The sequence below is a fragment of the Sphingobacterium suaedae genome (genome assembly GCF_042684625.1).
Lineage (GTDB): Bacteria > Bacteroidota > Bacteroidia > Sphingobacteriales > Sphingobacteriaceae > Sphingobacterium > Sphingobacterium suaedae.
This window is the reverse complement of record NZ_JBHULR010000015.1, coordinates 362,033-419,703: the sequence shown is the minus strand read 5'-3', so window position 1 is coordinate 419,703 and position 57,671 is coordinate 362,033. Positions and strand designations below refer to the sequence as shown.

At 42.0% G+C, this 57,671-nt stretch carries 44 protein-coding genes (2 of these 44 running past the window's edge); 6 read left to right on the top strand and 38 right to left on the bottom strand.

From position 1 onward, the window contains the following. The 5 genes from ACFSR5_RS17460 to ACFSR5_RS17440 form a co-directional block, all read right to left on the bottom strand. On the bottom strand, positions 1–2,807 hold the 5' portion of the coding sequence (locus ACFSR5_RS17460) for a two-component regulator propeller domain-containing protein (protein WP_380905755.1). 1,213 nt of this gene lie to the left of the window's left edge; only the first 2,807 of its 4,020 coding nucleotides appear in the window; its start codon is at positions 2,805–2,807; its stop codon lies off the left edge, out of view. Positions 2,808–2,840: 33 nt separating this feature from the next. Beyond that, the gene (locus ACFSR5_RS17455) at positions 2,841–4,784 is read right to left on the bottom strand and encodes a glycoside hydrolase family 97 protein (protein ID WP_380905754.1); all 1,944 of its coding nucleotides are present in this window, start codon (positions 4,782–4,784) and stop codon (positions 2,841–2,843) included. Between the two features lie 542 nt (positions 4,785–5,326). Continuing rightward, entirely contained in the window at positions 5,327–6,613 is a 1,287-nt protein-coding gene (locus ACFSR5_RS17450) for a glycoside hydrolase family 28 protein (RefSeq protein WP_380905753.1), read from the bottom strand. An 819-nt stretch (positions 6,614–7,432) separates the two neighbouring features. After that, entirely contained in the window at positions 7,433–9,112 is a 1,680-nt protein-coding gene (locus tag ACFSR5_RS17445; RefSeq protein ID WP_380905752.1) for a RagB/SusD family nutrient uptake outer membrane protein, read from the bottom strand. Positions 9,113–9,130: 18 nt separating this feature from the next. Then, positions 9,131–12,214 (bottom strand): SusC/RagA family TonB-linked outer membrane protein, encoded by a 3,084-nt coding sequence (locus ACFSR5_RS17440; protein WP_380905751.1) that lies wholly within the window; start codon positions 12,212–12,214, stop codon positions 9,131–9,133. An 896-nt stretch (positions 12,215–13,110) separates the two neighbouring features. On the opposite strand from ACFSR5_RS17440, the gene ACFSR5_RS17435 reads away from it, so the two are divergent. From ACFSR5_RS17435 to ACFSR5_RS17425, 3 genes are all read left to right on the top strand, one after another. Then, positions 13,111–13,680, top strand: coding sequence for a Crp/Fnr family transcriptional regulator (locus ACFSR5_RS17435; RefSeq protein ID WP_380905750.1), 570 nt, complete (start codon positions 13,111–13,113; stop codon positions 13,678–13,680). A 91-nt stretch (positions 13,681–13,771) separates the two neighbouring features. Then, a complete protein-coding gene (locus tag ACFSR5_RS17430) occupies positions 13,772–14,293 on the top strand; it encodes a YceI family protein (protein WP_380905749.1) in 522 nt (173 codons plus the stop codon). 6 nt (positions 14,294–14,299) lie between these two features. Further along, positions 14,300–15,376 (top strand): NAD(P)H-dependent flavin oxidoreductase, encoded by a 1,077-nt coding sequence (locus ACFSR5_RS17425; RefSeq protein ID WP_380905748.1) that lies wholly within the window; start codon positions 14,300–14,302, stop codon positions 15,374–15,376. A 162-nt stretch (positions 15,377–15,538) separates the two neighbouring features. On the opposite strand, the gene ACFSR5_RS17420 is transcribed toward ACFSR5_RS17425, so the two are convergent. From ACFSR5_RS17420 to ACFSR5_RS17260, 33 genes are all read right to left on the bottom strand, one after another. Continuing rightward, entirely contained in the window at positions 15,539–16,486 is a 948-nt protein-coding gene (locus ACFSR5_RS17420; RefSeq protein WP_380905747.1) for a nucleotidyltransferase family protein, read from the bottom strand. A gap of 21 nt (positions 16,487–16,507) precedes the next feature. Continuing rightward, positions 16,508–18,349, bottom strand: coding sequence for a glutamine--fructose-6-phosphate transaminase (isomerizing) (gene glmS, locus ACFSR5_RS17415; protein ID WP_380905746.1), 1,842 nt, complete (start codon positions 18,347–18,349; stop codon positions 16,508–16,510). A 219-nt stretch (positions 18,350–18,568) separates the two neighbouring features. Continuing rightward, a complete protein-coding gene (locus tag ACFSR5_RS17410; protein WP_380905745.1) occupies positions 18,569–20,965 on the bottom strand; it encodes a GumC family protein in 2,397 nt (798 codons plus the stop codon). A gap of 8 nt (positions 20,966–20,973) precedes the next feature. Next, the gene (locus ACFSR5_RS17405; protein ID WP_380905744.1) at positions 20,974–21,807 is read right to left on the bottom strand and encodes a polysaccharide biosynthesis/export family protein; all 834 of its coding nucleotides are present in this window, start codon (positions 21,805–21,807) and stop codon (positions 20,974–20,976) included. A 60-nt stretch (positions 21,808–21,867) separates the two neighbouring features. Then, positions 21,868–22,293, bottom strand: a complete 426-nt coding sequence (locus ACFSR5_RS17400; protein ID WP_380905743.1) for a WxcM-like domain-containing protein — start codon at positions 22,291–22,293, stop codon at positions 21,868–21,870. A gap of 20 nt (positions 22,294–22,313) precedes the next feature. Beyond that, positions 22,314–23,285: an MraY family glycosyltransferase gene (locus tag ACFSR5_RS17395; protein ID WP_380905742.1), complete on the bottom strand. Its 972-nt coding sequence runs from the start codon at positions 23,283–23,285 to the stop codon at positions 22,314–22,316. Further along, positions 23,286–24,215: an NAD-dependent epimerase/dehydratase family protein gene (locus ACFSR5_RS17390; RefSeq protein WP_380905741.1), complete on the bottom strand. Its 930-nt coding sequence runs from the start codon at positions 24,213–24,215 to the stop codon at positions 23,286–23,288. After that, a complete protein-coding gene (locus ACFSR5_RS17385) occupies positions 24,212–25,333 on the bottom strand; it encodes a glycosyltransferase family 4 protein (protein ID WP_380905740.1) in 1,122 nt (373 codons plus the stop codon). Before ACFSR5_RS17385 ends, ACFSR5_RS17390 begins: the two co-directional genes overlap by 4 nt. Beyond that, complete coding sequence (locus ACFSR5_RS17380) at positions 25,330–26,697, bottom strand: phenylacetate--CoA ligase family protein (protein ID WP_380905739.1); 1,368 nt, start codon at positions 26,695–26,697, stop codon at positions 25,330–25,332. The genes ACFSR5_RS17385 and ACFSR5_RS17380 overlap by 4 nt, the downstream gene beginning before the upstream one ends. Next, positions 26,694–27,818 carry a glycosyltransferase gene (locus tag ACFSR5_RS17375; RefSeq protein ID WP_380905738.1) on the bottom strand — a complete coding sequence of 375 codons (1,125 nt, stop codon included), beginning with the start codon at positions 27,816–27,818 and terminating at the stop codon, positions 26,694–26,696. Before ACFSR5_RS17375 ends, ACFSR5_RS17380 begins: the two co-directional genes overlap by 4 nt. A 7-nt stretch (positions 27,819–27,825) precedes the next feature. Beyond that, positions 27,826–28,899, bottom strand: coding sequence for a hypothetical protein (locus ACFSR5_RS17370; RefSeq protein WP_380905737.1), 1,074 nt, complete (start codon positions 28,897–28,899; stop codon positions 27,826–27,828). Next, on the bottom strand, positions 28,892–29,962 hold the full coding sequence (locus ACFSR5_RS17365; RefSeq protein ID WP_380905736.1) for a glycosyltransferase: 1,071 nt from the start codon (positions 29,960–29,962) through the stop codon (positions 28,892–28,894). The genes ACFSR5_RS17370 and ACFSR5_RS17365 overlap by 8 nt, the downstream gene beginning before the upstream one ends. Next, positions 29,952–30,959 (bottom strand): EpsG family protein, encoded by a 1,008-nt coding sequence (locus ACFSR5_RS17360; RefSeq protein ID WP_380905735.1) that lies wholly within the window; start codon positions 30,957–30,959, stop codon positions 29,952–29,954. The genes ACFSR5_RS17365 and ACFSR5_RS17360 overlap by 11 nt, the downstream gene beginning before the upstream one ends. Positions 30,960–31,030: 71 nt before the next feature. After that, positions 31,031–32,347 (bottom strand): phenylacetate--CoA ligase family protein, encoded by a 1,317-nt coding sequence (locus ACFSR5_RS17355; protein WP_380905734.1) that lies wholly within the window; start codon positions 32,345–32,347, stop codon positions 31,031–31,033. Positions 32,348–32,433: 86 nt separating this feature from the next. Further along, on the bottom strand, positions 32,434–33,498 hold the full coding sequence (locus ACFSR5_RS17350; RefSeq protein ID WP_380905733.1) for a sugar-transfer associated ATP-grasp domain-containing protein: 1,065 nt from the start codon (positions 33,496–33,498) through the stop codon (positions 32,434–32,436). Then, complete coding sequence (locus ACFSR5_RS17345) at positions 33,491–34,312, bottom strand: glycosyltransferase family 2 protein (RefSeq protein WP_380905732.1); 822 nt, start codon at positions 34,310–34,312, stop codon at positions 33,491–33,493. The genes ACFSR5_RS17350 and ACFSR5_RS17345 overlap by 8 nt, the downstream gene beginning before the upstream one ends. A 1-nt stretch (position 34,313) precedes the next feature. Beyond that, positions 34,314–35,429 (bottom strand): polysaccharide pyruvyl transferase family protein, encoded by a 1,116-nt coding sequence (locus tag ACFSR5_RS17340; RefSeq protein WP_380905731.1) that lies wholly within the window; start codon positions 35,427–35,429, stop codon positions 34,314–34,316. Between the two features lie 4 nt (positions 35,430–35,433). After that, on the bottom strand, positions 35,434–36,873 hold the full coding sequence (locus tag ACFSR5_RS17335; protein WP_380905730.1) for a lipopolysaccharide biosynthesis protein: 1,440 nt from the start codon (positions 36,871–36,873) through the stop codon (positions 35,434–35,436). A 52-nt stretch (positions 36,874–36,925) separates the two neighbouring features. Next, positions 36,926–38,212, bottom strand: coding sequence for a nucleotide sugar dehydrogenase (locus ACFSR5_RS17330; RefSeq protein WP_380905729.1), 1,287 nt, complete (start codon positions 38,210–38,212; stop codon positions 36,926–36,928). A 77-nt stretch (positions 38,213–38,289) separates the two neighbouring features. Next, positions 38,290–39,258 carry an SDR family oxidoreductase gene (locus tag ACFSR5_RS17325; RefSeq protein WP_380905728.1) on the bottom strand — a complete coding sequence of 323 codons (969 nt, stop codon included), beginning with the start codon at positions 39,256–39,258 and terminating at the stop codon, positions 38,290–38,292. Between the two features lie 34 nt (positions 39,259–39,292). Then, entirely contained in the window at positions 39,293–39,769 is a 477-nt protein-coding gene (locus tag ACFSR5_RS17320) for an adenylyltransferase/cytidyltransferase family protein (protein WP_380905727.1), read from the bottom strand. Between the two features lie 205 nt (positions 39,770–39,974). Then, positions 39,975–40,487, bottom strand: a complete 513-nt coding sequence (locus tag ACFSR5_RS17315; protein ID WP_380905726.1) for a winged helix-turn-helix domain-containing protein — start codon at positions 40,485–40,487, stop codon at positions 39,975–39,977. A gap of 472 nt (positions 40,488–40,959) precedes the next feature. Then, the gene (locus tag ACFSR5_RS17310; protein ID WP_380905725.1) at positions 40,960–42,810 is read right to left on the bottom strand and encodes an acyltransferase family protein; all 1,851 of its coding nucleotides are present in this window, start codon (positions 42,808–42,810) and stop codon (positions 40,960–40,962) included. 492 nt (positions 42,811–43,302) lie between these two features. Then, positions 43,303–43,791, bottom strand: coding sequence for a hypothetical protein (locus ACFSR5_RS17305; protein ID WP_380905724.1), 489 nt, complete (start codon positions 43,789–43,791; stop codon positions 43,303–43,305). Positions 43,792–43,947: 156 nt separating this feature from the next. After that, on the bottom strand, positions 43,948–44,445 hold the full coding sequence (locus ACFSR5_RS17300) for a hypothetical protein (RefSeq protein ID WP_380905723.1): 498 nt from the start codon (positions 44,443–44,445) through the stop codon (positions 43,948–43,950). A 232-nt stretch (positions 44,446–44,677) separates the two neighbouring features. After that, the gene (locus tag ACFSR5_RS17295; RefSeq protein ID WP_380905722.1) at positions 44,678–45,463 is read right to left on the bottom strand and encodes a tyrosine-protein phosphatase; all 786 of its coding nucleotides are present in this window, start codon (positions 45,461–45,463) and stop codon (positions 44,678–44,680) included. Positions 45,464–46,402: 939 nt separating this feature from the next. Next, on the bottom strand, positions 46,403–47,269 hold the full coding sequence (rfbA, locus tag ACFSR5_RS17290; RefSeq protein ID WP_380905721.1) for a glucose-1-phosphate thymidylyltransferase RfbA: 867 nt from the start codon (positions 47,267–47,269) through the stop codon (positions 46,403–46,405). Positions 47,270–47,391: 122 nt separating this feature from the next. Further along, positions 47,392–48,264 (bottom strand): dTDP-4-dehydrorhamnose reductase, encoded by an 873-nt coding sequence (gene rfbD / locus ACFSR5_RS17285; RefSeq protein ID WP_380905720.1) that lies wholly within the window; start codon positions 48,262–48,264, stop codon positions 47,392–47,394. A gap of 73 nt (positions 48,265–48,337) precedes the next feature. Continuing rightward, positions 48,338–48,886 (bottom strand): dTDP-4-dehydrorhamnose 3,5-epimerase, encoded by a 549-nt coding sequence (gene rfbC, locus ACFSR5_RS17280; protein WP_380905719.1) that lies wholly within the window; start codon positions 48,884–48,886, stop codon positions 48,338–48,340. A gap of 161 nt (positions 48,887–49,047) precedes the next feature. Further along, the gene (gene rfbB / locus ACFSR5_RS17275) at positions 49,048–50,094 is read right to left on the bottom strand and encodes a dTDP-glucose 4,6-dehydratase (protein WP_380905718.1); all 1,047 of its coding nucleotides are present in this window, start codon (positions 50,092–50,094) and stop codon (positions 49,048–49,050) included. Positions 50,095–50,189: 95 nt separating this feature from the next. After that, positions 50,190–51,566 carry a nucleotide sugar dehydrogenase gene (locus ACFSR5_RS17270; RefSeq protein ID WP_380905717.1) on the bottom strand — a complete coding sequence of 459 codons (1,377 nt, stop codon included), beginning with the start codon at positions 51,564–51,566 and terminating at the stop codon, positions 50,190–50,192. An 89-nt stretch (positions 51,567–51,655) separates the two neighbouring features. Continuing rightward, positions 51,656–52,645, bottom strand: coding sequence for a mannose-1-phosphate guanylyltransferase (locus tag ACFSR5_RS17265; RefSeq protein ID WP_380905716.1), 990 nt, complete (start codon positions 52,643–52,645; stop codon positions 51,656–51,658). 6 nt (positions 52,646–52,651) lie between these two features. After that, positions 52,652–53,200 carry a 3'-5' exonuclease gene (locus ACFSR5_RS17260; RefSeq protein WP_380905715.1) on the bottom strand — a complete coding sequence of 183 codons (549 nt, stop codon included), beginning with the start codon at positions 53,198–53,200 and terminating at the stop codon, positions 52,652–52,654. Between the two features lie 649 nt (positions 53,201–53,849). On the opposite strand from ACFSR5_RS17260, the gene ACFSR5_RS17255 reads away from it, so the two are divergent. From ACFSR5_RS17255 to ACFSR5_RS17245, 3 genes are all read left to right on the top strand, one after another. Next, the gene (locus ACFSR5_RS17255; protein ID WP_380905714.1) at positions 53,850–54,449 is read left to right on the top strand and encodes an RNA polymerase sigma factor; all 600 of its coding nucleotides are present in this window, start codon (positions 53,850–53,852) and stop codon (positions 54,447–54,449) included. Between the two features lie 79 nt (positions 54,450–54,528). Beyond that, entirely contained in the window at positions 54,529–55,620 is a 1,092-nt protein-coding gene (locus ACFSR5_RS17250; RefSeq protein ID WP_380905713.1) for a FecR family protein, read from the top strand. A gap of 16 nt (positions 55,621–55,636) precedes the next feature. Then, positions 55,637–57,671, top strand: partial view of a SusC/RagA family TonB-linked outer membrane protein gene (locus tag ACFSR5_RS17245; protein WP_380905712.1) — the 5' portion only. 1,067 nt of this gene lie beyond the right edge of the window; 2,035 of the gene's 3,102 nt are visible here — the first part of the coding sequence; the start codon lies at positions 55,637–55,639; its stop codon lies beyond the right edge, outside the window.

The window sequence follows — 57,671 nt, the reverse complement described above, 5'->3', positions numbered from 1 at the left end:
GGAATGACAGTTAAGAACTGTAATTGCTTTTTTGTATTTAGGGTTTGATATCTATGTAAGATGTCCGTCAACATCTCACCTAGACTACCTGCGTCCAATACAAGCGGCTTATATTGCGATTCGACTTTACGAAATTCCAACAGCTGATTCACCAGGGAAAAAAGCCTATTGGCACTTCTTTGCACCGTCTGCACGAGACCGCGGTGTTCTGCAGACAGCTTTTCCTCCTGCGCCAAATCGTCTAGCGGACCAAGAATCAAAGTCAAAGGTGTGCGCAGCTCATGCGTCATATCGGTGTAGAAGTTCATCCGCTCGGCGTGTAGCTGCTCGTCCTGCGCAAGTTGCCGTTCTTTGAGTTGTAATTCAGCCTCGGCTTTCAATCTCTTGTTATAAAAATAAATCAACACAAACAAGATACATCCAACAATCACCGTATATATTATCTTTGCTGGTACGCTCCAGTAAAACGGAGGCGCGATATTAATCAGCAAACGTTCATGTGCTGAGGACCAAGCCCCGTTTTTCATGCGTGTGCGGATGAGCAGTTTATGTTTACCATATGGAATATTGCGAAAGTCAAGATTCGTCTCACTTCCCAAAAAGATCCAATCGTCGGTTAACCCCTGCAACATATAGCTAAATTCGACAAGCCCTTCCAATGCGAAGTCCATAACGGCCAATTCTACACGAAAGCTATTTTCTTCGGGGTCTAGGGCAATTACGTTTTCAGACGACGGATATTTATCCACCGGCGTATTGGATTCGCCCGAGCGAAATACCGTAAATCGGCTGATGCGTATAGGTGATACAGGTAATTTCAAGGGTATCTCACGCGGATCGAAGTAGCAAACGCCCTCCTGCATCCCAAAGAATAAACGTCCCCGACTATCTTGTCCTACACTCCCATTAATAAAGCCGCCCAGAGGCATGCCGAATGATTGATCGTATTGAAGAAACCGTTTTTCTGTGGGCACATACCGCAGTAGCCCCGACTTTGTAGACGACCAAATGTGTCCTAGCTTATCTTCTGTCAATGCATTGACAAACAACCAAGCATCTTCGCCCGATGGCATCAATATTTCCAAGTTTCCTATAGCCATTTGTGCGTCCTGCCGTGCAATCCCTTCATTAGTCGCCACCCAAATATGACCATTTCGGTCTTTCAGTAAGTGATTGATTGTATTGCTGCGTAGACCGCTGCTCACATCCATTTTTCGTAGCAATCTGCGATCTGGTCCATATACATACAATCCTTGTCCATAGGTCCCTACCCACATACGATGAGCGTTATCTTCGACAAGGGCACGCGGGGCATAGTCCCCCAACATTGGATTATTAATTGCCAACTTTTCGGTCCGGCGGTTCGCCTGATTAAAAATAAATAATCCTTGTTGGGCCGCTATCCAGATCAAACCGTTGTGATCTTCGGTAATCGCGCGTACCTCTGTCACATTCTCGCCCAAGTCTATCTCCCGAGGTTCCGTTTCCTCGGGACGTTTCACCGCTATCCCGCCTTTCCTTAGACCATACCAATATTGACCTCGGCTGTCCTTAAACGCGGACAGTATATAATCATCTAGCCCCCCTTTAGCTCGGGATAGTTGTTGCCTTAAACGGCCTTCTTTATCCATTAAGATTAACCCCGAACCTTCTGTTGCCAACCACATCGAGTAGTCCGAATCTGGAACAATAGCACTTACCGTAGCTATCTGATACGACGCTTCTCCAGGTTCCTTTGCGGATGGGAATACATTGAAAAAAGGTTTCAGATGACTGACAAAGCCGACACCTCCGCCGTATAGAGCGAGCCAGACATTTCCAAAGCGATCGGACGCAATATGCTGTACTGACGCATTGTTTCCTCGGCGGAGATCCATTACGACTGATTGAGTAACGCCATCCACCCACGTATCTGGGCCATAAATGGGCTGCAAAATAAAGACTTGTGAAGACTCGCTCCCGACCCATAACGCGCCATTTATCTCTTTAATGGTATAGACGAACGGTTCATTTTGGTGTTTAGAAAATTCGCGCAAAGGAATACGTCGTATCTTCCCCCGGGCGTGGTTATAAACTGCCAGCCCTCTACGCGTCCCGATCCAGATATTATTGTGCCGATCGCAGAACAATGCTTTCACTTCGTTATCTGGAAGCTCTCCGTTGGTCGTCTCCGTTGTTAGACGCCTTACTTGTTGGAAGTCCGGATCGATTATCGAAAGGCCCTGGTTGACATGCCCTACGTAGAGCATCCGGTTTTCATCTTCCGCGAGCGCCCAGATGCTGTTTTCGGGAAGCGCTGGAAAATTCCGACGGTTCCAGTGTTTAAATTGTTTTTTTGTGGAGTCAAACCGCTGTATACCCTGATGGTATGTTGCCAAGTAGAGACTACCGTCTCTTCTTTTGATCATATCCGTGATATCGTTCGTTGCTATCGATGTGGAGTCAGACGGATCATGCAAAAAATAAGAAAAACGATTAGTGCGGCGATCGAGTATATTTAATCCGTTAGATCGCGTCCCTATGTACAACTTGTTATCATCATACAATAAGGTGTTGATCTCGTTGCTATTGACCGAACTACCATCCTGCTTTTCCGACTTATAGTATGATTTAAAAACGCTTCCAGAAAACCGATTCAGCCCCAGCTCAGTTGCCATCCAAACAAAACCATCGTCATCTTGAACGATATCCAAAACCTGTTGATTGGAAAGCCCCTCTTGCACAGAAAAAAAATGCACGGCCCCCGGTTGTGCCCACAAGAGGCTCAACGACCATCCGAGTAATATGCTCACCAAAATTCCCCGCATCACCATTCCATAAATCAAAAGAAATTATCTCCTCTAATGCCCGACCAATAATACGCCTCCACCCGCCTGCAAAGTCAATTTTACTATTTTCGATTTTGTTAGCTTCACGCTCCGTTGTTTCGGTTCCCGCGCTTGGTTATCCTCAAGCAGTTGTAAGGTTTGTCCGGAAAGCATGGGTAAATATACAGAAATAGTCTTTTCCTTTTCTTCGGCATTGACGCCTGCGATATACCACGTATCATTTTTCCTACGCGCCAGCACCACAAACCTGCCGGGATATCCATCGATAAATATAGTTTCGTCCCAGGTCGTTGGCACCTGTTTCATAAAGTCTATGACATGCTCAGGCATCTCCTCAAGGTTATTGGGCGTTATCCCAAAATTTTGCACAGGGGTTTGAAACAAGACCGACGTTGCCAACTGGAACGTTTCGGTTGTTTTCCGCGTAGTTCCACCACTATTCTCCCGGTTATGGCGTTTGTTCAACAATACCGGACCAAAGTCCATCGAGGCCACCGCGTTACGTATAAAAGGGTGCAACGTGGCATTGAATGCTTCGGTATCGTTCGCGTGTTGGGTAAAGATTAAATTTTCCGACGCAAGTACGGCCTCGCTCCCAACGAAATTTGGGTACATACGTTCCCACCCACGGGGCAAGGTACATCCGTGGAAGATCACGGTAAGGCCAAAGTCGTTCGCATCCGAGAGGATGTCTTCATACAACTGAAGCGTTTCTTGTTTGTCGCCACCGAAGAAATCGACCTTAATTCCTTTTATCCCTATACGCTGCATCCAGGCCATCTCCTGTTTACGAGCTACAGCTGTATTCATTTTATTTTTAGGTGTTTGCGGAGCATCATTCCAGAAGCCATTCGAATTATACCAGAGGCATATCCCAACACCCTTTCCCTTTCCATAAGCCACCAGCTCCTCGATTTTATCCCGACCGATACGTGCGTCCCACCAGTTGTCCACCAGCACGAATTCATATCCCAAAGAAGCGGATAAATCCACGAATTTCTTTTGATCCTCAAACTTAATACTGCCGTCCTGCCATTCCAGCCAACTCCAGGTCGCCCGCCCGAAGCTGTATTCTTTGGACGCTTTATACTGTGGTTCGACTACGTCAAAAGGAATCGTTGTCTCTACGATCGGCTTGAGGTTGCTACCGACCGTTAGCGTTCGCCAAGGCGTATATCCCGGCAATGGGATTGTCGGATTCGCAGAGGCGATACCGTTATTTTCCCCTGGTTCCGGAAAAGCAATGGAAAAAAGCCCATCCTCACTACCCTCGCTTAGCTTCGATGCACAGTATGCACCGTTCACTCCCGTCTCGGACACCAATACCCATCCCTTGTCGCCTACACGAAAGAGCGCAGGGAACGTATAACCTACACCATATTTTGACGGTATACCTAAAGGTTGATCCACCTGATACTCTTCTTCGTAACTTGGCTTAGTTTTCATCCAACCGATCATGGGCGATGCCTGCGGCGTTAAGAATGTCTTCGTAACAGGCGGAAATTTAAAGCCGCTATGTTCTCTTTCAATGGAAAAGTTCGCCGGCTCACCCACTTGCGGTACATGGTAGCGAAAGGCGATATTGTTGTTGCTAACGCGAAAGATAACCTCGAGATGTTGCTTAGCATCGTTCTCTAATCGTCCGCGCCACTCGTTCGCCTTATAGTGCACTTGTCTTTGCTTGATTTTCGGTTCTTGGTAACGGGTTTCTATCGATGTCGTTTTTTGCTCTATTAAACGCAAGCGCTCTGCCAAGTTGAGGCTCTTCCCTTGCAACCCAAGTGGAGACTTTTCCAACATCTCATTGCCGTTAAGTTCAACAGCATAGAACAGACGACCTTCTGTTAGTGTCAGCTTCACGTGGAGTTTGCCGTCAGGACTAGTAACTGAATACTCTTGGGCAAAGGCAGCTGGTAAAACAGCTAATAGAAAACAGGTAAAAAATAATTGTCTCATGATACTAGGTCTCAATTCATTAAAACATAAGAACATACGCGCGCGTGCCGATTTGTTCAAATATTGGTCGCTTATAAGAGTAAAGATAGCGATTTTGCTAAATAAATGTAAGAAAAACATTTATTCAATAGCTAATTTTTCCTCCGTTCACCGCTTAAATAGTTAGAAATAACACTTAACCCAGTGTATATAGATGCTACTTTCTTTATTGTTCGTCATGAAACTTTACAGATTTAATCGATGTAAAGATGATAGCTAATCGAAGTCAAATAAACAACAATAATTATATTATAATGTGTTTTTTACGACTAAATTAAACGAAAACAATATTTTCACCCAAAAATCATACTATAATGTGATTAATTGATATTTACCTAATAAGACCTGTTTACAATCCTATTCTGTTTCGTCTTTAAAACAGTCTTTAAATATGTTTACCGAGCTTTCCTTTGATTATGGTTATCGGAATTAACGTAAACCAAAACCACTAAAATTTCCAAAAAAATTACAGAACAGCACAGCCTTCATAAATTCAATAACGTTTATTTAACTGCGGAGGGAATCTTTACTTCCTCACCGATCACAACATCATTAAGTACTATGTTCTCGGTGTGTCGGAAACTGACTGCAGTCTTGCAGGAATCAATCTGAACATGCTCGAAGTGTACGTTTCTTACTTTTTTTGTGGGATATCCTTGAATGACCAACCCGGCGTTGCTCGCGAATCGGCAGGTCAATCCGTCCACATAAATATCGTAAATATCGGTCTCAAAACCCTTTCCCTCCCCATGATAGTACGACGTAATAAACAAGGCATCTTCGACATCCTGAAAAGCGACCTTGTTTACATAAACATCACGTATAAATCCACCGCGGTCAGGGTTTGACTTGAGATAAATCCCGCGCTTACAGAATCCCGAAGCTGTACAGTTCTCTACAAACACATTTTGAACGCCTGCCGACATCTCACTGCCAATCACCACGCCATGCAATCCTTTAAACCGACAATTACGAATCACAATATTTTCGGACGACATTGCTGTCTGCCGTCCTTCGTGGTCACGCCCTGCTTTTATTGCCACATTGTCGTCCGCATTATTGAACTCAATATCTTCAATCAACACATTTTTGCAATACTCTGGATCAAATCCATCGTTATTCTTGTTGAAGGCGTTAAATTTCACCTTACGTGCGGTGATATTCTCGGATTTTAAGAAATGTACGCACCAAAATGGGGAATTAGTAATAGTCACCTGCTCGATCAAAATATTCTCACATTCGAAAAACTGAATGAGCTGTGGACGCAGATAATGCCCTTTACCAAATAGTCGCTTTTTGACGGGCACATCGGTATGGTTCATTTGCCGACTCAACTGTTGACTCGGTTTTTGTCGATCATACCATCTACTAAAGCCTTCTTTCCCGTTGCCGTCTATCGTCCCTTCACCCGTGATGACCACATTTTTTACTTGATAAGCATAAATCAACGGGCTGTAGTTGTACAAGAGCGTACCTTCCCAACTTGTCGGTACCACTGGAAGATAATCGGCTGCATCTGTACCAAAAACGAGCTTAGCTCCCTTTTGTATGTCTAACGTCGTATTATCAACCAAATGAATCGGTCCATTTATCAGATAGACTCCTGGAGGGACAACAATTCGTCCTCCATTTTGCGTTTTACAAGCACTTAGTATTTTGTCGAAGATGGGCTTATTATCATACAAGGAGTCGCCCTTACCACCAAAATCTGTCAAAAGAAGTTTATTCGTGGACAACGACGGAGGTTGTATCTGGAGCAAAATTTGGCCGATCCTTTCGTTTTGTGTCATATTCTTTGTCGATCTACAGCTACTAAATAGAAATGCAATCAGAATAAAGATGCCTAAGTGGATAGCTTTCCTATCAATTATTAAATTCATAAACTTTAAAAAGTTTTTAGGTACATTTTTTTCTAAATTCTCCTTGTTTAAGGCCCCCACGACCCTAGGACATACTCCATTCTGTTCATATATTTTCCCTTTGGTTTCAGCTAGCCAATTTTTTATCTCTCGATATGGTGGCTGTTGCGCTCCTCGAAATCAATCAGATTAGCATAGTCACTTTTTCCAATGATTCGGAACCTTTGGATTGCTGAAATATAGCAAATTGGTCGAATCTTTTAAATGTTCATCCTTGCTAGATATTAATGAAGTATTTATCCGCAATTTGCAAATTTGTTCATCTAAACACGAATACTTCACCTCGATCTTTTTTCCTCCTTGAAAAACTCAGATGGAATACTTGTCTTTATCCTTTTTCAGCAGGTCTTTTACAAAAGCTGGCCCACTCTATCAACTATAGAAGAATGCCCACCGGCATCTTACCGCCGCCCTTCATGGGCATTCCCACCGATTTAACAACTCAAGACAATATTAGACTTTGGTTCTGATATCTCTAAGGTTCTCAAAACCACATATCGATCAGTTCACTTTCTTTCCATCTTATTAGCACTTGCCTAAACCGCTAACATGCCCTCCCCTTCGATACTCGACACTGGAGCGCTTAATCCAAGCTCCTTAGAGGGGTCGGCTTTAGTACTTATAGCCGAACCCCCTTGAGTATATTCCTTTATACAGCGTTTTTTGTTCCTGAACGACCATTCGTGCCACTCAATATCCATCATTTTGCTCAATATTCGCTTCGTTAATGTCGATGGCCGTCTGTGGAATCGGACGGTAAATTTTATCCGAGCCATCGAGTCCGCGAAATGCATTATCTACACCTACTTGTTTGATGTCGTAGTTGTACCGACCGCAAAATTCCTTTAGTTTTCCGGTTCTACGCAGCTCCGGCCAACGTAAGTACTCCCCGATGAATTCTTTAGCACTTTCAATCAGATAAGCATCCAACGCCGCACTTTGGTTTGCTGCCGTGGCGATTCCTTGCAAGGGTTTGAGCGCACCGTTATCTTTCGCATTACCTGGTCTGGCGAGTACTTTATCTACATAGTTCGCTGCTGATCCAAAATCGTTCAATCCGATACAGGCTTCTGCGTACAGGAAGTAACTTTCTGCTTTGCGTGCCAACACGATATCCCGGACACTGGCCTGGGTGTCAAAAACTTCGCGAGTACTTGGACTGTCGAACTTTTTAATCACCGGAGTGCTCATGTCGATCTGATACGCTTTCCGGTATGCTTCTTCGTCCAAGCGGAATGGGTAATATCTGAAATTGCTGGCTATCTGATGTTCTTTTCCCGCGACCCAAGCCAACGAATCTGCTTTGGTATACTCACGCCCCCACACCCGTGGGTAGTATGCGCGAATCGGAATCTGCGTCTTATCTTTGGTATTATCGTAATAATCAAAATATTGATCATAAATGGTCAACATAAAGGTGGCTTCGTACCGAGCGTCATTTTCGGTGTAGTAGTTATGAAAGCTCCATGAAGGAATAAAAGCCGAGGTCATATATTTATGATTGAGTTCTGCTCCCCCTAGATAAGGGCCAAACAGCGATTGTTGATTGTTCCCCCCTCCAGTACTTGGGATAGACTCGACATCGTATTGAACTGCGAACAACACCTCATCATTCATTTCATTTGTTGGCGACCATAGCTCTTCGTATGGAATGCTAATCGTATATCCATTAATCGCGGCCGTAGCATATGTTTTTGCTTTCTCGAAATCCGCATTATTTTTCAGGTCCCATGCACGCGTCAAATATACTTTGGCCAGATAATGATTAGCCGCTTCCTTATTTACCCGAGACTTATCTTCACCTAAATCCGGAAGCGCTGTTTCCATTTCTTTAATGACAAAATCATATGATTCCGCCAACGTGGCGCGCGGCAGATTCAACCGGTTCCCCTCTAAGGTCGGCTCGTTATTAATCACAATGCCTCCAAATTGTTCGATCAGTAGGAAATGGTAGAATGCGCGCAAGAACCTTAATTCAGCGAGCCAGGTTTTCTTTTTTTCCTCCGTCGTTTCAACCAAATCGTTATAGTAGATACCGATGTTGGTAGTTTGCGTGGCATTGTAGCAATTCGTGTAAAATGTCTGCACATCGGCATTATCCGCATACAACTGTGTATATTCCATCAAAGCTCGGTTGTCGAATCCGCGGTTCATCTGGTAGGTATCCGTTCCCGCCAGTAATAGCCAAGGTGTACCTCTGAATGTGGTGCGCAACGAGCTGTAGGCCGCCGCGATGATGGTATTATATCCTGCTTCAGTACGGTAAAATTCCTCGTTTGTTGTTCCTCCGCGGTTGTCTTCGTCCAAAAACTTGGAACAGCTCGACAAGCTTAGCGTTGCCAGGAGTAAAAAATATGATAGAATTCTCATAATCAAAATAATAAAATATTAAAACCTTATGTTTACGCCCAATTGATAGGTGATGTTGCTTGGTCCGTTACCTTCCGCTAGCGCCGTTGTCGCATATTCCGGATCCCAGCCTTCATACTTGGTGAAAACTAGTGGATTGATCACGTTTGCATATATTCGGAATTGAGACATCTTCCACCTGGATATCATGTCCTGCGGCAAGCTGTACCCTAAGACGATATTCCGAAGTTTGATAAAAGAAGCATCCGTATAACGACCATTATTCCCGTAAAATGGTCCTTTGTTTTGCGGATGCGGATATTTGGCATCTTCATTTCCCTCTCCGCTCGTTCCCCATACCGCTTTCGGGCTTCCATCGTCATAAGTTTCCCATTTCGTCCAATCGTAACGTTGCACGCCTGGTGGGATGTAGTAATCGTAATTAATTTTTGGTCGTCCACGTTGGGTATTATTTGGACCAAACTCATCCAAAAATGCATCGCTTACAAACATACCTTGCCGGGTGTAAAAATTGAACGAGAAATCCCAGTTACGGAACCGTAGATTACTGGTTACACTTCCGATCCATTTCGGATCTGGAGACCCCAAGATCGTACGGTCTGCCGATGTAATTGTTCCATTGCCGTCCGTATCTGCTGCTATGGCTTGTCCCGGCTGCTGCCCATACTTCGCAGCTTCTTCTAACTGGTCCATACGCCACAATCCAACAATCCGATAATCATAGATCACGTTGATCGGCTCTCCAATAAAACGAGCTTGCCCCACGACATCTTCCTTCTTACCGTAGAGCGTTCGAATAGCATTCTTGTTGCGCGAAAACATAAAGGATGTCGTCCACTCCCAATCGTTATTTTTGATATTCGTCGTCTGCAATCCTACTTCCACGCCTCGGTTATTCACAGAACCGATATTGTCAATCATATAGTCCACACCTGATTCGATCAATAGCGTACGCTGCATTAACAATCCATCCGATAGCTTGTCATACCATTCTATATTACCGCGCACACGGTTATTGAAGAGAGCAAAATCCAGACCGATGTTAAGCTCTCGCGTTTTCTCCCAAGTCAAGTTTGGATTAATAGGCCGGCCTGATTGGAAACCAGTCACAGGAGCTCCGTTAAAGTCATACCAGACCAAGGATTCTGTCAAGGGAGCCTGCTGCGTACCGAAGGGACTTATACCGTTGTTGTTTCCAGAGTACCCCCAGCTCACACGGGCTTTAAGATCATTGATCGCCGCTATATTCATAAAATTTTCTTCCGATATACGCCAGGCAAAAGCCGCCGAAGGGAAAGCTGCCCACCGATCACGGAGTTTTGAGCTGCCATCATACCGTAACGTTCCCGTTAACAGATACCTCCCCTTGAAATCATAGTTTGCACGCGCAGCGAACGATAGCAAACTAGACTCCGCATAAGATGATCCAGAACCATCAGACACGAATGTTCCGCTATTAAGATTATACCAAGACGACGGGTAAGGTAATTGCATAGAATTGGATGCAAGATTCTCATAACGCGTCTTATAGGCACTCTGGATTAAGGACAGGTCGAGTTTGTGATCGTCACCAAAACGGTTCGTATAATTGACTACGTTGTCCCAGGTCCATTCAAGCGCTTCCTCATTATTTTGATGGGCAATATCTTGGTTCCGTTGCCCGGGAACAACGCCATAGTAACGTCCTGTACGCGTTCTATTGAAACGTGGTAAGAAGGAAGAGCGGAACGATAGGTTCTCCATGGGCCTAAACTCAACGAAAAGACTTGATAGTAGATCGTACTGGCGGACTTCTTCGGTTCCGCTCTTGATCTCATTTAGCGGATTCGGAGAACTGGTAAAGTTGCCCGCTCCCTGAATTGAAGCAGCAATACCCGGTTGAGCGATCAGGTTTCCCTGGTCATCATAAGCATACAAGATGTTAGGCATCCGTAGGATATCACGATACCCGTACTGGCTACCGAAATTATTGATCCCGTGCACAAAGTTAATGCTGGCTCCCGTACTGAACATCTCCGATATCTTATGCTCCACCGAAAGTTTTAACGTGTACCGATCTAGCTTTTCATTGATAAAGTTACCTTCCTCCTGCTGGTAGCCCACTCCAAGGTTATAATTCATTTTATCGGTGGCTCCAGCAATACCGATGTAGTGATTTTGCTGACGTCCTTGCTGGGTCCCCAAGCCGAGCCAATCTTCATATTGCTCATTATATAGCCTGGATTCTAACAAAGGGCTGTTTTGGAGCACGGTCTGCGGTGTTGGAAGGCTATATTTCCCGTTAGCAAAGGAATAGAATGCCGATGTACGGAAGTCAACCCATTCTCGACCATCCATAAAGTCAGGAATCCGTGCAAGATCGCGGATCCCATAAAATCCGTCATAGGTAACCGTGGTTCTTGTAGTACCAGGTTTCCCTGCATTCTTCGTCTTCACGATAACCACACCGTTCGAGCCCCTCGAACCGTAGATCGCTGTTGACGATGCATCTTTCAAAATATCGATTTGCTCGATATCTGCGGGGTTCAGGAAGTCGATGTTGGAAGTCGCAATCCCGTCAACAATGTATAAAGGAGAGCCAGATTGTAGCGAATTCTGTCCCCGGATCAGGATATTGAAGGATCCTCCAGGTCGCGCCGAATTGCTACTGATATCCACACCGGCTACCGACCCCTGCAAAGCAGCCATTGCAGAAGTGGTTCCCCGCGCCTGCAACTCCTTACCCTGTACGGAGCCAACGGCGCCCGTCAAGTCGGACTTTCGCACCGTACCGTAACCTACAGCAACGGCCTCTTCGAGGGCAACTTCCTCGCCGGCTTGTAAGGTAATGTTGATGCTCTCCTCTCCCGTGAGTGTTACAATTTCCGTTTTGTAACCCATCAGACTGGCCTGCAAACGCGTGGTTCCGGTCGTCGGTACGGACAGCCGGAATGACCCGTCTGTGCCTGTACTCACGCCGTTACTTCCACCCTCGATTGTCACGCTGACACCCGCCAACGGGTTGCCTGTGTTGTCTTGAACCTTCCCTTTGATTTCGCGCGTCTGCCCAATAGCAGCCATCCCGTACAAGAGAAGTACCATGAAAATAAAAAGCTGTCTCATAAGTTTTATAATTTGAATGTTAGCTTAAGCAGTATGTTTATAATGTAGGATCTCCTTCACTTTCGCGATGGCGGATCGATTAGCACCCTCAAACTAGTTAAAATATGCGTGTGAAAAGACGATTTCGCCAGAAAAAACCACGCAATCGTTGCCGAGAACGTTATCATCTTGTTCTTTTTCGCATGGATCGTTTTTTATGATTTGCTAAACGGATTGCCTTTCGGTTCTTAAAGCCGAGAGCGAGCTCACCCGTTGTCCTCTGTGGCCGGATGGCTATGATATATCTATAGGTTTGTACTTTGCTCTACCGTATCACAGGCTCCAACATTAGCTGAATTTGACCTTAATTATCACGAGAGCTTTGTTATCGCGCGCGTGTATTACCATCGGAAAAACCTTTAAAGTAGGAGATCGGCCTTCATGATATCCTGAAAGATCCAATCAACGCGATTTACGGCAAGGAGTTTTTTTACTGTTGCTCTCGGGCGTTAAACGCAGATCTGAATACGCTGGCGAAAACCGTTTTCCATGATGTACAGCCCCGGTTTAAGCCGTTGATATTAACCCTTTCATCCCCATATAAATTTTTGCACCGAGAGCGCTTTTAATTCGATTCTCCTTCTTTTTTTTCGCTTGTAATTGCTTCTTGCCACTCCACAAATAGACTTCTTGCTAACCGGGTCAAAATCGTACAAGAGACGTTGCTCGCCCATATCGCAAAGATCGAAGTCATCATACGCCGGAACGAACAGAAACTTAACATAATAACCTGCCGACGACAACATGTAAAATTTATTAGCTTTATGGCACTAACATCAGCGACAAGGGACATTTGTTGTATCGTGGCCATCCCTGAAAACTGTTTTTTGATGAAAATGTACAGCGTAATATTAACTATGAGCGAATTATTAAAAAAGCAATTTCAAGCAATCATTTCCGTATCATCGGAAGAGTTTGATTATATTTTGGGACATTTTAGTCATAAAAAGTTCAAGAAACATCAGTATTTAGTCCAAGCGGGCGATCTGGTACACTACGACTATTTTGTCCTGTCAGGCTGCGTCAAATCCTATTTCACTGATGAAAGTGGCAAAACGCATATTTTATTATTTGGTATACCAGACTGGTGGATTACCGATTATGAAGCCTACTACTTCCAAAAAAAAGCCACAGTAAATATCGATTGTATAGCGGAGACAGAAGTGCTGTGTCTAAGTCACATTAACCGCGAGAAACTCTGTCAAGAATTTCATGCCCTAGAACATTTTTTCAGGAAGAAAACGAATCGAAGGAACGTCGTATTACAAAACCGGATCCTTACGCTATTGAGCAGCAGCGCAAAGGAACGCTATGAGCAATTCATCGTGGACTATCCCGATTTGGTTCAGCAGCTTCCAAAGCACCTGTTGGCCTCCTATCTTGGTGTGACCCGAGAAACATTGAGCCGTCTCTATCATGCACACTAATTGATCTACCTCACGTTTTATTTGTGCGGTATGTCCTTATTTTTTCAGTTAGATAAGTAGAATTTTGTGGTATACATTTTTAAAAAGTACCATGATAAGATTCAATATTCAACCAGAAAGTAGCTCCGTTAACTGGACGGGCAAAAAAGTACTCGGCTTGCATACCGGCACGATTTTTCTTCAATCCGGCTTTCTAGATTTTGACCAAGACCAATTGATCGGTGGTGAGCTCACCATGGATATGACGCGTATCACTGTAACCGATATGAAAGAGCAAAAGCTTCACTATGAATTTCTACACCATTTGCAAAGCGCAGACTTTTTCGCCGTGGATCAGTATAAAACAGCCAAATTGACGATTACAAAGTGTGTTAAAACAGGAGACAGACACACGGTATATGGCGATCTCGCCATCAAAGGGATTACTAATCCCATATCTTTTAATACTTCCATCGAGATCCTGACCGATTTCCTACATGCGATGGGCGAACTCAAAGTAGACCTCACCGTATACGGTATAAAATATGGTTCCGGAAAATTTTTATCCAATTTGGGAAACAAACTGATTTACGATGAATTTGTCATACAATTTAAATTAATCGGTCAAAAGTAATACGCGATGTGGTCAGATACAAAATTAACCAGTATGTTAGGCATAGATCTTCCTATCGTACAGGGTCCGTTTGGCGGGAAACTGTCATCCGTACAACTTACCAGCGTGGTTTCCAATGCCGGAGGTCTAGGTTCTTATGGGTGTCAGCCCTTCACATCGGCAGAGATTGTGGCAATCGGTCGGGATATCCGGCAGCAAACGAACAAACCGTTTAATCTAAATCTTTGGGTAAACGACCGAGGTGCTCCGCTAGACGATTTCGACGAGACTGCTTTCCTAGAGGTTGTGCACATCCTTCAGCCGTATTTTAAAGAGGCAGGTGTCGAACTACCCCCGTTCCCCTTACCGCAAATACCAACGTTCGACCAGCAGATTGACGCGATCTTTGCCGTAAAACCCGATGTTTTCAGTTTCGTGTTCGGTATTCCTTCGCAAGATATTTTAGAAAAATGCCGTCAGTTGGGAATCCGAACCGTCGGCGCGGCAACGACTGTTGACGAAGCAATCGCGATCGAAAATGCGGGTGTAGACGCTGTGGTGGCAACCGGATTCGACGCCGGCGGCCATCGCGTGTCCTTTATCGAAGCGGCGGAGGACTCGCTAGTAGGTACGTTTTCTTTGATTCCGCAAATCGCTGATGCCGTGCGTATCCCAGTTATTGCAGCAGGCGGCATTGCAGATCTTCGTGGTGTTCAGGCGGCCTTTATCCTAGGCGCAGATGCCGTTCAGATTGGCTCCGCCTTTTTGGCAACTGCTGAGTCAGGTACCACTAGCTTACATCGTGAAAAACTGTTTTCGAAGGATGCGCGGTATACGACATTAACCAAAGTCTTTACTGGTCGGTTATCGCGTGGAATTAAAAACAGACTCACAGAAGAACTAAAGGATGTTCAGCACCGTCTGGCTCCTTATCCGATACAAGGACAAATACTAAGCACACTGGGTGCTTACCCCGCCACCGCACAATCAAATTCGCAGCTTAAATCATTCTGGGCGGGACAAGCTTCCCCATTGATCCACTATCACACGGCGATTGAATTGATTGAAAGCATCGTGCAAGGATTGAATAATGTGGAGCCATAGAATGTAAACGAAAGAAGGTATTGAAAGCGGTAAAACATTTTTTACCGCGTAATATTGATCACAACATCAATCTTTCATACTGTCAAACGTCTTTTAAAAATAAAAATAAAAGCACGTGTACATCTTTTGAACACGTGCCCTTTTTTTAAATACCTTACTCGACTAATTGTCTAAGTAAAGACTCGAATTTACCGCTTTTACGCCTTCCCAAAGGGCTACGGGATATTTGCCCAAGGCGACGAGCTCCGTAATGCTGCGCTGTACCATTTCCTTATCTTCTTTGTAGGTAACACCAAACCACTTGGCGGAAGTGGGGATCACAGAGAAACTGGTTATACCGTTTTTTACCATGTGGTCCGGGATATCCGGAATAAAGAATTCTGCTTTCGGGTTTTCCTTGCTTTTCTCTACGAATGCAGGAAATAAACCTTTGGCTACTTCAAGTACCTTGGGCGTAAATCCCCAAAAGTTCATCGATACTCGCGTCTGTGCTGGCAACGCTATTTCATCATCGCCTTCTTTGTACACGATGTCCTTATCCCGACGGTAAATATTGGTGCGTTCGGTCACATCGACCAAATGACCATCTTGATCTACTTCGCAGACACCGCGCGATACATAACCGTGATCCGAAAGTGTGTTACCTATTTCGAAACCAACCATCGCCATCTTGCCGTCATGCACTTCGCTCGTCAGGAACTTCGCCATTTTGTCGAAGGCATCAAAGCCATAAAAATCATCGGCATTGATGACACAGAATGGTCCGTCTACTTCAGGCTCCGCACTCATTACCGCATGCGCCGTGCCCCAAGGCTTCTGCCGCTCGATGTCCTTGTCAATTCCAAATTTCCGCAGGTCGAAATCCTGAAAGGCATAAGCCACCTCGATTTTGCCTTTTAGCTTTTCCTCGAAGTTTGCTTTCATGATCTCCAAAAACTCCTCGCGGATCACAAACACCACTTTTCCAAATCCCGCACGTATCGCGTCGTATATGGAGTAATCTATAATTTTTTCATTATTGGGTCCAAAGCCATCTACCTGTTTGGCCGAACCGTAGCGACTTGCCATTCCTGCCGCCAAAATCACCAACGTTGGTTTTGTATTCTTCATATGCATGTGCTTTCACTCTTATTATTCCACGGTAACCGATTTCGCTAAGTTACGCGGTTTGTCCACGTCTAGCTGCAGCTCTACTCCAATGTAGTACGACAACAGCTGTAAAGGCACAACCGCCAGTAATGGGGAAATGATTTCGTCTGATTGGGGGACAACCAGCAAATCCTCGGCCAAGGTTTCGGCGATTTCATCGCCTTCCGACACAACGGCAATTAACCTGCCCTTCCGCGCTTTAATCTCCTGCATATTGCTGACGACCTTCTCGTAAAACGGATCTTTCGTCGCAATGAAGACCACGGGCAGTTGATCATCGACTAACGCGATCGGTCCGTGCTTCATCTCGGCTGCGGGATACCCCTCGGCATGGATATACGAAATCTCCTTCAGTTTCAACGCTCCTTCCAAAGCGATCGGGAAGTTGTACCCGCGACCTAAAAATAGAAAATCGCGCGCACCGCGGTATTTCGCAGCGACCTGTTTGATTTTGTCCAGCTGATTTTCCAATATCCAATTTACCTGCTCAGGCACAGCATGTAGCGCTTGAACAAGCTCGACGAAGCGTTCCGCCGACAACGTACCTTTCATTTGCGATAGCTTCAATGCGAACAATTGGAGCACCACCAATTGCGCGGTAAACGCTTTTGTACTCGCTACGCCAATTTCCGGTCCGGCGTGTGTATAGGCTCCGGCGTCAGCAAGCCGGGCAATGGAAGACCCCACGACATTGACAATACCGAAAATTGTGGCACCTTGCCGTTTTGCATTTTCCAAGGCTACCAGGGTATCCGCAGTCTCACCGCTTTGCGACACCGCGATAATCACGTCGTTTTCGTCGAGAATCGGATTACGGTAACGGAACTCTGAAGCATATTCCACCTCAACATTGACGCGGCACAGCTCCTCGATCCAATATTCGGCCAGTAAGCCCGCATGCCAGCTCGTTCCGCAGGCGACGATGATAATACGGCGCGCGGCCAATAATTTATCTTTGATCGCATCCAGTCCGCTTAACGTCAACACGTTTTGCTCCACATCCAACCGACCTCTGAAGGAATCGAAAATAGTTTGTGGCTGCTCAAAAATTTCCTTCAACATAAAGTGCTCATACCCGCCTTTTTCGATAGCTGCTAAATCCAGATCCAAACGCTGTACATACGGCGTTAGGTTTTCGTTCGTATGGTTCTTCAAAATTAATTCATCGGGACGGACAATCACCATCTCGTAGTCATTAATGTACACGACGTCTTTGGTATAGGCCAACATCGGTGATGCATCCGAACCTAAGAAGTGCTCATTCTCGCCGATGCCAATAACTAATGGCGAACCTTTGCGTGCGGCAATGATAGTATCCGGCAGACTTTGGTCGATCAATAAGATCACGTAGGCGCCTGTAATGCGTTTTAAGGCAATACGCACGGCCTCCTCAAGCGGGCACTCATTGTTGGCGCGGATATCCGTGATGAAGTTGACCAACACTTCCGAGTCCGTATCGCTCTTGAAGGTGTATCCTTTTTTCTCCAACTCGCCTTTCAGCTGGGCGTAATTCTCAATAATCCCGTTGTGGATCATCGCGATGGAACCATCGTTGGAAACGTGCGGGTGCGCATTCCGATCGCACGGTTCGCCATGGGTTGCCCAGCGGGTATGCCCAATTCCAATGTTGGCTAAGGGTTGTTGTCCACCAACCAGCTCTTCGAGCGCAGCGACCTTCCCTTCTTTTTTAAACACCTGTAAGTTGTCTTTAGACCATAACGCGACACCCGCGCTGTCGTATCCCCTATATTCCAAGCGGCGAAGGCCCTCGATCAATATAGGATAAGCGGCTTTGCTACCTACGTAGCCAACGATTCCACACATGTAATTCTGTTTGTTCTGTTTGTTTTAAAATAGATCTAAATTCCCTCGAAATAGATGTACTTGCTTGTAAGCAAGGATTATGCCATGAGGGTAACATTTACGATACTTTACAAATGTTTAACACACATTTATTCGAAAATGATTATCCGACCGGTTAAACGCAGAAAACCAGCAGGATGAACTATGCTGGCTTTCTTACATGTATACGTTATTTTAGATTTACTTCTTTTTGCTGCCAAATGGATTCTTAAAGAACTTGATCATCCGTTTGCGTAAGGAAACCTCTCTGCTACCCTCTCCGTAGCCGTAGCCATAACCATAACCATAACCATAGCCACGTTTGAAGTCCACGTCATTGATAACAACAGCCATATTCTTCAATTTTCCTTCTTCATATAACTCAGCCGGTACATTCAATAAACGCTTATCTAAGTAATTCGCACGAGCTACGTAGATCGTCATATCTGCATGTTCCGCAATTAGTAAAGTATCCGTTACTAAACTCACTGGCGCGGTATCCACAATGACATAGTCGTACTGCATACGCCCGTAAGCAATAATATCCGCAAAGTATCCATTCATTAACAACTCTGCGGGGTTTGGCGCAATATAACCCGAATAAATAATATCGAAGTTGTAGGGCTCCGGCTTCCGGATCACTATATTCGACACCGACATTTCTGGGTTTATCAAATATTGTGTGATACCGATGTTCGTGTGCTGCAAATGTGAAAGACCCAGGTAGTCCAAGACCTTCGGCGAACGAATATCCGCACCTAACAACAACACCTTCTTGCCAGACATCGCTAAGATCTTTGCCAGGTTTGTCGAAATAAAGGATTTCCCCTCACCTGATGTGGTAGATGTCACATACAAAACCGACGATTGATCCTTTTTATGACCCAACATAAAAGAGATGTTGGTACGGAGAATACGAATAGCTTCCGCTAATGACGATCGGTCGTTGTCCTCGATAATCGGGTGGTCTGAAGACGGCACCTCCCCTAGAATTGGTGCGTTGAACGCTTCTTCAATATCTTTACGAGAATGGATTTTGTTGTCTAAAAGAAATTTAATATAAAGAACTCCAAATGGAACTAAAAACCCTAATACTAAAGAGCCCAACAGCACAATTAGCTTTCTAGGTTCAACGGGGTCACTAGAACCGTATGCGCCGTCAATGACTTTTAAATTCGCGGGCGTTGCTGACGCCTTAATCTCATTTTCTTCACGCTTTTGTAAGAGAAACAAATATAATGATTCTACGATTTGCTGCTGCCGAGAAATATCCTTAAACCCTCGCTCTTGATTCGGTATCTGACTTAACTTACCTTCAAATTTATTCTTTTGTACTTGCAATGAGTTCACATTGCTTTGTAAGACCTGTCTGTAATTATCTAAAGATAGCTGTAGGCTTTTGTTAACTTCAGAGATATTTCTGCTAAGATTTTGTACAATCGGATTGTCTGGAGTTGCTGATTTCAACAAATCCTCTCTCTCCAAAACCAAGTCGTTATAACTTTTAATATTTGCTTGGATAGATGGGTCGTTTAAACCAATATTGGAAGGTAGCAAGTTCACATTCTCGCCCACTACAGCTTCTCGCATCATATCGGCTAAGCGAAGCTGCGTCTGGTACTCCACCAACTTTTGTTCATTAGCGGTAGCGTTTTGCATATATAGTTGGGCCTCCGATGTCATATCCACCATATTGTTGCGATCCTTAAAGTCAGCGACACGCGAATCCGCAGAGGCTAAATCTTTAGAAATTAGATCAAGCCTTGAATTTATAAACGCTGAAGTAGCTCGTGTTACAAGCGCTTTATCTTCCGTAACATCTATATTGTATTGTTCTATCAACGAATTTAAAATTAATTTCGCCTTTTCCCGAGATGCATGTCTCATAGAAAAATTAACAATGAAAGACTGCATGTCCTTGTTAGGCGTAACCTGAACAGCTTGAGAAATTCCTCCAAGAGCATTTTCGATAGGACGATAGGTGATTTTTAGTTCTCCGTTCCAAGGTTGATTGCGCTGGGGAACAAGGGTTACTAGACCAATTGGCGTACTAATTTTACTTCCCAAGGTGTATTTCCGCGCACCGTTAATCTCATCTTGAATTGTATAATTAGAGCCGCTTTTTGTCAAAATTAAAGAATACGCGACGGAATCAAGTCTCGGATGGTTTGGCTCCATCAACATTAGCTTAATCGGAGATTGACTTTCTAACATTTCGAATGACTTAATGTTTCCTTTAACATAGTACGAAATATTAAGTCGGTTCGCTTCAACGACTTTCCGCATAATGCGCCGAGATCGCATGACCTCCATTTGATCGTTAATAAATGCGGCTGAGCTAGTAGTTTTACCCGTAAGGTTTGCTATCTCAGCTAGCCCTGCCATATCACCCGCCGCTTGCTTCTCATCTTGCAGTAAAATTTTTGCATTTACGCTGTAAATACGTTCAGCATAACGCAGATATAAAAAGGCTATAATCAAGCAGAAGAAAACAGAAAATATAAACCATTTCCAGTAGAAAATGTACTGTTCGAAAACTTGTTTAAAATTAACCTCTTGTCCTTCCCTTACCTTTTCTTGAGACATGTTGTTTTTCATTATTTATTTTAACGGGTGAGTACAGAGATAACGGTAATAAGCACACTTGCTACAGAAACAAAGATTGAAGTATTTTGCGTGTATTTTGATGATTGCACTCTTGCCCCATTTGGCTCGACATACACAACGTCATTTTGTGTCAAATAGTATGCTGGGGAGTTAAGGGCTTCACGTTTCGTCAAATCTAACCGAAACTCCTGTTTCTGACCGTTTTGTTCACGAATAACAAGCACGTTTTTACGAACCCCGTTAATCGTCAAGTCACCGGCCATACCAAGTGCTTCTAACAACGTAATTCGGTCGTTGTTGATCGTGAAAGTGCCCGGACTACGCACTTCTCCTAACACAGTAACTTTGAAATTGCGTACTTCCATACTGATTCCCGGATCAACGATATATTTTCCTACTTCCTGACGTAAATATTCCATTGCTTGCGTACGTGTTTTTCCTGCTAATTTTACTTTACCTAATTTTGGAAAATCAATTTCTCCATTAACGTCAACGGCATAAGTTGGTATAAAAGGATTCGTTGTTTGTATTGTTGCTCCCTGATATGGAGATACCTGATTAAATGGTTGCGTCGCTCGCACATCATCCGCCGTAACAGAAATGGCCAAAATATCTCCCGGTTGCAACTTTGGGGCGTTCAACTCATATGAAGTATTTAGCTGCACGGAATCCGGCTGAAAGTATACTAAATCTTTACGACTTGCGCACGAGGAGCAAATCAATACACTTGCAATAGAAGTTACAAGCAGTCCCCAAATGATACGTCTATACATAAACTCTCTTTTCTTAATTCGATTCGACAGAGCAAAAAGCTCTCCAGTTTTTTTTGACATTGCTACAAAAATAGTTTTTTATTCGGAATTCACGTCGGGTTAATTCCTGAATTGTTGTTCTTAATCTTTCCTATGGACAAAATACTCTTTTGGCCAGGTATAGTTATCGTTGACTGCATTCTCGATACCAAAATCTGCGAAAACCAAAAGTTCGGAGTCCGGCTCCATTGCCTGGAAAGCTGTTCCATATCCCACCGGTACATGTAATATCTGGTTTTCCTGTGCTCTTAACACATGTCTTTCTATCGGCAAGTTTGGTGAAGCATTGTCCCAATTATCAACTTTAACCAAATCCACGGCAAAAGCTCCAGATAGTACGTAAAACCAGCGTTGCTCCATCCGATGTGCGCGCCACCCTCTCACCAATTCCGTATCCGCATTCTTTATGATATAAAACCTCTTCACCTGTGTCATATCAAAATCGTTGACAAACCGTATTTGTCCCCGCTGATCTTTGGCAATTCCGCCTAATATATTGTTAACCATATGATCCGTTTTAACTCAATTTAATTGGTTGCCGACGTGCTAACATACTTCTTTATAATGTATTGTTTTACAATCAGATAAACCGAACTCAAACCAATAAGAAGAACTGCGGCGAAAAGAAACTGTGTATTCAGATCCTTTTCGGCGACTTGTATCACCGCCCAACCAATGACGAACTGTACGGCGCCGTATAGGAACGAAATCATTAATTTATTGACTTTAGCCTCATTACCGAGGAACTGATACAGGTGCGAACGGTGCGCCTCGAAGATGTTTTCGCGCAGGTATAAACGACGGATGATGGTCCACACGGCGTCGACACCGTACACGGCTAGAAACAAGAAATAGATTAAATTCCCGGTTTTAATAATTAGTGCCCCCAAAACGAACAACAAAATATACGCGATGGCGACAGAACCGACATCGCCTGCAAAACATTTAGCTTTCGTTCGAAAATTAAAAAACGTAAACACCAATACGCCGAGCATGGTATATGCCAACAAATCCTGTGCTACGAAATTGACCTCCCGATTTACCAACATAAGTAACCCGCCGACTGCGAGACTATAACATGCAGTAATACCATTGATCCCATCCATAAAGTTATAAGCATTAATTACTCCGACCACCACAACAAATGTGATCAGCAAGTAATACCATGGCATTGCGAAAATATCCAACTGATTTGCCATCAACAAAACAGATCCAAAATGTATCAATAAACGGATCTTATTTGAGAGTGTAAAGACATCATCCAAAAATGAGACCACCGTCATTAAGGTAAGTCCTAAGAAGAACCAAGGATATTGAAAACCAGATAGCACAAAATAAAATAATGCCGCAAAATAGAAAATGACCCCCCCACCACGTAGGGTAATGGTTGTATGCGAAGAACGCTGATTAGGCTTATCAATAATATTGAACTTGTCCGCAAGCTTAAAATAAATAACTTCCAAGACGGACAACAACATCAATGCAATTACGTATTTCATTTACTTTTTAATGTTTAATTGATCATTGTCACTAAACGAACGAATAGTCATTATCAGTCCCTGCCGGGTGGACAAAGGAAGTTTTTGTATATCTAGAGATTTTTTAATTTTCGCGTTCGAAACTACGTATGACTCAGTCAATTTTTTCAATCTTTCAGAATTTAAAGGCAAGGGTATAACATCTCCGATCTTTACCAAATTTGTAATGAGAAACGCCGGAACGCGCCAAAACTTAGGTCTTCGTTCAACCACTTCTCCAATTAACTCGACCAGTTCATTTGTTGACATCGCCTCGTCATCAGCAAAATTATACACACCAGAAGATAGTTTTCTGTTCTGCATCATTCGTTCAAGAAGAAAGGTCAAGTTATGAATACTCAGAAACGAGCGTTGATTGCTGAAATCAGCTAAAGGCCAAGGCAGACCTTTTTTTACCACATTATATAGTAAATTCAAGTTCCCCTTATTACCTACCCCATGAATCATACAAGGTCTGATGATAAACAACCTTTTACCTTGTGGTAATGTTTTTCTTAAAAGATACTGCTCGGCATCATATTTCGATTTACCGTAAGGAGTACGTGGGTTAGCGTCACAATTTTCGGATAACACGCCTTCTATAGCATCTGTCACCGCTTTTACCGAACTAAAAAAAAAGAAATCACACACGTCCGATTCCAAAAAACGGTCGAACAATTCAATCGTTAAATCTCGGTTAATTTTAAAATAGTCTTCCGATGAGGATGTATTTAACACGTCATGCGCTTTCCCCGCAAGATGGATAAGCGAAGAGGCAGCATTCGGAAAATGAGCTTTCCACATAGGATCTCTTAACGACAAGCTGATAACATCTATGTTGCGACTTTCGAAAAATGTCGAAAGATTGGTTCCGACAAAACCGGATGCACCCGTTATGATTATACTCATCATTTTAAAAGAGAATTATACACTTCCAAGTGACTATTGACAACATCATCAACGTTAAATTCTATCTCTGCTTTCGTCCGCCCAGCTAAGCCCATCTTTTTCATTAGTTCAGGATTGTCGACAAGCCTTCGAATTGCTTCAGCCAAAGCGACGCCATCTTTTATAGGTACCTTAAAGCCGTTTTCTCCTTCATCAACACAATCCTTACAGCCCACGGCATTAGTTGTAACAATTGGACGACCTATTGCACACGCCTCTATCAAAGTTTTCGGTAAACCTTCTCGATAAGAAGGCAATACCACTATATGACAATCTTTATAAAACTTCACCATATCCGATTGTTGCCCCATCCAAACGACATATTCTCCATCTTCCCAATCTCTTAAATAAGACTCTGGCACACCAGCTTTATTGTCATTATCGGCCATTCCGACCAAAACGAATTGGATTCGTTGAGAATAGTTACCCTTGAGAATTTCAGAAGCTTCTCTAAGCTCCCTCACCCCCTTGTCCCACAGCATTCGACAAGGTAAAAGAATCTTGAAAAGATTATCTTGCGGTAGCGGATAGAAAGCAAATTTTTTCAAATCTACTCCAGATCCCTTGATAATTTTTACGCGGTTTTGTTCGTTTAAAACATTAAATTTAGTCAATATATCACGGTCATCTTTGTTTTGAAATATAAAGGAAATACCTTTACGGTTCGCTCCAATCTTCATCAACTGTAATACAATTTTTTGCATTATACCGACTTTCCCTTGCGCAAACATATATCCCAATCCGCTAATGGCGTTGACCACGCCTTTTATTCCCTCTTTTTTTGCAGCAAGACTTCCATACACAACCGGCTTAATAGTTATATGATGCACAACGTCTGGGTTGACCGTTCTGTATAACTCTCGAAACCTCCTCAGCAATTTCAGTTCTTCCAAAAAATTCGTGCCGGATCTCGAAAACGAGAACGAAATAAATTCAATTCCGTCCACGGAGATTTCTGAACCTCGCCCCGTGTCTTCACACGCGACATAAACACGCCAACCGGCTTTAGCCGCTGCCTTCGCAATCACCAACCTATGCGAAATTAAGAACCAGTCAACATTCGTGACAATTAACAGCTTCATATAACTAGATCCTTAATATTATTTTTTACCAACCGATATTTACCACTCTTCTCTACCTCAATGTTTTTTACTACGTGCACATTTAGCTTCATGCGTTCTCCAACCCTATCTCTCCAGTTTTTAAGAAAAACATTTTTATTGTCTTCGTCAAACATCTCTTTATCGACAACTAAAAACAGCTCTAATTCAGTAATACTGTTTTGTACCACTTGAAATTGCACGATCCCTTTAACATCTTTCAAAGTATTAGATACATTTCCAAGATTAATTTTGCCCGTTTCTGGTGAATATACGTAGTCGTCAATTCGTCCCAAAATTTCTTTTACAATAGGGTTGTTATTACCGCAATTACATTTTTTTTGCACTGTGTCTAAAATGATTCTGTCACCTATATCATATCGTATCAAAGGTGTGCCGCACGTGGTAAACGACGTCACGACCAGTCTGCCTATATCCGTGGGTTGATCATTCTCGTCTAAAACTTCAAATACACCGCTTTGAAGTTCTAAATGAAGATTTCCTTCTATACACTCGAAAATAAAGGGAGCTCCTTCGGAAGACGCATATTGATTATACATATTTGCTTGAAAAAAGGCTTCTATACTATTCCGCATTTCCGAGGTGACCGTTTCCGCAGTGGGAAAAATTGCTTTTACAATTCCTTTAGGCATTGAAACCTTCATTTTCAATCCAAACTTGGCGATTTCCATCATTGTTGATGGAAATCCAACAAGGTACTCCGGCTTATACTTGATCAAATTTTCCACATAAAATTCTAAATACTTTTCATTCATATGAAATGTCGAGTAATATCTTACATTATGCAAGTGATCCGTTTTCCAAAATATTTTCTTGTTTATGTCTCTATCAGTCAACAAGCTCTTTCCCGAAAACCATGCAGTGCGCTTGCCAAGTTCATATCCAAATCTATTTCTGAAATCGTCTAACTGCGCAAACCTTTCCTGTAAATTATCTATTGTATACAAAACTTCTAGCGATTTTCCTGTTGTTCCACCGGTTTTTGAAACAACGGCGCTATGTTTCTTAAGAGTAACTATTTGGTTAATGTTATTTCTCAGGATTTCTTTTTTTATTATGGGTAATCTTTCTATGTCTTCAATTGAAACTTCTTCATAATCAGCATAATACTTTGAATTCCTTATTGCTTCGGCTAAAAAAGATCCGAATCTATTTTTCTGAATTTCTAGCAATTCATGAAAAGCTAATGTTCTGTTTCTCAAGAAAACCTGCCTATACTTTTTATAATTTTGGCCGTATCGTTTACGATAAGCCAGAATATTGAAAATTGAAATTAGCAGTTCTTGGAAAATTACTGGCAAGTTCTTATAAAGCCAATTTTTCATAATATACTTTTAAATTTCTTATAGATCGCTTCAACGCTATACTTCTTCACTCTCTCTAAACTTCGTGTACTATAATGTTTTAGTTGATTTGGATTTTCATAAAAGAACTGTAACGCTCTTGTTAATGCTGTACAATCATTGGTATTAATTAACACTCCGTATTTTCCTAAATAGAAGGATCCGTTTTCTATCACAACCTCCTCGTTGTCATTAAGTAACTCTAACGGACCAGACCAACAATTTGTAGAAATAACAGGCAGACCACAAGCCATCGCCTCCAGGATGACATTAGGAACCCCCTCTGAATTCGATGATAAAACAAACAGGGATGCCTGCATTAAATAAGGGTTCACGTCTTTCACATCTCCGTGTAGAGTCACATTTGCAGCAAAACCCGACTCATCAATAAACTGAGTTATTTCTTGATCTTTGATTCGCTTGCCAACCAGATGAAACCTAAAATCAAAGGAAACACCACTTAACGCTTTCAATATCATTATATGATTCTTGATTGGCACAAGTTTTCCAACTGTTACTATGTGAAAAGTCTCCTTAAACGTGAAAGGAACCTCATGTGATAGCATATTTATTTTAACTGGATTATATATAACTTCGGCCGGAATCTTCAAACCAAAATTCTCACTTAAATCCTTATTTATATACACCGAATTTGAGAACAATAAGTCTGCTCTGTTATACAATAATGGAATTAAAAGCTTGTATAACAGGTATCGTAAATAATGTGATTTATATGCTATACTTGGAAAGCACCTTTCACTTATAATTGTTTTTATCCTCGGTTGAAAGGTTTTAAGTATTCCGTTTACAAAATTCGGTCTTGTCAAAAAAGAAATGGATCGCGTAATCTTATAAAGCTTGATAAGACGTTGATAGTTTCTAGCAGTCGTTATAAAACTGAACGATTTAGACAGGAGATCCCTTTTGCCATTCCCAAGAATATGGACGTTTACTCCTTTTGCGATGTTAAAATGAATAACGTTTTCAAAAAGGAACAAGTGAACATCGTAGTCAGCCACAAGTTCATCCAGTAGCAAACTAATTACTTTCTCTGCTCCCCCGCTCCCTAAATTCACACTTAAAACAGCTATTGTTTCTTTCACAAGTCTTTTACTTCTTATCTATGATTCTATTTAGTACGTTTTTTAATTGCGCCGCGTTAACATTGTGATTAACAAATTTAACTGACAAGCTATTAGCAGATACGTCATAAGGTTGAACCGCAGCATTCTTATTATTTGTAAACTTGAGATTTTCTAGTTTCACCTCACCTGTAACAGCATTAGCATGCTTCCCTAGAAGCGGCATACTCAAACCATATAAGGAACCGTCGTCTGAATAGTTGGAAACAGCAATGTTTAATCGACGCGCTTTTGCTCCCCTAAAGTTTCGAAGGTCTATCAACAGACCCCGAGATTTATTATTGTATGATCGATAGTTATCTATGACGATGTTGTTGATCACATCTTTGTCGTTATTCGGCTCTATATCAATTCCTGCCATCGGAGCAGCGCCATGCGTATTACTTACCACTATATTGGACAACCTAGAATCAATTAATGATCCAATTGTTATCCCATTTCGGCGGCAGTTATCGATAAACGTGTCTTTAATAAGAACACGTTCATTCGGGATTCCCGCCCCAATGCAAACGCCATCTCCCCAAAAATCCGTAATTATCGCCCGCTCTATAGTGATATCTTTACTATTTCGAATATCAATTCCAATACCCCACTCTCCTCCCTTTCCGATATGAGTTTTACGATCCCCAACAAGTACAGCATTCGTTATAGTCACGTTGTTTGCATTATGAACCTTAATAAAGCGATACGTACCTTTTGCAGATGCTTTCAATATCAACTTTCCCCCTTTGGAAAAGAATATATTAGAATTAGAGACTACCTTAATACCATTATCGTTAATTAAAATCGGGAAATTCGGGAATAGTATATGTCCTCCTTTCTCTAACGCTCTTTGAACGTGCGGAGTGTAATCAACTGTACCACTTTTTACATATCCTTTAGGCAGAAAGTCCACTATTTTGACAGCATTTGATATTCGAACATCCTTTTGTTGGTACTGTGATCTCACCGAACTTACATCCCTATAACTATATCTAGCTTGAGAATAAGCCAAATAGGTAGAACAATTAACTGCACAAATTAATACTAATAATCTAAACATAACCTTCCACTTGATTAACAAAATCGTGTATATCATATTTTTTAATAAAATCACTAAAATCTATATCCGCTCTTTCTTGGGAAGCACTATCCAATAGACATGCCAACTCTTTTTCAGTATTCTCTTTGCAAAGATAAAGTTCCGGGAACGTCTCAAGGCCTCCACAGCATCTAGTCATTACGACTCGTAAATTAAGTGCATACATCTGTAAAAGTACATTTGGGAAACCTTCAACATCAGAGCTGATAGCGCCAATGCTGGCTTTTGCTATATAGGGGAAAACGTTATCGACGTGTCCTAATAAATGAACACGTTTCTCTAAATTTAAATCATTTATAAGCTGTTGTAATGATGATGATTCATTCCCTTTTCCTAATATTATTAGGTGATGAGTATCTTTACATTGGCTGATACCAAACGATCTAATTAACTTATCGAAACGTTTAACCCGGTTTAGTCTACCTATCGCTAGAATATATTTGTCGGGTAAACTTATTGAAATCGTCTCGTTAGACAGTCGCTTTATTTCATCCAAAACAATCGGATTCCTTATAGCCTGAACATTATATTTTTGAAATTTCTTATATCCCTTCAATAATTGTTGTTTCATCTCTGGAGTTTGACAAATAATCAGATCAATCTTTCCATAGAATCGATAAAGTGTTCTGAAATATAAGAGCGTCAAGCCTGAAAACCGTAAGAAGACGGATGTTGATTCTCTACAAATCAACTTATCAGTATTAACAACCCCTAGAGATCGCAAAACGCTGAGCAGCGCATTTATGTGCTGATGAGAACTAAATATAAAGCTATATTTATTCGAACCATGTCGTTGAATATTGCGAATCATTGGGTAAAGACCCTTTATCTCCGATTGTTTATTTGTAAAGAAAAGGTTTGCATTTGATATATCTCTCCATTTTTGCGTTTTTTCACTATACAAGAAAAATACATCTATCTCATATCCAAGGCGGGAGTAGTAATTGCCAATATTAAACAAATATTGCTCGGCACCGCCAAGGTTATCCGATGGCAAAACAATCATTATCCTTTTACCTACCATCTAATATAGACTTATATGGAAAGATTTCTCCATTGCCGTAAAACATATAAAATGTGAAAATTGCATATCCGAGAATCATTAGAAAGACAATAGACTTCTCTTTTCCCGAAAGTCTACTTAACAGATCCGGGAGATACAAAATTTGGAAAATACTAAAATACAATATAACGCGATTGCCGAAAGGGAAGCGAATCAGAATGTTTGTAACTATAACAAATAAGAAAAATAGTTTGAAAAGTACTGCTGATTTTTCCCTCTCAAACTTAGAAACAGCAAAGAAAAATGCATTAACAATTAACAAATAGAACATATTTCCGACTAAGCTTCCCAATCCGAATGCTCCAGTCAGGTAATTTGAGTACCCAAATAGCCCGGCAATATTTAATAAGTAAGAAGGCAAAAAGATCCCTATACAAAAAGTCAAAATCAAACCAATGGATATAGTTGCTCGTCCTATCTTAAGGCGTTCTATATAGTACAACGGGAGCATTATTATAGCTGATGCATGGAAATTAATAGCAATAACAATAAGTGAAAAAAACCATATTTTATTTTTTAGAAATACGGATACAGCCATAAAACAGATTGAAATAGCAATACATTGCCGCACTATATTGAACGAATAAAAATATAAATAGAGGGTTAAGTAAAGGAAAACAGCTAAATACGGTAATGGCGATTTTTTACCGACCACATAAAACACCGGAAGAATGGTCAATATACTTGCCAATATCTGGACTATATAAACTTCCCCTTGAAAATAAAGTACTACCTTATTTAAAACTCCAAAAAGATATTCGGACGTTATAGCTCCACCATTTTTTAAAATTTGGAAGTAAAGAGAATAGTTAGCTGTGTCTGAACCGATAGAAACATCCCGGTATCCAACGAAACCTACTAACGCCAAAAATATAGGCCAAATTCCCCATTGCTTTTTTGCTCTTGAGAACAAGAGTAAAAGAAATAACAGACAAAAGATAAATGCTTCTAAATCCACACCGTTGAATTATGAATAATAATTTTATTAAAGTCCGAGTACCCCGCATAAAGAGAGTAGATCTCTCCCTTCTATTTATCTAACTTCGAATAAACGTACATTATTTTCCCTGTGCTTGTCAAATCGATTTTCGGAACAAAATGTAAATCTACATCAACATCCGTCCCTAATTCTATATTAATCCTTTCGAGTATTTTATTTAATTCGTCCTCATCGTACAGTTCTGTTTTAACGATGTTCACAGTAAGTTTATTTAACGTCTCTTGAATCAATTGAAAATTCTTGATTCCTTTTTTATTAAAAAAAAGCGTTGTAAAAAACTGTCCGTCTAGTTTTGTGCCATTTTTTTTGTATATAACTCCTAAAGTTCTTCCCACTACTTTAGTTAGTTTAAGCGTACCAAAGGCCACATCATCCCCTTTGATGCCTCTATCGCCGATTTTGTACCTTATTAAAGGCATATAATCATTGTTCAGGGTCGTTATGACAATATTACCTTCTTGTCCTATACCAACAGGTTCATCGTTATCATCTAGAATTTCTACAAAAACATTATCAAACAACACATTCATACCATCATGTCCACTAGCTTCTGTAGCGATAGCAGAAACTTCTCTTGATCCATAAAAATTATATACGTGAGCTTGATTGAATGCACGTTTGATCTCATCCCTCATCTCTGGGTACAATGGACCTGTAGTACAATGGATAACAGGTGCAAAATTTATTTTTATATTATTTCTATTAATATATCTTGCCATGTCATAAATAGAATGCACATACGCCTTTATAAATTTAGGTTTGATACGATTCAATCGGTCAACATATTCCTTTATTATGGCATCGCTTAGTACAAAAGTATTAAGCATGTACTTGTTTTGTAGAAAAAACTTAAAATTAAATTTTGATCCACCATACATATCTCTCTCTGCTCCCCATAAATCAACCGAACAATCAAAAATATCAACTTTATTGAGATAAAGGGCATAATAGTAATTGGCCATTCCGTGGACTGCCTGCTCCTCAGTACGATAAAATTCCACGGGTTCCCCTGTTGAGCCCCCAGAAGTATTCTTCACAGCAGTATCAATATTTTTATAAGCTGAATTTAGTAATTCTCCGGAATTCTCTCTAATTATAGCTTTAGTTAAGATAGGCAGCTTACGAAAATTATCATAAGTCAAATTATCTAGATCGAGATTGAATTCGAGACTATAATAAGGAATATTTGAAGCCGCATTTTGCAAAACTTTTTTGAGACTTTTAATTTGAATCGCCAGATTTTCATCCGTTGCTAAAATATCTGACTTTTTTAAATTCTTAACAACATCAAGTATTTTCCTATTAAAAATCTGTCGATAACAATAAGCTAATGTCTTTCTAAACATGATTTTATTTTATAAATGTTTATCAAAATTTTCTATAGCGCCCCTGGAATGATAGTCTTGTTAAATGTTATTGATTAACTAGTATGCTATATGTCGCGAACCTTTTTTATCACGTCATCCGTATGTTTGCCAAAGAAACCTTTGCCAGCGTATTGCGCAAATCGAATAGTCTGCCCTCGCAAATTAACCTCTATACAACGCCAATTATTGTTCATATCTAGGCACATATCAAGACTAGCTAAATTACAATAAATCAGTTCATTAGCAATTTTGATAGCAACTTGATTAAGTTCATCATAAAATGGAATCTTTAGTGATAAAAATTTGGCACAGGTATTGGGATGCTCAACAAACTTATTGGCATACTTATCAACTGCATAAGTGTGTAGCATCCCATTTTCGTTTATATTACATACAATTCCACCTGACGTTTCATTATCCAAACTTCCGTTTACACCAAAACGTATCGAATTATTTAAAACTTCAAAGCTCCCTTGATCATTTCTATAAAGACACGTTCTAATTGTATTAATTGATGAACTATTTATATCTTCAAGGAATTTTGATTGCTTTATCACCTCTTGACAAACTAAGTTTTTAAATTCACTCAACGCAATTTTTACATCCTCGGGACGTTTAATAAACCTTACATCTGTGCCGCCATAAGTGTCTTTACTTGCTTTAATAATGACAGGAAGTTCTAATCTATTCTGCGATAAATAATGGTCGATATCGTTGATAATTTGATAGTCGTTGTTATAATAGATACCATCTATTTTATGAAAAAATGCTTTAGGAAAATGTTCACTTGAACGAAACCATTTATTATATACGTTTTTTATCTCCAAAAAGTTTGATATTGCATAACGGTTTAATCTTGGCTCTATCACAGATGCAAACAAGTTTTCTGGTACTATATTGAGATCTGCAATCCCCGACAAATTATAACATAATCGAAAAGTTTTAGTTTCCACTTTCTTCCCAAAAACGCTCCACTTCATTTCATATTGCTTGATTAAATCCCCATCTATTGTCTCTTTAAACAAATCGGGGTTAACATTCAAGTATCGTCGCTCAAATGCTTTTGTAACTCGGTTAAAGCGATAACTTTGTTCTACATTTTTTACTATGTCTTTAATCTTATTAATCATGTTTAACCGGCTTAAACAACATAAAAATTAGTTTATTTAAAGTTTTGATTGCCGACTTAAAATCAAGTCGCATTAAAAAAGTTCTTACATAACGTTTCAAAGTCGAGATATGGTAATCCTTTTCCGACTGGCGTGTGAAATATCGAACTCTTTTGTGATCTAATGATAATGCTGATTTCTTATAATCAAAAGAAGATGTTGTAAGTTTATTTTCTGAATCTATGCGATATATTGCTGTGACACGGTTACTTTTAATAAATCTGTAATCTCGCCCAATACGTTGCCATAAATCCAAATCCTCGCCACGACTAATCCCCTTCGGAAATACACCAACCTGACCAAAGACTGATTTATGTATACACGTGACTGATGTCCAAAAGAAAGATTCTTTAATAGCTTCTCTAAAGTAATCATCTATAACAAATACCGAAGTATCATTGCTATCCTTAACCCTTTCGTTGCTTCGAACAAATGATGTACAAAAAACCTTGTCTTCATTATGATAATCAATCAAGTTTTTGAGAGTTTCTAAGTGGATCGACTTCCATAAATCGTCTGCGTCCAAGAAAGTGATCCACTCAAATTTGGACTCCTTTATACCTCGATTTCGAGCCATTGAAACTCCTGCATTTAGCTGGTCAATAACTTTTATTCTTGGATCCTCCAGTGTTTGTATCAAATTTAGACTGTTATCTGTCGATCCGTCGTTTACTATAATGATTTCAAAGTTTTTAAAAGTTTGTTCAAGAACACTATTTACCGTATTTAGAATACTAATTTCCTTATTATATAAAGGTATTATTACAGAAAACATATTACAACTGTATCTTGATAAAATTTAACTTAGCTTGATCTCTCATTTGTTCTACTTTTATGGGGGTGCTATATTTCCTTTTGTCACGAACAACATCTATTATCATATCAGCTTTCTCCTTGATAGAATATTCAGAATTATACAACCGATATTTTGTAGGATAGCCAACGCTGTCTAAAAAGTCTGAGCACTTTCGGTGGTATTCGTTTAGCATGAATGGTGTCCCAGCGAAACAAGCGAAAATTGCAGCGTGTAGTCTAGTTGAAACAATAAAATCACAATCGGCAATCGATCTCCAAATTGACTCTGTAGAAGAGGAATAAGCAATAACTTCGTAACTTTTAGGATTGGCTTTAGCAATTGTTTCCAAAGTTAGCTTTTGGTCGCCAATTTTTTCACTTCCGTTTATAATATAAAATTTAAAATGAAGATCATCTTCTTTACTAAGTTCCTTTATCAAATCTACTAGCATATTGTTCCGTCTAATTTCATCTTCTGGATCAAGACCTTTTTGAACGGATTCATAAGGGCACACACTGATACCCACACATTTCTTAACGCTTTGTTGAAAACTACTTGGCTGGTAATCATAAATCTCAGGTAAAAGGGCTGCTAAATCAAACGCGTTTACAGGAGTAAAAGGTAGAGAAAGAGAACTCACATAATCGAAAGACGCTTGATCTCTAACAGCTAAAAAATCCATACGTTTTAGATATTCGATAACGGCAGCCTCATCACTGGCCGTTTTAAACGGACCGACAGAAACGCCTATCGCTCCAAGACGAAATTCGTATTTTTTTTGCCGTTTCTCCAAAGCCTTCATTCTTATACTATTAGCTGGCATCTTACTATGTATTGTAGAGCCTCCCGCAAATACAAATGCTTTAGATCTATTCAGTAAAAACTCAGCTTGCAAACCATAAGTATTTCTTATCGAAAAAGGATAACCTTTTGTAGGAGTTATTGTTTTTGGAAGATTAGTTTCCTTTGCTAAAAATCTGTTATGATCTTTGTTCCAATATTTTTTTGCTCCCCAAGACGCCACTTCAACGAATGCATCGTCGCCGGTGTTGAGTTGACCGTAAAATCCGGAGAATAATATATCTGTTTTAAACATATGATTACCTTTTTAATATCGTTTTCAAATCTTTAAATAATTCTGGGTTAAAGAACCAAATGAGAGGCAAATATAATATTACATAAGTCGTACATAACAAGATAATTTCCAACCAACTACTGTGATACCACGTATAGAAATTTTCCAATTGTAGGTAGTAACATACCATAGCAGGGATAATTGCTAAAAGTACCACATGAAAAGAGCTTTTCAATTGATTTAATACTCCATACTCTATAAATTTTCCGCTAAAAAACCCATTTAGATACGCAAAAAAGATGTTAGTAATACATAACGACCACACCATTGCTTTAATTCCAAAAGGAATAGCAATTACTAACGAGGTCACTCCAATAATCTTTTTAATAATCTCCACCTTCAAAAACAGATCGCTTCGCCCCTTCACTTTAAGGATATTTAAATTGTAAGTTCCAATTGGCAAAAAGATTGACGCGACGCATAAAATTTGGAAATAAGGTACCGAAGGCAACCACTTTTCTCCAAACACCGTCAAAAATAAAGGCTTTGCAATTACAATCAACATCAACATCATTGCTGCCGATAAAGACAATACCAAGCGCATCGCACTTACATACGCTTTTCTCAGTTTTTTAGTATCATTCGATATACTTGCAAACAACGGGAAAGTCACCTTGTTTAATACAATTGATAGCTGATTGATAGGAAACTGCCGTAAACTGTCGGCCTGTGTAAAAAATCCCACACTCGTTGCTGAAAACTGCTTTCCGATTATTATTTTGTACAAATTCAAATATACCGTATTGATTAGGCTTGACAGTGTAAGCTTATAACCAAAATTAAAATGTCCTGAAAAAAGCGATTTATCAAAAATAAACTTGGGTTTCCAACTGTGAAATAACCATAAAATTAATGCAAAACTGAAATTTTGCGCGATATTAAGCCATACTAAGCTCCATACACCATATCCTTGATATGCTAGAAGGATTCCTGTGACTGTTCCGATGATCGTAGAAGGAAGCTGATAAGTAAATTGTATCTTAAATTTAAGCTCTTTTGAAAATTTTGCTAGTTGCACAGCGGAAAACGCGGTAATTAAAAAAACGACAGCGTACAACCGCAGTAGTTCTGTAAGAACAGGTTGATCATAAAATCTGGCCGCCAACGGTGCGACCAGATATACAATAATATACACAATAAAGCTTATCGCCAAATTCGTGATAAACACTGTTCCATAATCCCTTTCGCTGTTTTCCGAGTTTCTTATCAAGGAAGTACTCATGCCACTATCGCTCAGACTTTGTCCAATCGCTACAAAAATGGTTATCATGGCAATTAGGCCGAAATCTGAAGGCATCAGAAGTCTAGCCAAAACAATCTGAACACCGAAATTAATGGCTTGAACACTGAACTGCTGTGCAAAAGTCCAAACGACACCACTTTTAGCAGCTTTTACAAATCCCATACGCTCTTGCTAACACTTACATCCCTTATATCAAACTTGCTAACCGAAACACCTACAATCTAGAATCTGCCCTATCAGCTATAATCCCTTTTACGTCGTAAATAACAGCATTATCTTTTTTCAAGCTCTCTAAATCAATTGTCAAGAATTCTTTATGTGCGACACCTAGTACCACGGCATCGTATTTGGCTCCATCTGTCAAACTGTTTTGACATGATAATCCATACTCATGATCCACTTCAGCTGGATTCGCCCAAGGATCGTAAGTCGTTACTTTTACCCCATAATCTTCCAGTGCACCTATCACGTCTACGATCTTGGTATTCCGTACGTCAGGACAATTTTCTTTGAAGGTAACGCCTAACATTAAAATTTCTGCTCCATTCACATTGATCCCTTTCTTGATCATGCATTTTATCACTTGAGATGCAACATATTCACCCATGGAGTCATTTAAACGCCGTCCAGCCAAAATAATTTCCGGATGGTAGCCGTGTTCTTGCGCTTTTTGTGCCAGATAGTATGGGTCAACACCAATACAGTGACCGCCTACTAATCCCGGTTTGAAAGGCAAGAAATTCCATTTGGTTCCAGCGGCTTCTAATACAGCGTGCGTGTCAATGTCTAATATGTTGAATATTTTCGCGAGCTCATTAACGAATGCAATATTGATATCCCGTTGTGAATTTTCGATCACTTTCGCCGCCTCTGCTACCCGAATTGTCGGCGCTAGATGTGTTCCTGCAGAAATTACGGATTTATATACTTCATCCACTTCTTGCCCGATTTCTGGTGTAGAACCGGAAGTAACTTTCAATATTTTTTCGACAGTATGTTGCTTGTCGCCTGGATTGATACGCTCGGGCGAGTACCCTGCGAAAAAGTCTACGTTAAATTTCAGACCAGAAACTCTTTCTAACACGGGAATGCATTCTTCTTCCGTAACACCTGGATATACCGTTGACTCGTATACAACGATATCACCTTTTTTCAACACTTTTCCGACTGTTTCCGACGCTTTGTACAACGGTGTTAAGTCGGGGCGATTATTTTTATCGACCGGCGTGGGAACTGTAACGACATAAAAATTTGCTTCTTCAATATCAGTCAATTGGTTTGAACAATATAAGCCACTTGTAGATGTGGAAAGAGGGTTTTCGTTGACTAAAACACGCTGCAAAATATCGTCTTCCACCTCTAACGTTAAATCTTTCCCTAAACGAAGTTCGTCAATCCGCTTTTGATTGATATCAAACCCAATAACTGGATATTTTGTGGCAAATAAACGTGCCAAAGGTAATCCAACATACCCTAAACCGATAACTGCTATTTTTTTCATTTTGCTAATTTTCTATTTTTTGGGGATGGTCAGGCCGAATTTGAATCAAACCCTATTCATCCTATGATGTAAGATGTTTATTTCAAATTATCCCAATACCATTTGACAGCTTCCTGTAGCCCTTCCCGGATGACATGTGTAGGTTCATAACCCAACAATTGACGGGCTTTATCTACGGAAGCTAAGGAATGCGGGATATCGCCCTGACGATTCGGACCATGAATAACCTCCACCTTTGCGATTTCGGCATCGTATGCTGTAAGAAACTCTTTTAAGTAACCAACCAACTCATTGAGTGTGGTCCGGTCGCCCACGGCTGTATTGTAAACCGTATTAACCGCATCCGGGTTCTCGGTCAACATCGCCCGCTCATTCATTTGAATCACATTGTCGATATACGTAAAATCACGGGAATAGTCTCCAGTTCCGTTAATCACCGGGCTTTCATGACTCATAAATTTTTTCACAAACAAAGGAATCACCGCTGCATAAGCTCCATTCGGATCCTGACGACGACCAAAAACATTAAAGTACCGCAAACCGATGGTCTCTAAACCATAGGTCTTTGAAAATATCTCTGCATACAGCTCATTTACGTACTTCGTGATGGCATATGGAGACAGTGGTTTACCGATTTTATCTTCTACTTTTGGCAACGCTTCCGAATCGCCGTAGGTGGATGAAGAAGCCGCATAGATAAACCGTTTCACTTGGGCATCACGCGCCGCAACAAGCATATTCAGGAAACCTGTCACATTTACTTCGTTTGATGTTTGTGGATCTTTTATAGAACGGGGTACAGACCCTAAAGCAGCTTGGTGCAATACATAATCTACGCCTTGTACAGCTTTTTCACAATCGGCTGTATTCCGAATATCCCCTTCGATCAATTCGAAATTAGAATTTCCTTCGTGCTGGAGCAGATTATGGCGATGCCCAGTCGCAAAATTGTCTAATACAACAACTTGATGGCCTTTGCCTAAAAAATACTCAGTCAGGTTTGAACCGATAAAGCCCGCTCCACCTGTGATTAGGATCTTACTCATGTATGTTATTTTCGATTTTTGGTTGTGTTTTTTGTTATTTATTTCCGTTTTTCTGCGCTTCCTTATCCGCAACTATTTTTCGCAATCCCGAGCTGGAAAAACGGTGATCACGGCTATTGAAGTAAAGCTCAATACCTTTTTCTTCACAGTATTTACGTCCCGTGAATTCTTTATCCTTATATTCATCACCTACGATACGTACATCGAGTTTAAACGAACGCAGGATATCTTCGAGATCTTGCTCGGTAGAATAAGGAACAATTTCGTCTACGTACTGGCAGCCGCGCAATTGAATATAACGCTCGACAACGGTCTGTGTCGGCGCATTTTTCTCCGGCCGATCCAGCGTGGGATCCATCTGCAACCCACAAATCAGGTAGTCACATTGACGTTTAGCTTCTGCCAACATCATAATATGACCTGCATGCAATAAATCAAAGGTGGAAAAGGTAATACCGACACGAGGACCGGGGTTATAGTCTTCTTTTTTCTTTTTAACTTTTTCTTCCATGCGTGATTGTATTTATCGTGCGTACACGGTTTTATTTTATAAACTATACGGTAGAGTTTGCTCCGCTTTATGCAATAAAGATGCCAGTGTTACATCTTTGTTACTTATTTTTAATGTTAAGCGTGGCTCTATCGCCTTTTGTTAATTACTTTTTAAATCTCTCTTCCCCGGTCGTTCGAGGTGAATAAAATGTCCATCCCAGATCTTAATCCTCCGCACGGTCGTATACAACGATGTAGCCGCCTGCATCTGGTTTCTCAAAATTCACCTTTATCTTCTTGTGAATCAACTCCTCCGTTTTTAAGGCGACATTCTGCAAATAATCTTTATTGATATTGTCGCCCAAAACGGTTACTTCCATCGTATCGGACTCGATCCCTTTGGCATAATCGCCTCCTAAAATCACCTGTTGTACATCGCCTGCTCGTTCTAACACTTGATCTACTACTTTATCGATACCTAAAAAGGAATGAACCAACCGCTGTACGGGATTAAAGAGCGGATGCTTGGCGTTGGCTTTATACACGACCTTTTTTTGTTCTTGTTTTTTTTCGAGGAATCCGGCATCCGTCAATTGATTCAATTCTTTACGAACGGAATTCGTAGACTCATCGAACTCCTCGGCAATGCCGCGCAGATAGCCCGTGTTCTTTGCTGATACAAAGAATTTGATCAGCAGCTTAAGTCTTGTCTTTGATGTGATTAACGCATCTAACATTGGTTCAATAGGATTGAGTAACAAAAGTACTCGATGTATTTTAGATTTGCAAATTAATTTTTTGTTAAAGGTGGTGTGTGCTTGATTGGTTTGTCCCTCGCTCAACCTTTCGCCCCTAAGCCCGGGGCAAGGGTTTCTTTTGTCCTCTATGGCCGGAGGTGATGTCTTTCTTATTCGGTTTGGTCCCCCACTACCTTTCTGCCCCTAAAGCCGGGGCGGGGCTCGTACTTTTTTCTCTCAAAAAAGTACGCAAAACCGAACGAAGTGAGCTCATCAACTTGTTGATAAAAGTCGTCGCTGAGGATCTTTTGCATCCTTAGTAGCCTGTGCAATGGCAAGTTCCTACAGACGCAACGATCCCAAGGCGACATTTTCTGATAATCTAGGGGACTGCAAAGAGATGTAGATAGGCAATTTTAAATTATTTATTGCACTGCTTATTTATGATTTCAAAACTCATCACTGGGGATCTTTAGTGATCAAATATCTTTTGCTGAAATATGTCTTTCAACTGATCGGTTCCATAGGTCGAGAAGTGATCGGCGTCGTACATATAGGTTTCTGAGCCGTTGAATGGTTGTACGATAGTGGCTTGGTACACATCCACGTATTTATCGGCTATTGCGGATGCTTTAAGGTAATTATTAGCATTGGTGCGATGGGACTGTAGAAATTTCTCGGGCTCGAGGCCAAATCGCAATGCTACGATTTGGACAGCGGGAAATTCTACGTTGTAGCTTTCGGTTTGCCCGATATAAACGACAGGTATTTGCAGTCGCTTAAAATAGTTCTCCACGGTCTCAAAATAATAATCAAGCTCCTTTTTACGGTATCCAACGTAGTTCGCAGAAAGTATTACTTTGTCGATGTGCTGGTGGTACTTCGGAAAATAAATGTGGTACATATAGTCCATCAAAGCTGTAGGTCCTTCGAATTCGGATTGAATACCGGGCACGGGAAAGGTCTCGTCGCCTGTGGCTTGTAAAAGGTTTACGTTGTTTTTAGCCGCCAGCTCTTGTAGCGTATGGGAAAACATACCTGCGTGGCAGTCGCCTAATAAAAGATAGTTCTTTTTGCCGGAAGCAAATTGTAGCAACTGGGTCGTATCGAAGGTCTCAAAGGCATTTTTCGATAAGAGATGGGATTCGTTGAAACGGAATTGCGCTGCGGCAAGCTCGCGGGGATAGCGATGGGCAAAGCGAATGATTTTTGCTTCTGCTGCATTCCAGACGAGTCGATCAATTGGAACCTGTGTCCCCAAAAATGTTAATACGACCACGGCAGCACTTAAAGCGAAGACCTTCCGTTGATGAGGAGACCACGAAACCCGCTCCACAAGACGATAGGAAAGTGTGCCCATGGCCAGGGACAATACTAATATGATTTCTTTCCATCCGGATTGCCGATCAAACGCAAAATAGGTGGCGAGAACGATCAACGGCCAGTGCCACAAATACCAGGAATAGGATATATTTCCTATAAATTGGATCAAGCGATTGGCGAACAGCTTGAATTGGATGTTTGCCAACAATATGCCAGCCGTAGCTAAAACGGGAACCACCGTGAAAAGGGATGGCCATGCTAGGAACCCGGTACCGAACATACCGCCAATAAAAGCACCAATAAGCACAACGCTACCGATCAGGATGACTTGACGTGCCACCAACGGCCACCGTTCCTTAACGACGTCTTCATGCATAAATACGATTCCACCGACAAATAACTCCCAGGCTCGTGTAGGAAACATATAAAACGCAAACGAGGTATTGACGTAGTGGAAATACGACATTGCACAGAAGGAAAGTGCCGTCAGCACGTAAATTAGGTTTCGCTGTTTCTGCCGATTGGCACGAAAAGCCAAAAGGATAAACGGATAGAGCAGATAGAATTGCCATTCGACGGACAATGACCAGGTATGCAACAAAAAATTGACTTGCGATGCCGGCTGAAAGTAACCCGAGGACAAGTAGTAATACACGTTCGATACAAAGAGGCTACTGGACAACGCGAAGCGACTATAGTCGTATAACTTGACGGCAAGGACAGCGTACAGTACGAGGAAAAAGAAAAGGATAAGAACCAGTAACGCCGGATAGATCCGAAGTAATCGACGTTTGTAGAAATCGAGCAGGTCAAATGTCCCCTGCTCCAACCCTTGAACGATAATTTTGGTCATCAGGTAGCCCGATACGACAAAAAAGATGTCAACACCTACGTAGCCATCGTTAAAATAGGGCACACGGAGATGATAGAGGACCACGGCTACAATAGCAATGCAACGTAGAAAAACAATATCGTTTCTAAATCCTGTAGGTGTGACCATTTGTTAGGCTAGTTGTAGATGTAAAACAAGTATACGGTTTTTGTTTTATGTTCGTTTAGAAATGTTTGGGTTTTTCTTATTCGGTTTGTCCGTTCCACGATCTTTCTTCCCCTAAAGCCGGGGTTGGGCTTTTCTTTTGTCCTCTATGGCCGGAGTGATGTCTTTCTTATTCGGTTTGGCCCTACACAACCTTTCCGCCCCTAAAGCCGGGGCTGGGTTCGTACTTTTTTCTCTCAAAAAAGTACGCAAAAAAGTCGTCGCTGGGGATCTTTTGCATCCTTAATAGCCTGTGCAATGGCAAATTTCTACAGACGCAACGATCCCAAGGCGACATTTTTCTGTTAATCCAGGGGACAGCAAAGAGATGTAAATAAGCGGTTTTGAATTATTTATTGCAAAGCCTATTTATGATTTAAAAACTCATAGCTGGGGATAAGAGGTGTAAGGCTACGGTGTGTTGGCATTTATTTTTTGCTCCTTCAACCATGGCTTTTACGCTGGGAATGGTTCAATGCGTGACATTGCGTCGTTTGAAGAATCTAAAACGGATGGAACCTTGGCTTTAAATACTTTATCTTGCCCTTGTTGGTCGGTCATTCGTCCACGAATATAAAGTCGTACATGCTTTCTATTCATGTCCTGCAGATCGCGCCGACGGGTGCGGAAGCTAACCGAGAGTACCTGCGGTTTGTCCGTACGGGCTTTGAAATAGATATTATCCAAGGTGGTCACCTGAAGGGCCGGATTACTAAACCGAAGCTGCGTGATGACTACACTTTTAATATGCGCATCGGTATCCCGTAATTCCAATACGATTGAGCCTCGCTTGTAGGCGTCTACAGCCTGTTGCGCATCGTAGAACTGGATCCGGATGTCCATATCCAGGTACTTCTGGAAACGCATATAGCACAATTTTTCTCGTATTCCAAAAATAATAGCAGCAATGAAGATCAGCGTTAAAGTAATAATTAGGACTTGCATCGTTTTACGTATTTCAATTGTAGATTCGACAACAAAAATAACGTGTCCATATGTACTCTACTATGTGGCAAAATGAAGAAATTGTGAATTTTGACGAAGGGAAGAACCTATTACAGAGCGACTTCTACCGAAAAAGCCTCTCCCCCGATGAAAACATCAAATGCCATTGGCAATCACCCACTCGTCAGGGAGTGCCCGTCCTTCTATTTTCAGGGTTTGACGGACGCGCACGAGACTGCGCTTGTTATCCTTATGTACGACAAAGCCCGTAAGATCCACCGCTAGATCTTTATCGCGGATCGTATGTAGATGCTTTTTAGCAATATAAAAGGCGGTCGACAGCTTCTGTCCGGGATTTTGAGTATCCAGATAAATTTTGTCGAAGTTCCGCACATGAAACTCTTTCTTCGAAAACTGTACGCGCGTGATCAAAAATCCTTTGGTTTCCTCCCGGCTCTCCATAAGCTCCAGCAATACAGAGCCTCTAGCGAGCTGGTCTTGCTTTTGATCGGACTGATCCCATAACAAGGAGAGTTGCAAACTGAAATAACAGTTGAACCGCTGGAACAGCATTTTTTGATACATAAGGTATCCTGTAAACCCGATGGCAAATAAAACGAAAGCAGCGATCAAATAAAAAGATAATGTCGTCATAAATATAAAGTGATACATCATTAAGAAAACAGGCAGATGCATATATCAATTATATTAACGTGCTTAAAAAAAAAATAGTGTGTCCTGCTGGTTGAAAAATAGCAAAGGGGCAGCAAGGTAAAATCGCAAAATGGCAGCAGTGGTGCAGCGATCAAGACGTTTTAAAGCATAAAATAAGGTGATAACTTTATCCTGTCGGACAGCGCCATCACCTTACGGAATATCGTGCTATTTAGATAGCTAGGGAAAGATCGTCTTGTTTACCGAAAAGGGTCTTATTTTGAATGGGATTATTAGCTAATAATTCTTTTAGGTTGTATTTTGCGAGCACTTCTCTGATGGCGCGGAGATGGCGTTCGTGGTGCATGTCGGTACCGACGAGGTCATACATACCCGACTTGATCAACATCAATGCAGCTCCCTTCACATGCTCGCCGTAATACCTAGAAACGGACAACAGGTTGAGCTGCAGTAAACAGCCTGTTTGTTTGATTTCCTTAAATATCTTGAAATTTTGGTGATAGTAGTTATAACGTTCCGGATGGGCCAAAATAGGTTGATATCCACGATCCTGAATATCCTTGATAGTTTGAAACAATGCCTTCGATTCGGAAAGGTAGGACATCTCGATCAACATGCATTTGTTCGGCATCGGACAAATCGTATTTTGATGAATGATTTCAGGCAGTTGATCATCGATCATATACTCTGCAGAGTAATGTAGATCAAACGTAATATCGCGCTCTTTCAGTGCTCCAACAAGTTGATGATATGCGTCTTGAATAGTTCTTGGCGTATTATTGTGTACTCCGTGCATCACATGGGGTGTAGCGATCGCGTGTTTAATCCCTAATTCTTTCAACCCTTCCACCAAACGAACGGATGTTTCCAAGTCTGGGCTACCGTCGTCTATGCCGGGTAAAAGATGGCTATGCATATCCCAACTTAGCCAAGTCAGGTTGTGTTTTAAAATTTCCGTATCTTTCTTTTTTCCGAATAGGTTATTCCAAAATCCCATATAGTTTTTTTTCCTTTTACAAGAATTGAGCCAGTACATTTAGGCTAAAATGCGGGACAAATTTAATGTTTTTTTAAACTTGTTGTTGTACATTTCTAGTATTGTAGTTTTAAAGTTACAGTAATTCGTCCATTTTTTTAGACAGGGTTTAGCGCGTCTAGTACATGACCTACTGAACCTAAACGAGATAGAAGCAAAAAACGATACATCAATAATTGTCTATAATTTTTTACACCTTTCTTAAAACAACGTAACAAGAGAAAAGTTTGTTGTTTGATCAGTTTGGCTTTCCCACGACTGTTCTACCCCTAAGCCCGGGGCAAGGGTTTTCTTTTTTGTCCTCTATGGCAGTGATGTTTTTTATCGGTTTGGCCCTTCCACGGCCTTTCCGCCCCTAAAGCCCGGGTAGGGTTTTCTTTTGTCCTCTATGGCCGGACAGGCCAGTTCTTTTTCCCAAAAAGAACCAAAAATCGTCGCTGGGGATCTTTTGCATCCTTAGTAGCCTGTGCAATGGCAAATTTCTACAGACGCAATGATCCCAAGACGACATTTTTCTGTTAATCTAGGGGACTGCAAAGAGATGTAGATAAGCGGTTTTAAATTTTCTGTTGAGGATGGGGTGTTGCAAGGAAGCGTAAGATAACGGTCTGCTATCGTTTATTCTCTGTTCGCTAAAATGGCTTTGGTTTCGACTGCGTAGCGAGCCGTTGTCAATCGCCGTTAAGAACCATCCCCTGTTCGAACGGAGTGAGTTTGGGATGGTTTAGGCGATGACAGGCGAGGTAGCACCAAGAAACCTAGCCTTGAATCTTTGGTTCTTTCTTTTCAAGAAGAAAGAACAGACCCTGTCGCGGCAAGCGACGGAAAGGTTGTGGGTAGGGCAAAGCGGTAATGATTTATGTAAACGTTGTCCCTCGTACGGCCTTTCCACCCCTAAGCTTACTTCTCGTTTGCAATTCGTTTTAAATACTCTCCATAGCCTGACTTGACGAGTGGTTCTGCGAGTTTCAATAACTGTTGTTTGTCGATGTACCCCATTCGGTAAGCTACTTCTTCAATCGCTCCTATTTTCATGCCCTGGCGTTCTTCGATCACTTGGATAAACTGTCCGGCCTGCATCAACGATTGTATGGTTCCAGTATCTAACCATGCGGTACCTCGATCAAAAACTCCGACTTTCAATTGTCCTCTATGCAGATATTCTTTGTTAATATCTGTTATTTCCAGCTCACCTCGTGGAGAGGGTTTTAAAGATTTCGCAATGGATATCACCTCATTATCGTAAAAATAAAGACCGGGTACTGCGTAGTTTGATTTTGGATCCGTCGGTTTTTCTTCAATTGATACCACGTGTCTCTTGGAATCAAATTCAACAACTCCATAGCGCTCGGGATCTTGAACGGGATATGCAAATACCACCCCTCCCACTGGATCGGCGCAGCCTTGCAAAAGCTGAGACATACCGGATCCATAAAATATGTTGTCACCGAGTATAAGGGCTACTTTATCTTCACCGATAAAATCTTCGCCGAGAATAAACGCCTGCGCTAGTCCGTCAGGACTTGGCTGTTCGACATACTGGAACCGACAACCGATTTGTGAACCGTCTCTCAAGAGTTTCTCAAAATTTGGCAGATCCTGCGGCGTCGAGATAATCAGTATTTCCCGTATACCGGCCAAAAGCAACGTAGAAAGTGGGTAGTAGATCATTGGCTTGTCGTAAACAGGCATCAATTGCTTGCTTACAGCTAATGTTAATGGGTGCAAACGGGTACCGGAACCTCCGGCAAGTATTATTCCTTTCATTATCGTGAAGTCATTGAGTGGACAAGTCGTTACTTCATATATTATTTATCCGCTATTGGGCCGGGTAAATCATACGGCTCGAACAAGGGCCGTCATGGATGGCATCTTTCCATAGCCTCCTTTTATTCACCTCTTTCGGAAGCATGCAGCATGTGTTTTAAGCTTTCCCGCCAGTTTGGAACGATTACTCCAAAAGTAGCTTTAATTTTTGATTTATCTAATAGGGAGTATCGGGGTCGTTTGGCCGGCGTTGGATAGGCGGTGGTCGGTATGGGGTGGACTGCGCAGGACAGCCCCGCGATATCGCGTATGGCTACAGCGAAATCGTACCAAGAAATTTCTCCTTCATTGGAATAGTGGTATATACCGGGTTGCCATTGCGGCGACTGAATAATCTGTACAATAGCTTGAGCGAGATCGTGGGCATAGGTTGGTGTGCCGATTTGATCGGCCACAACAGACAGTTCTGTGCGCTCGTTCATTAACCGGAGCATGGTTTTTACAAAATTGCTTCCATAACTTGAATATACCCACGATGTACGGATGATAATGCTGTCGGGAGCCCACTTCTGTACAGCTTGTTCTCCCCATAATTTGGTTTCGCCATACACACTGATGGGAGCAGTCGGGGCATCCTCCTTTAGTGGCTGATCGGATTCTCCGTCGAACACATAATCGGTGGAAATGGCGATCAATTTGGTTCCGTGAATATGACAATATTGGGCTATTTCTGCCGTGGCTAAATGATTTACGGTATCGGCCGCTTGTCTATCACTTTCGGCCCGGTCGACGGCTGTATACGCTGCGGTATGAACAATAATATCCGGTTGGTACATTCCCAAGATATCCTGTATCAGGATAAGCTGATCCAACGGCAAATTTTTGCGGTCTAAAAAAAATGTTTCTATACCGCTTATCTCTTGACTTACCTCATGAAGCGCACGCTTCAATTCGGATCCCAATTGACCGCTGGCTCCTGTAACTAGTATTTTCATTTTGTATTTCTTATGAATGGCAAGCGCCGATATCGTGTAAGATACCAGCAACCTTTACTGACAGTTTTTGATACTACTTACCGAAAACCTCTTGAAAGGAGGGCAATAGTGCGTCTTTTTCGGAGATAATTAGTGCTTCTGCAGGTACGCCCCACTTGATTCCTAAAGCCGGATCGTCAAATTTTACACCACACTCGGAATCCTTGTTGTAGAAATTATCACATTTGTAGAAAAATGTCGCCGTTTCACTGAGGACGACAAATCCATGTAAAAAACCTCTTGGGACGAACAGCTGTCGATTATTTTCTTCAGAGAGCTCCACGGCCACATGTTCGCCAAATGTAGGGGAATCCAAACGGGCATCTACGGCGACATCCACAACCCGGCCTTGAAGAACACGAACCAACTTGGCTTGTGCATATTCTCCAGCCTGTGCATGTAAACCACGAAGGACGCCCTGTGTCGAGAAGGACTGGTTATCTTGTACAAAGTGTGTTGTCGTACCGGTCAAATCGTGGAAGGTCCGTTCGTTAAAGCTTTCGAAAAAATACCCTCTACTGTCTCCTATCTTCTTGGGCTCTAAAATAAAACACCCTTGTAGTTTAGTTTCTGTTATATTCATTGCGTGCTGTCAGCCTGTAAAGTTACTTATCTCGAATGAAGCCGAGTGGTTGTTATGCATTTCTTATTTTTATGGTTGATAAGCAGGTTCGCAGCGGGATTGATCGCAATTAACCTAACCAATATAATTAATCCGCTATCTCCCATTCATTTGCCTCCACACTAAGAATACTGCTTCGCATAATAGTTCTGATAATCGCCCGAGGTGACATGGTCGAGCCACTCCTGGTTGTTAAGGTACCAATCTATGGTGATAGAGAGGCCTTCTTGAAAAGTCACCGAAGGTTGGTAGCCCAGTTCCTCGTTAATTTTACTGGCGTCTATGGCATAACGCAGATCGTGTCCTGGCCGGTCCTTAACGAACGTAATCAGTTGAGCCGATGTCCCCGCTGGGCGCCCTAACTTTTCATCCATCTGTTTACAAAGTTCCCTAACGAGGTCGATATTCTGCCATTCGTTGAATCCTCCGATATTGTAGGACCCACCGTTAGCACCGCGGTGGAAAACCAGATCAATAGCTCGGGCGTGATCGATGACAAACAGCCAATCCCGCGTAAACTTACCATCACCGTAGATCGGTAGCGGTTTATTATTTAAAATATTGTGAATACACAAGGGAATGAGTTTTTCGGGAAAATGATTCGGCCCATAATTATTCGAACAATTCGTGACGACAACAGGAAACCCATAGGTGTCATGATATGCACGAACGAAATGGTCCGAAGATGCCTTAGATGCGGAATAGGGGGAATGTGGGTCATAAGCCGTATTCTCCGTAAACAACCCGGTGCTCCCCAACGTGCCATATACTTCATCGGTGGATACGTGGTGAAAACGCTTACCTTCGTAATTGTCTTTCCAGATGTCTTTCGCCGCATTGAGCAAATTGACTGTACCGATCACATTCGTCATAACGAAAGCTAGTGGGTCGGTGATGGAGCGATCAACATGGGATTCTGCCGCTAAGTGGATAACCGCATCGGGTTGATGTTCAATAAAAATAGAAGAAATTACGGTTGAATCGGTAATATCCGCTTTGATGAACGTGTAGTTTGGTCGATCCTCTATGTCCCGAAGATTTTCCAGATTTCCCGCGTAGGTCAAAGCATCCAAATTAAAGATATGATAATCAGGGTATTTGTTCACGAATTCACGCACGACGTGCGAACCGATAAAACCAGCGCCCCCTGTTATTAAGATTTTTTTCATTGTTTATTTATTATATATTGGCTTCATACCCCTATTAACCCTGAGTAGCGCCCTAATCTCTATTTCCTTACAGATGATTCAAATTCATGCCTATACTACTCTCCGATCGCGTAATACTGGAATCCAAGTACCTCGAGATCTTTTCGATTGAGCAATTTCCGTCCATCAAAAACAAACGCCGGACGTTTCATTTGTTGTTTGACCAAGGCCCAATCATAGGTCCTAAATTCGTCCCATTCTGTCAAGACTGCAACAGCGTGCGCATCCTGTAGCGCTAAAGATGGACTTTCCACCACTTGCAGTAGACGACGATTGTCCTCTGGTGAGCGCGTGCCTAACGCATCTAGATCCCGGTAAATTTGTTCGGCGGGCACCTTCGGGTCATAAACCACGATCTGTGCTTCCTCCTCCAACAAGTGGTCAGCCACGTAAATCGCGGCGGACTCCCTACTATCATTGGTGTCTTTTTTAAATGCCCAGCCCAGAAAGGCGATATGTTTTCCATTTACGGTATTGTACATGGTACGAATAATCCGCTCTGCAAACCGCGTTTTCTGGTGATCGTTGAGCAAGATAACCTGCTCCCAATAATCGGCTACCTCGTGCAGGTTGTAGGACCGGGCGATATACACCAGATTGAGAATATCTTTTTGAAAACAGGAGCCTCCGAATCCCACCGATGCTTTCAGGAACTTGGAACCGATACGGCTGTCTTTGCCGACTGCTCTCGCCACTTCATCCACATTAGCTCCCGTAGCTTCGCAGAGTTCGGAAATGGAATTGATGGAGGATACGCGCTGCGCCAGAAAAGCGTTTGCCACAAGCTTCGACAATTCCGACGACCATAAATTGGTTGTCAGGATACGATCTTCCGGCACCCAAGATGCATAAATATCGACAAGCGCCTGGATAGCGCGATCATCTTCTCCTCCAATCAGCACCCGATCCGGATGATGCAAATCCGAAATAGCAGTTCCTTCGGCCAGAAATTCAGGATTGGATAGGATATGAAAGTTGACACCACTACCTGTGTTGTCCAGAATACTTTTCAGCGCCTGCGCCGTTCGCACGGGCAGCGTGGATTTTTCAACAACAATTTTATCTGTAGACGCTACGGCCGCAATTTGTCGTGCACATAGTTCGATGTATTTTAAATCGGCCGCTTGACCCTTCCCTTTTCCGTAAGTTTTGGTGGGTGTATTGACCGAAATAAAAATCATATCTGCTTCGTGGATGGCCTGATCGACTTCCGTGGAAAAGAACAGGTTACGTCCACGCGCTTCAGCAACGACGTCGGTCAGCCCAGGCTCGTATATCGGTAGGTTCGCTAGATCTGGATCATTCCAGGCTGCAATACGGGCTTGGTTCATATCCACCACGGTCACCTGAATATGCGGGTTTTTCTGCGCAATAACAGACATCGTCGGTCCTCCGACATACCCTGCACCGATACAAGCTATTTTTTTTATCATTATTTACTTTTTTATAAAGTTCATTGATGATTGATAGCGTTTCTTATCAGACCGCCGCGTCGTTCGGTGTCCGACGCGCAAGACCGCTATCAGATTAAATTCGAATTTTCTTTTTCGAGCTGTTCGTAAATATGTTTGACATCCTGAGCATAGGCCTTGTCCATGATCAGCAATGCATCATCCGTATTAACCACCACACAGTTTTGAACGCCTAAAAAAACCGTGTGTTTGGTCTCGCCGATAACAATATTTCCTTGTTCGTCTTTTGGATGTCCTTTGGCAATGAGATAATCGTATAACGAGTCAAAGGATCCCATATCAGACCACTGGAAAAACGACGGCACCACTTTAATGGTGTCGCTGCGCTCCATAATCGCATAGTCTACACTTTTCGATGGAATTTTTTTAGACAGATCCCAATCTAACACGCCGTCTTTGGCCGCTTCGAATGCCGTCTTTGACGCGGAGAACACCTTCGGATCAAAACGTTCGAGTTCGTGCAGGAAGGTCGATGCTTTGAAACAGAAAATCCCCGAGTTCCACAGAAAATTTCCACTTTTCAGAAAATCCTTCGCTGTCTCGAAATTAGGCTTCTCCCGAAACGAAAGCACGTCGTTCCCCTCGGATTCAATATATCCATACCCCGTTTCCGGACGGGTAGGATTAATGCCGAAGGTCACCAGAAATCCTTCGCGCGCAAATTCTATCCCACGCTTGATGGCCTGCAGGTATTGTTCTTCGCCCTCGATCAGATGATCTGAAGGCGTGACAATAAGGATGTCATCCGGACCAGCGGCAAAAGCTGCAAAGGCAATAGCCGCCGCGGTATTTCGAGGTACGGCCTCGACGATAATCTCATGAGATACCTTCTGCAGATCTTCTTTCGCCAGATCTATATTCTGAACCGACCCGACCAACATCACGTGCTGACAGACCTTTTGGTTCCGTTCGATCGTTAAAGCAAAAAGAGATTTGTTGTTGAAGATAGGGAGATACTGTTTCGGTTTTGATTTTCGGGATAAAGGCCATAACCGTGATCCGACGCCTCCAGAGAGGATAACATTAATAATTCTTTCCATAAACGCTTAGCTTGCTTTTTGTTCTTCCAATGGAAAATGTTGCTCCACCAAGGCTGCAGTGATCTGTTCGCGCATCAGATACAGCTGCGCGCTTGCTTTCGCGTCAGACAGCGGGTCATGGTGGTTAAGCTCTATTCCCATAATACGACAACAAATGCTCAATTTAGTTTTTTTAAACCCTTTAGATCTGTAGATCTTACTTGTACAATCCCACAAGGGCGATAATCCTAATTGTGTGTACTCCAGTCCGTAGAACTTCATCGTTTTCATGAGCACCTCACGATCGAACTTTTCATTGTGTGCCACCATGTGAGAACCGGACAGGTAACTTTCAATCTGGGGGTATAATTCCAGGAATGTCGGCGAGTTTGCCGTATCCTTTGGTTTAATGCCGTGCACACGTGTCGTTTGCCACATATATTCATTTTTGGGCGGACGCACCAAGCTATGAAATTGATGGACGATTTCTCCGTCGACCACCTTTACTATTCCCACCGCACACACACTGGTATATGCAGCTGTTGCCAACTCAAAATCTATCGCTGTAAAGGTCATGTTCACTTTTTATACAAAGGTGCTATGTTTGAACTATAAAAACAAAAAGCTTACGTTAAAAAGTATACATCGGATGATCCTCTATATTATACTCAACGAATATCATTAAATTGCTTATATCATGTAAACTTAACGAAAATAGCATGTTTTTCAAATCTTTGTAGGTTTGAAAAGTATCAAGATATTGTGTCGGCAACACTTTACGTGGTATATATGCAAGCTCATTCAATGGTATAGAAACTGGTTTTGGCACAAAGATTCCATTATGGCTTTTCGGGTTTCTATATTATTGTAAATCATTGAACATATGGATTCCAATGCAAATGTGGCATCCGAATTGTCAAGATATGTAGTATTCTATTATATAGATGATTAATCCTTAACGATCAAACCGATTTCTCTACACACTTCCCCTCATCTTAAAAAATAGTCTCCTTTCGTATAAATCCAATGTTTTTCCCAACAGTTTTTTTAGTCGACAATCTGATGCAAAGAAAAAATCAGTGCCGTCTGATTGTACTATCCTAAACTAGAACCTACAAAATGGTAATACTTAATAATTATATAACATCAAATTAATCCTTCTCTCCGGCGTTTTTCAATAGTTTTGCTGCGATTTTCCATATTAACCGAGGGTAAAGTAGCGGACATGGCGCAAATAATTAACGAGGAACAGGATATCGACCACTTGGTCAGAGGCGACAAAAAAGCCTTTGACCGGTTGTACTTGCAGTACCATAAAGCTGTCCATGCGAACATCCTAAAATTTGTTAAGGATCCAACTTTGGCTGAGGATGTTCTGCAGGATGTGTTTCTCTCCATGTGGCAGAACAGGTTTAAATTCGAAGGTAAAGACTCGATAGGTGGGTGGCTGTTCGTTGTCAGTTATAATAGATCGCTCAATATACTACGCAGTAAATTAAGGGCATCCATCGAGTATGTCGATACCTACCCTACGGATCCCGTAGCTTCCAATGACGCACAAGAAACTGAGGTAGAGCACCTCCTACAGCTCAGCCTTTTGGAAGAGGCGGTCAATAATCTTCCCGCCAGAAAAAAAGAAGTATTTAAACTTTGTCGCTATGAAGGCCGCTCCAAAGCCGACGTCGCCGAGCTTCTGGGAATTAGCCAGCAGTCCGTTTCAGATTATCTTAAACAATCCAACGCAGCGATCAGGGAGTACGTAAGCCAACATTACCCGCGCTATGCGACAAGCGCTCTCAGTCTACTGATCCTTCTGGTCAGATAATGATTTATTGATTTTTTGTTAACAGTAACTTAATCCAAAAAGGCATCCCCATTCCTTCTATACCGTGTATTTACAGTAGATGAAGGAACAAATTGGGAAACAGATTGCAGATTTTTGGAAAGGGTTACTCTCTAAAGAGCAACAACAGGATCTTCTCGGTGATATCCAAATACAGGAGAAAGAGATTCAAGAGGACCTGAAAAGTGTTTTTGGAATTGAACGTAGAGAAGACGGATTAGCTACCGACGAGCGGTACGAAAATTTGCTCAAAAATATCCACGCTAAGATGGAAGTTCCCGAGCAAAAAGAACAACGAACATTCCGGTTGACCAGCTGGTCTATAGCTGCAGCAGCTTTACTAGCGATCGCACTGGGGTTTTATACATTCAGCAACCAAAATGAATATAACGATCTAGGAGTACAAGATATCGCAAAGATCAGTGACACCGTACAGCTTATAAATGATCAGCCCAAAGAACAATCAGCCGTCCTGGCCGACGGCTCAACCGTTATACTCTCTCCAGGCAGCTCGCTGACCTATACGAAACATTATGGCGAGTCCGACCGTAAGATAAAATTGGTTGGGCGCGGGCGTTTTAAAGTCGCTCGCGACACGTCGCTGCCTTTTGTCGTGTGGGCAAACGGATATACCACGACGGCCCTTGGCACCGATTTCACGGTGGATACCCGTCGGCCGGACCAATTGGACATCCATCTATTATCGGGAAAAATTATGGTGAAGGCCGAGCCAGGAGCTAAAGTACTCATGGACAATCAATATCTCTCACCGGGAGACAAGCTACACATCCTTACCAATACGGGTTCCATCACATTGGACAAAGCAAAGAAAAAGCCTTCTGCTGTACTTAAACATATCTGCGAGCCGCCAGCTCGTCCTGCTGACGAGGTTATTTCCTTTCGGGATAGTCCGTTGGATTCTGTATTTCAATCTATTGCCCACAAAAAAGGTGTTAGCATATCTACAAACACGGTTGATTTAACTGGGCTCACGTTCACCGGAGAATTTCAATCCAGTGAGTCTACCAAATCCATCATCGGCATCGTCTGCCAGATGAACGGGCTCCGTTTCACGGAAACCGCTGAAGGAAACATAATAATAGCTAAAAAGGTGACAGAGCTATCGGCTCAAACATTAGAAGAACATAATTAAACAAACAAATAGACACATGAAAAAAAGAAACGTTGTCAGGAATGTTAGATTGGCTATGAGTGGTCTCGCACTGTTCGTGGCAGCCAACGCATGGGCACAGTCCGGCGGACAGCTGCGCGGTACCATTATGGACCACACCGGCGTGACGATACCCGGCGCAACTGTACAGCTGCTGGACGAAAATGGAAGAGCAGTGGCACAAGTCGCCACGGATGCCAAAGGGATGTTCACACTCGGAGGGGTAAACGCTACAGGAAACTACCGTATCAAAGTGAGCATGATCGGCTACCAACCTTACGAAACGGCAGCTAAAAAAGTGAAAGAAGGAGAAAGCAACTCCATGCTTATCCGTTTAAATGAAGAGTCTTCGGAACTTACCGAAGTAGTTGTCGTAGGCTACGGACAACAGCGGCGCGGCGACCTAACCACAGCGATCAGTTCTCTTCCCAATGTAAGCACACAGGTAGATCGCCCTGTCACCAACTTGGGCGATATGATGCAAGGGAATGTAGCTGGTGTTACGGTCATGTCTGCGGGTGGCGATCCCTCTCAAAATCCGAAAGTATTGATCCGGGGAATGAATTCATTGAATGATAACGAGCCTTTATATGTAGTTGATGGTATGCCCTATTACGGCGGCCCCATCAACCCCAATGATATTGAGACGGTAAATATCCTAAAAGATGCGGCAGCGGCCGCAATCTACGGAGCACAGGCATCTTCCGGTGTTATTGTTATCACCACGAAAAGCGGAAAAGCGGGCACTCCGAAGTTAAATGTAGATGTATATCGTGGATGGCAGAATGCGAGCAACTTACCAACGGCGCTAAATGCAGAGCAGTACGCCAATGCTTACAATACAGCATATACCAACGACGGGCTAACGCCCCTCCCTGCGCACGACGCTACGCAGAACCCCTGGGGTCAGGTCACCCGTACCAACTGGATGGAAGAAATTTTCCAAACTGGGGATATTTTAAATGCCAATGTTCAGCTTTCCGGCGGTGGTGAAAAAGCAACATACAGCTCATCATTCGGTTACCACGACAAGGAAGGTCTTCTTTTAAACACAGGATATAAACGGTTCACATACCGGTTGAAATCGAATTTCGACTTAAGCGATCGCATTATGGTAGGGCAAAATTTTTATGTAAACCACACCACAACACGCGGAACAAATACTGAAAGTAGTTACAGCGGATCGATTATCAATGCGATCTACATGAACCCGGCGGCTCCGGTGTATGATGAGAACGGCCTGTTCCATGGAACGGTACCTCAGAATCTATCAGGCTTTTCCAGCGCCTATGGAGATACATACAACCCTGTCGCTCTACTCAAGCGTCCGATAGTGAATAACCCTACGTTGAACCTGAACGGTAATGCATTTGCTTCGGTAAAAATCATCGAAGGCCTGACATTCAAGTCAAACTTTTCCTTGAACATGAGACAATATTCCTACAAGCGCTTTGATCCGAAGATACCGGAGATTGGCCGCGCTAATGGAAATAATTACCTAACACATGAAGAACAGCGCGAGAATCGCTGGATCTGGGATCAGCAGTTAAACTATAACAAAAGCTTTGGTCTGCATAACCTAGATGCTGTGGCGGTGTATTCTGCGCAAAAAACGCGTTATGAACAATTTTATCTACAAGCCAGAGGATTTGAACGTGAAGAAGATTGGAACCAGTATATCGGCAATGCTGCTGAGGTTCCTGAAATGCCGGTCAGCGATGTATGGGAAGATGCCCTGACTTCGGCCATCGCGCGGGTCAACTACAACTATGCGAACCGTTACTATTTGGGCGCAAGTATACGTCAAGACCGTAGCTCCCGCCTTTCAGAAGAAAACCGTTCAGATGTATTCCCTTCCGTGTCAGCAGCTTGGAAAATATCATCAGAGCCTTTCTTTAAAAGCAGCTTCATCAACGATCTTAAGCTACGGGCATCTTGGGGCCAGATCGGGAACATCCGTTCTGTGGACAAATACGCCTACAATATCCCGTTGACAACCAATCAGTCTACTCCACTGGGCGACAACAATACGC

Bases quoted from the DNA above. Each gene is read 5' to 3' on its own strand.
- ACFSR5_RS17450 (WP_380905753.1), bottom strand. From the start codon at position 6,613: ATGACACAAAACGAAAGGATCGGCCAAATTTTGCTCCAGATACAACCT.
- ACFSR5_RS17380 (WP_380905739.1), bottom strand. From the start codon at position 26,697: ATGAAAAATTGGCTTTATAAGAACTTGCCAGTAATTTTCCAAGAACTG.
- ACFSR5_RS17455 (WP_380905754.1), bottom strand. From the start codon at position 4,784: ATGAGACAATTATTTTTTACCTGTTTTCTATTAGCTGTTTTACCAGCT.
- ACFSR5_RS17430 (WP_380905749.1), top strand. From the start codon at position 13,772: ATGATAAGATTCAATATTCAACCAGAAAGTAGCTCCGTTAACTGGACG.
- ACFSR5_RS17435 (WP_380905750.1), top strand. From the start codon at position 13,111: ATGAGCGAATTATTAAAAAAGCAATTTCAAGCAATCATTTCCGTATCA.
- ACFSR5_RS17305 (WP_380905724.1), bottom strand. From the start codon at position 43,791: ATGCAAGTCCTAATTATTACTTTAACGCTGATCTTCATTGCTGCTATT.
- ACFSR5_RS17315 (WP_380905726.1), bottom strand. From the start codon at position 40,487: ATGTTAGATGCGTTAATCACATCAAAGACAAGACTTAAGCTGCTGATC.
- ACFSR5_RS17265 (WP_380905716.1), bottom strand. From the start codon at position 52,645: ATGGAAAGAATTATTAATGTTATCCTCTCTGGAGGCGTCGGATCACGG.
- ACFSR5_RS17370 (WP_380905737.1), bottom strand. From the start codon at position 28,899: ATGTTTAGATTATTAGTATTAATTTGTGCAGTTAATTGTTCTACCTAT.
- rfbB (WP_380905718.1), bottom strand. From the start codon at position 50,094: ATGAAAAAAATCTTAATAACAGGGGGCGCTGGTTTTATCGGTTCGCAC.
- ACFSR5_RS17445 (WP_380905752.1), bottom strand. From the start codon at position 9,112: ATGAGAATTCTATCATATTTTTTACTCCTGGCAACGCTAAGCTTGTCG.
- ACFSR5_RS17395 (WP_380905742.1), bottom strand. From the start codon at position 23,285: ATGAAATACGTAATTGCATTGATGTTGTTGTCCGTCTTGGAAGTTATT.
- ACFSR5_RS17295 (WP_380905722.1), bottom strand. From the start codon at position 45,463: ATGGGATTTTGGAATAACCTATTCGGAAAAAAGAAAGATACGGAAATT.
- ACFSR5_RS17335 (WP_380905730.1), bottom strand. From the start codon at position 36,873: ATGGGATTTGTAAAAGCTGCTAAAAGTGGTGTCGTTTGGACTTTTGCA.
- ACFSR5_RS17255 (WP_380905714.1), top strand. From the start codon at position 53,850: ATGGCGCAAATAATTAACGAGGAACAGGATATCGACCACTTGGTCAGA.
- ACFSR5_RS17390 (WP_380905741.1), bottom strand. From the start codon at position 24,215: ATGATGAGTATAATCATAACGGGTGCATCCGGTTTTGTCGGAACCAAT.
- ACFSR5_RS17425 (WP_380905748.1), top strand. From the start codon at position 14,300: ATGTGGTCAGATACAAAATTAACCAGTATGTTAGGCATAGATCTTCCT.
- ACFSR5_RS17385 (WP_380905740.1), bottom strand. From the start codon at position 25,333: ATGAAGCTGTTAATTGTCACGAATGTTGACTGGTTCTTAATTTCGCAT.
- ACFSR5_RS17350 (WP_380905733.1), bottom strand. From the start codon at position 33,498: ATGATTAATAAGATTAAAGACATAGTAAAAAATGTAGAACAAAGTTAT.
- ACFSR5_RS17300 (WP_380905723.1), bottom strand. From the start codon at position 44,445: ATGACGACATTATCTTTTTATTTGATCGCTGCTTTCGTTTTATTTGCC.
- glmS (WP_380905746.1), bottom strand. From the start codon at position 18,349: ATGTGTGGAATCGTTGGCTACGTAGGTAGCAAAGCCGCTTATCCTATA.
- rfbA (WP_380905721.1), bottom strand. From the start codon at position 47,269: ATGAAAGGAATAATACTTGCCGGAGGTTCCGGTACCCGTTTGCACCCA.
- ACFSR5_RS17325 (WP_380905728.1), bottom strand. From the start codon at position 39,258: ATGAGTAAGATCCTAATCACAGGTGGAGCGGGCTTTATCGGTTCAAAC.
- ACFSR5_RS17340 (WP_380905731.1), bottom strand. From the start codon at position 35,429: ATGTTTAAAACAGATATATTATTCTCCGGATTTTACGGTCAACTCAAC.
- ACFSR5_RS17410 (WP_380905745.1), bottom strand. From the start codon at position 20,965: ATGAAAAACAACATGTCTCAAGAAAAGGTAAGGGAAGGACAAGAGGTT.
- ACFSR5_RS17270 (WP_380905717.1), bottom strand. From the start codon at position 51,566: ATGATAAAAAAAATAGCTTGTATCGGTGCAGGGTATGTCGGAGGACCG.
- ACFSR5_RS17405 (WP_380905744.1), bottom strand. From the start codon at position 21,807: ATGTCAAAAAAAACTGGAGAGCTTTTTGCTCTGTCGAATCGAATTAAG.
- ACFSR5_RS17355 (WP_380905734.1), bottom strand. From the start codon at position 32,347: ATGTTTAGAAAGACATTAGCTTATTGTTATCGACAGATTTTTAATAGG.
- ACFSR5_RS17310 (WP_380905725.1), bottom strand. From the start codon at position 42,810: ATGGTCACACCTACAGGATTTAGAAACGATATTGTTTTTCTACGTTGC.
- rfbD (WP_380905720.1), bottom strand. From the start codon at position 48,264: ATGAAAATACTAGTTACAGGAGCCAGCGGTCAATTGGGATCCGAATTG.
- ACFSR5_RS17345 (WP_380905732.1), bottom strand. From the start codon at position 34,312: ATGTTTTCTGTAATAATACCTTTATATAATAAGGAAATTAGTATTCTA.
- ACFSR5_RS17365 (WP_380905736.1), bottom strand. From the start codon at position 29,962: ATGGTAGGTAAAAGGATAATGATTGTTTTGCCATCGGATAACCTTGGC.
- ACFSR5_RS17440 (WP_380905751.1), bottom strand. From the start codon at position 12,214: ATGAGACAGCTTTTTATTTTCATGGTACTTCTCTTGTACGGGATGGCT.
- ACFSR5_RS17250 (WP_380905713.1), top strand. From the start codon at position 54,529: ATGAAGGAACAAATTGGGAAACAGATTGCAGATTTTTGGAAAGGGTTA.
- ACFSR5_RS17320 (WP_380905727.1), bottom strand. From the start codon at position 39,769: ATGGAAGAAAAAGTTAAAAAGAAAAAAGAAGACTATAACCCCGGTCCT.
- ACFSR5_RS17420 (WP_380905747.1), bottom strand. From the start codon at position 16,486: ATGAAGAATACAAAACCAACGTTGGTGATTTTGGCGGCAGGAATGGCA.
- ACFSR5_RS17400 (WP_380905743.1), bottom strand. From the start codon at position 22,293: ATGGTTAACAATATATTAGGCGGAATTGCCAAAGATCAGCGGGGACAA.
- rfbC (WP_380905719.1), bottom strand. From the start codon at position 48,886: ATGAATATAACAGAAACTAAACTACAAGGGTGTTTTATTTTAGAGCCC.
- ACFSR5_RS17330 (WP_380905729.1), bottom strand. From the start codon at position 38,212: ATGAAAAAAATAGCAGTTATCGGTTTAGGGTATGTTGGATTACCTTTG.
- ACFSR5_RS17260 (WP_380905715.1), bottom strand. From the start codon at position 53,200: ATGACCTTTACAGCGATAGATTTTGAGTTGGCAACAGCTGCATATACC.